This is a genomic window from Curtobacterium sp. NPDC087080, from assembly GCF_044745105.1.
GTDB lineage: Bacteria > Actinomycetota > Actinomycetes > Actinomycetales > Microbacteriaceae > Curtobacterium.
The window spans coordinates 169,072-226,742 of record NZ_JBIUZP010000001.1; the positions used below are offsets into that span (position 1 = coordinate 169,072).

Annotated in this window: 48 protein-coding genes, 1 tRNA gene and 1 pseudogene (2 of these 50 only partly in view); 44 read left to right on the forward strand and 6 right to left on the reverse strand. The window is 72.0% G+C overall.

What is annotated here, in order from left to right:
* From ACIPEQ_RS00800 to ACIPEQ_RS00810, 3 genes are all read right to left on the reverse strand, one after another.
* Positions 1-413, reverse strand: partial view of a Pls/PosA family non-ribosomal peptide synthetase gene (locus tag ACIPEQ_RS00800; protein ID WP_402713483.1) — the start only. It extends 3,553 nt beyond the left edge of the window; the window shows 413 of its 3,966 coding nt (coding positions 1-413); the start codon lies at positions 411-413; its stop codon lies off the left edge, out of view.
* Between the two features lie 309 nt (positions 414-722).
* Positions 723-794 (reverse strand) — tRNA-Arg (locus tag ACIPEQ_RS00805).
* Between the two features lie 135 nt (positions 795-929).
* Entirely contained in the window at positions 930-1,502 is a 573-nt protein-coding gene (locus tag ACIPEQ_RS00810; protein WP_402713485.1) for a hypothetical protein, read from the reverse strand.
* A gap of 72 nt (positions 1,503-1,574) precedes the next feature.
* Between ACIPEQ_RS00810 and argS the strand changes: the two genes are divergently transcribed.
* The 9 genes from argS (at position 1,575) to prmC (ending at position 13,634) form a co-directional block, all read left to right on the forward strand.
* Positions 1,575-3,245 carry an arginine--tRNA ligase gene (gene argS / locus ACIPEQ_RS00815; RefSeq protein ID WP_402713486.1) on the forward strand — a complete coding sequence of 557 codons (1,671 nt, stop codon included), beginning with the start codon at positions 1,575-1,577 and terminating at the stop codon, positions 3,243-3,245.
* 272 nt (positions 3,246-3,517) lie between these two features.
* Positions 3,518-4,273, forward strand: coding sequence for an LmeA family phospholipid-binding protein (locus ACIPEQ_RS00820; protein ID WP_402713488.1), 756 nt, complete (start codon positions 3,518-3,520; stop codon positions 4,271-4,273).
* Positions 4,274-4,351: 78 nt separating this feature from the next.
* The gene (gene lysA, locus ACIPEQ_RS00825; protein WP_402713490.1) at positions 4,352-5,752 is read left to right on the forward strand and encodes a diaminopimelate decarboxylase; all 1,401 of its coding nucleotides are present in this window, start codon (positions 4,352-4,354) and stop codon (positions 5,750-5,752) included.
* A gap of 55 nt (positions 5,753-5,807) precedes the next feature.
* Positions 5,808-7,127, forward strand: a complete 1,320-nt coding sequence (locus ACIPEQ_RS00830) for a homoserine dehydrogenase (RefSeq protein ID WP_402713491.1) — start codon at positions 5,808-5,810, stop codon at positions 7,125-7,127.
* 50 nt (positions 7,128-7,177) lie between these two features.
* On the forward strand, positions 7,178-8,257 hold the full coding sequence (gene thrC / locus ACIPEQ_RS00835; RefSeq protein ID WP_402713493.1) for a threonine synthase: 1,080 nt from the start codon (positions 7,178-7,180) through the stop codon (positions 8,255-8,257).
* Between the two features lie 32 nt (positions 8,258-8,289).
* A complete protein-coding gene (gene thrB, locus ACIPEQ_RS00840) occupies positions 8,290-9,246 on the forward strand; it encodes a homoserine kinase (protein ID WP_402714192.1) in 957 nt (318 codons plus the stop codon).
* Positions 9,247-9,366: 120 nt separating this feature from the next.
* On the forward strand, positions 9,367-11,640 hold the full coding sequence (gene rho / locus ACIPEQ_RS00845) for a transcription termination factor Rho (protein ID WP_402713495.1): 2,274 nt from the start codon (positions 9,367-9,369) through the stop codon (positions 11,638-11,640).
* A gap of 3 nt (positions 11,641-11,643) precedes the next feature.
* Positions 11,644-12,726: a peptide chain release factor 1 gene (prfA, locus tag ACIPEQ_RS00850; protein WP_250367202.1), complete on the forward strand. Its 1,083-nt coding sequence runs from the start codon at positions 11,644-11,646 to the stop codon at positions 12,724-12,726.
* A 29-nt stretch (positions 12,727-12,755) separates the two neighbouring features.
* The gene (gene prmC / locus ACIPEQ_RS00855; RefSeq protein ID WP_402714193.1) at positions 12,756-13,634 is read left to right on the forward strand and encodes a peptide chain release factor N(5)-glutamine methyltransferase; all 879 of its coding nucleotides are present in this window, start codon (positions 12,756-12,758) and stop codon (positions 13,632-13,634) included.
* Between the two features lie 37 nt (positions 13,635-13,671).
* Here the strand turns inward: prmC and ACIPEQ_RS00860 are convergent, their stop codons facing one another.
* Positions 13,672-14,331, reverse strand: a complete 660-nt coding sequence (locus ACIPEQ_RS00860; protein WP_402713497.1) for an HAD family hydrolase — start codon at positions 14,329-14,331, stop codon at positions 13,672-13,674.
* Between the two features lie 25 nt (positions 14,332-14,356).
* Between ACIPEQ_RS00860 and ACIPEQ_RS00865 the strand changes: the two genes are divergently transcribed.
* The 23 genes and pseudogenes from ACIPEQ_RS00865 to ACIPEQ_RS00975 all read left to right on the forward strand — a co-directional run bounded on the left by ACIPEQ_RS00865 (position 14,357) and on the right by ACIPEQ_RS00975 (position 41,967).
* A complete protein-coding gene (locus ACIPEQ_RS00865; protein ID WP_354026393.1) occupies positions 14,357-15,031 on the forward strand; it encodes an L-threonylcarbamoyladenylate synthase in 675 nt (224 codons plus the stop codon).
* On the forward strand, positions 15,028-16,254 hold the full coding sequence (locus tag ACIPEQ_RS00870; RefSeq protein WP_126891404.1) for an MraY family glycosyltransferase: 1,227 nt from the start codon (positions 15,028-15,030) through the stop codon (positions 16,252-16,254). The genes ACIPEQ_RS00865 and ACIPEQ_RS00870 overlap by 4 nt, the downstream gene beginning before the upstream one ends.
* Positions 16,251-16,754, forward strand: a complete 504-nt coding sequence (locus tag ACIPEQ_RS00875) for a hypothetical protein (RefSeq protein WP_402713500.1) — start codon at positions 16,251-16,253, stop codon at positions 16,752-16,754. The genes ACIPEQ_RS00870 and ACIPEQ_RS00875 overlap by 4 nt, the downstream gene beginning before the upstream one ends.
* Before the next feature lie 179 nt (positions 16,755-16,933).
* A complete protein-coding gene (gene atpB, locus ACIPEQ_RS00880; protein WP_111226179.1) occupies positions 16,934-17,719 on the forward strand; it encodes a F0F1 ATP synthase subunit A in 786 nt (261 codons plus the stop codon).
* A gap of 56 nt (positions 17,720-17,775) precedes the next feature.
* Complete coding sequence (atpE, locus tag ACIPEQ_RS00885) at positions 17,776-18,012, forward strand: ATP synthase F0 subunit C (protein ID WP_027465781.1); 237 nt, start codon at positions 17,776-17,778, stop codon at positions 18,010-18,012.
* A 9-nt stretch (positions 18,013-18,021) separates the two neighbouring features.
* Positions 18,022-18,576 (forward strand): F0F1 ATP synthase subunit B, encoded by a 555-nt coding sequence (locus ACIPEQ_RS00890; RefSeq protein WP_402713502.1) that lies wholly within the window; start codon positions 18,022-18,024, stop codon positions 18,574-18,576.
* A 2-nt stretch (positions 18,577-18,578) separates the two neighbouring features.
* Positions 18,579-19,373, forward strand: coding sequence for a F0F1 ATP synthase subunit delta (locus tag ACIPEQ_RS00895; RefSeq protein WP_402713503.1), 795 nt, complete (start codon positions 18,579-18,581; stop codon positions 19,371-19,373).
* A gap of 110 nt (positions 19,374-19,483) precedes the next feature.
* Entirely contained in the window at positions 19,484-21,112 is a 1,629-nt protein-coding gene (gene atpA, locus ACIPEQ_RS00900) for a F0F1 ATP synthase subunit alpha (RefSeq protein ID WP_402713505.1), read from the forward strand.
* Positions 21,113-22,015: a F0F1 ATP synthase subunit gamma gene (locus ACIPEQ_RS00905; protein WP_126891409.1), complete on the forward strand. Its 903-nt coding sequence runs from the start codon at positions 21,113-21,115 to the stop codon at positions 22,013-22,015. It begins immediately after the preceding gene.
* Positions 22,016-22,063: 48 nt separating this feature from the next.
* Positions 22,064-23,518, forward strand: a complete 1,455-nt coding sequence (gene atpD / locus ACIPEQ_RS00910; protein WP_402713507.1) for a F0F1 ATP synthase subunit beta — start codon at positions 22,064-22,066, stop codon at positions 23,516-23,518.
* Between the two features lies 1 nt (position 23,519).
* Positions 23,520-23,783, forward strand: a complete 264-nt coding sequence (locus ACIPEQ_RS00915; protein WP_058729238.1) for a F0F1 ATP synthase subunit epsilon — start codon at positions 23,520-23,522, stop codon at positions 23,781-23,783.
* Between the two features lie 5 nt (positions 23,784-23,788).
* A complete protein-coding gene (locus tag ACIPEQ_RS00920) occupies positions 23,789-24,550 on the forward strand; it encodes a YaaA family protein (RefSeq protein ID WP_402714194.1) in 762 nt (253 codons plus the stop codon).
* A gap of 121 nt (positions 24,551-24,671) precedes the next feature.
* A complete protein-coding gene (locus tag ACIPEQ_RS00925; RefSeq protein WP_402713509.1) occupies positions 24,672-25,280 on the forward strand; it encodes a hypothetical protein in 609 nt (202 codons plus the stop codon).
* A 2-nt stretch (positions 25,281-25,282) separates the two neighbouring features.
* Complete coding sequence (locus ACIPEQ_RS00930; protein ID WP_402713510.1) at positions 25,283-25,978, forward strand: FHA domain-containing protein; 696 nt, start codon at positions 25,283-25,285, stop codon at positions 25,976-25,978.
* A 52-nt stretch (positions 25,979-26,030) separates the two neighbouring features.
* Positions 26,031-26,852, forward strand: a complete 822-nt coding sequence (locus ACIPEQ_RS00935; protein ID WP_250367194.1) for a protein phosphatase 2C domain-containing protein — start codon at positions 26,031-26,033, stop codon at positions 26,850-26,852.
* Between the two features lie 159 nt (positions 26,853-27,011).
* The gene (locus ACIPEQ_RS00940; protein ID WP_402713512.1) at positions 27,012-28,421 is read left to right on the forward strand and encodes a serine/threonine-protein kinase; all 1,410 of its coding nucleotides are present in this window, start codon (positions 27,012-27,014) and stop codon (positions 28,419-28,421) included.
* The gene (locus tag ACIPEQ_RS00945) at positions 28,418-34,255 is read left to right on the forward strand and encodes an Ig-like domain-containing protein (protein ID WP_402713514.1); all 5,838 of its coding nucleotides are present in this window, start codon (positions 28,418-28,420) and stop codon (positions 34,253-34,255) included. The genes ACIPEQ_RS00940 and ACIPEQ_RS00945 overlap by 4 nt, the downstream gene beginning before the upstream one ends.
* Before the next feature lie 52 nt (positions 34,256-34,307).
* A complete protein-coding gene (locus ACIPEQ_RS00950; RefSeq protein ID WP_402713516.1) occupies positions 34,308-35,279 on the forward strand; it encodes an AAA family ATPase in 972 nt (323 codons plus the stop codon).
* Positions 35,276-36,688, forward strand: a complete 1,413-nt coding sequence (locus tag ACIPEQ_RS00955) for a DUF58 domain-containing protein (RefSeq protein WP_402713517.1) — start codon at positions 35,276-35,278, stop codon at positions 36,686-36,688. Before ACIPEQ_RS00950 ends, ACIPEQ_RS00955 begins: the two co-directional genes overlap by 4 nt.
* 80 nt (positions 36,689-36,768) lie before the next feature.
* Positions 36,769-39,186 carry a transglutaminaseTgpA domain-containing protein gene (locus ACIPEQ_RS00960; protein WP_402713519.1) on the forward strand — a complete coding sequence of 806 codons (2,418 nt, stop codon included), beginning with the start codon at positions 36,769-36,771 and terminating at the stop codon, positions 39,184-39,186.
* A pseudogene (locus tag ACIPEQ_RS00965) lies at positions 39,183-39,251 on the forward strand (zinc-ribbon domain-containing protein); the annotation flags it as partial. The gene ACIPEQ_RS00960 and the pseudogene ACIPEQ_RS00965, both read left to right, overlap by 4 nt.
* Before the next feature lie 384 nt (positions 39,252-39,635).
* A complete protein-coding gene (locus tag ACIPEQ_RS00970) occupies positions 39,636-41,069 on the forward strand; it encodes an FHA domain-containing protein (protein ID WP_402714195.1) in 1,434 nt (477 codons plus the stop codon).
* A gap of 106 nt (positions 41,070-41,175) precedes the next feature.
* On the forward strand, positions 41,176-41,967 hold the full coding sequence (locus tag ACIPEQ_RS00975) for a hypothetical protein (RefSeq protein ID WP_402713521.1): 792 nt from the start codon (positions 41,176-41,178) through the stop codon (positions 41,965-41,967).
* A 146-nt stretch (positions 41,968-42,113) separates the two neighbouring features.
* On the opposite strand, the gene ACIPEQ_RS00980 is transcribed toward ACIPEQ_RS00975, so the two are convergent.
* Positions 42,114-43,106, reverse strand: a complete 993-nt coding sequence (locus ACIPEQ_RS00980) for an asparaginase (protein ID WP_402713522.1) — start codon at positions 43,104-43,106, stop codon at positions 42,114-42,116.
* Positions 43,107-43,229: 123 nt separating this feature from the next.
* Between ACIPEQ_RS00980 and ACIPEQ_RS00985 the strand changes: the two genes are divergently transcribed.
* The 12 genes from ACIPEQ_RS00985 (at position 43,230) to rbfA (ending at position 57,358) form a co-directional block, all read left to right on the forward strand.
* Positions 43,230-43,706 (forward strand): OsmC family protein, encoded by a 477-nt coding sequence (locus tag ACIPEQ_RS00985; protein WP_238638215.1) that lies wholly within the window; start codon positions 43,230-43,232, stop codon positions 43,704-43,706.
* A 6-nt stretch (positions 43,707-43,712) separates the two neighbouring features.
* Entirely contained in the window at positions 43,713-44,684 is a 972-nt protein-coding gene (locus ACIPEQ_RS00990) for an FKBP-type peptidyl-prolyl cis-trans isomerase (RefSeq protein WP_250367185.1), read from the forward strand.
* Between the two features lie 3 nt (positions 44,685-44,687).
* Complete coding sequence (gene dxr, locus ACIPEQ_RS00995; RefSeq protein WP_402713524.1) at positions 44,688-45,773, forward strand: 1-deoxy-D-xylulose-5-phosphate reductoisomerase; 1,086 nt, start codon at positions 44,688-44,690, stop codon at positions 45,771-45,773.
* A 145-nt stretch (positions 45,774-45,918) separates the two neighbouring features.
* Positions 45,919-47,253, forward strand: a complete 1,335-nt coding sequence (locus ACIPEQ_RS01000) for a M50 family metallopeptidase (protein ID WP_402713525.1) — start codon at positions 45,919-45,921, stop codon at positions 47,251-47,253.
* Positions 47,254-47,300: 47 nt separating this feature from the next.
* Positions 47,301-48,749: a purine-cytosine permease family protein gene (locus ACIPEQ_RS01005; protein ID WP_402713527.1), complete on the forward strand. Its 1,449-nt coding sequence runs from the start codon at positions 47,301-47,303 to the stop codon at positions 48,747-48,749.
* A complete protein-coding gene (locus ACIPEQ_RS01010) occupies positions 48,746-49,321 on the forward strand; it encodes a cysteine hydrolase family protein (protein WP_402713528.1) in 576 nt (191 codons plus the stop codon). Before ACIPEQ_RS01005 ends, ACIPEQ_RS01010 begins: the two co-directional genes overlap by 4 nt.
* 50 nt (positions 49,322-49,371) lie before the next feature.
* Complete coding sequence (gene ispG / locus ACIPEQ_RS01015; protein ID WP_402714196.1) at positions 49,372-50,505, forward strand: flavodoxin-dependent (E)-4-hydroxy-3-methylbut-2-enyl-diphosphate synthase; 1,134 nt, start codon at positions 49,372-49,374, stop codon at positions 50,503-50,505.
* 44 nt (positions 50,506-50,549) lie between these two features.
* Complete coding sequence (locus ACIPEQ_RS01020) at positions 50,550-52,304, forward strand: proline--tRNA ligase (protein ID WP_402713530.1); 1,755 nt, start codon at positions 50,550-50,552, stop codon at positions 52,302-52,304.
* Positions 52,305-52,506: 202 nt separating this feature from the next.
* Positions 52,507-53,502, forward strand: coding sequence for a transcription termination factor NusA (gene nusA, locus ACIPEQ_RS01025; protein WP_402713531.1), 996 nt, complete (start codon positions 52,507-52,509; stop codon positions 53,500-53,502).
* A 63-nt stretch (positions 53,503-53,565) separates the two neighbouring features.
* Positions 53,566-53,883 carry a YlxR family protein gene (locus ACIPEQ_RS01030; RefSeq protein WP_402713533.1) on the forward strand — a complete coding sequence of 106 codons (318 nt, stop codon included), beginning with the start codon at positions 53,566-53,568 and terminating at the stop codon, positions 53,881-53,883.
* Positions 53,884-53,958: 75 nt separating this feature from the next.
* Positions 53,959-56,820 (forward strand): translation initiation factor IF-2, encoded by a 2,862-nt coding sequence (gene infB, locus ACIPEQ_RS01035; protein WP_402713535.1) that lies wholly within the window; start codon positions 53,959-53,961, stop codon positions 56,818-56,820.
* An 88-nt stretch (positions 56,821-56,908) separates the two neighbouring features.
* Positions 56,909-57,358 carry a 30S ribosome-binding factor RbfA gene (rbfA, locus tag ACIPEQ_RS01040; protein ID WP_402713537.1) on the forward strand — a complete coding sequence of 150 codons (450 nt, stop codon included), beginning with the start codon at positions 56,909-56,911 and terminating at the stop codon, positions 57,356-57,358.
* Positions 57,359-57,449: 91 nt separating this feature from the next.
* On the opposite strand, the gene ACIPEQ_RS01045 is transcribed toward rbfA, so the two are convergent.
* Positions 57,450-57,671 carry the 3' end of an A/G-specific adenine glycosylase gene (locus ACIPEQ_RS01045; protein ID WP_402714197.1) on the reverse strand. The gene runs 645 nt beyond the window's last position, so 222 of the gene's 867 nt are visible here — the last part of the coding sequence; the start codon falls outside the window, past its right edge; it ends in the stop codon at positions 57,450-57,452.

Genomic DNA, 57,671 nt, shown 5'->3' on the forward strand with positions numbered 1-57,671 from the left:
TCCGGCGCGCCGCTCGACCGCAGGACCCCGCCGGCGCCGATCACCCCGACGACCGCGGCCTCGCCGAAGACCAGCGCGGCGCGTTCCTCGGGGTCGTCCGCGTCGACGGGCACGTAGGCAGCGCCGGCGGCCAGCACGGCGAGGATCGACAGGTACAGGTCACGACCACCCGAGGGGATCCGCACGCCGACACGGTCGCCTCGGCGTACCCCGCGCGTGGCGAGGTCGTCGGCCTGCTCCCGGACCAGTCGGAGGAGCGTCGCATAGTCGAGGGAACCCGCGGCGTCCTCGAGTGCGAGGGCGTCGGGCGTGGCGCGTGCGGTCGCCTCGAGGACGTCGACCAGGGTGCGGGGGTCGGGTGCGTACTGGCCGCGGGCGAGGGGTGCCTGGGTGTCCGTGGTGCCGGTGCTCATCGGCGCGGATCATACTGACGCCGGGTGTCGCCCCCGCGAACGAGGAGTGGCCGGCAGCCTGGCGGCCGACCGAGCCAGATTCGTCGGACGCGACCTCGGGTGACGGTCGCCGCAGGCGACATCGCGCGCGGCCGATCGAGCCCGACGTGGGGGACGCAACCACGGGGGACGGTCGCCGAAGGCGACATCGCGCGACGCAGACCGAGCCTGATGTGTCGGACGAGACCACGGGTGACGGTCGCCGCAGGCGACATCGCGCGCGGCCGATCGAGCGAAGCGAGAACGTCCGCTTGCGCGGGAATGTGACTGTGCCCCCAGGAGGATTCGAACCTCCGCCCCTGCCTCCGGAGGGCAGTGCTCTATCCCCTGAGCTATGGGGGCTCGTGGGTGAGACCAACCGTAGCAGGTCCCGCGAGCCGGTCCCGACAGCGCGTGTCGCGTCCGTGTCGCGGCGACCGCCGGACGGGAGGCGCGGCACCGGCCCGCACCGCGCCTCCCGTCCGACCGGTGGTGGCGTCAGCCCGCCGGGCTGGCCGACGCGGACGGCTGCAGCACCGCGCGCACCGCGTCCACGACGGGCTGCGCTCCGCCCGGCTCGGTGTAGAGCGTCGACTCGGTGGTGATCCAGTAGGGGTCGGGGAAGGCGTCCGCGCGGCCGACGCCGTCGTCGAGCGCGTAGTACCCCTCGACGCGGTAGGTCGGCACGGAGCCGCCGCGCTCGTAGAGGGCGTCCTTCAGGGTCGTGAGCGACTTCTCAGGCAGGTGCGCCACGGCGAGCGTGATCGTGGTCGAGGGGTCGTCGGTGGCGACGAGGTGGCAGACCCGCCCACGCTGGCGCGCGATCGTCGCGGCCGGCGTGCCCTTCGCCGGCGTCCACGACGTGTCCTGCTCGAAGGTCTTCCCGTAGACCGCGAGGGTGCTCGTGGGGAGCAGCTCGGCGCACGTCTGCCGGACGGCGGTGCCGATCGGGGTGGGACTCGCGCTCGGAGCTGCGTCGCCGGACCCGCCCGTGCACCCGGCCAGGAGGACGGCGGCGGACACGGAGAGCAGGGCGACGGTGATCGCCCGGGCACGGCTGCGGGAGGTCATCCAGCCATGATGCTGCACGGCGTCCGGCACCGGCCCGCGAGGCACCTGGGCGTCCCGGTAGACTCGACCCTCGTGACTCCTGCCGAACTCTCCGCCGCGTACCTGTCGATCCTGACCGGGATCGTCGAGCGACGAGGTGCGTCCGACACCGTGACGATCGGGGAGTCCCACGTGGCCCTCGAGCGGCCGAAGAACCGTGCGCACGGCGACTGGGCCTCGAACGCGGCCATGCAGCTCGCGAAGCGCCTCGGCACGAACCCGCGTGAGCTCGCGACCGAGATCGCCGGCGAGCTGACCGAGCTCGACGGCGTCGCGTCCGTCGACGTCGCCGGCCCCGGCTTCATCAACATCACGCTCGAGGCCGCCGCCGCCGGAGAGATCGCCCGCACGATCGTCGACCGGGGCGTCGCGTTCGGGCACGGCGACCTGTACGAGGGCGTGTCGATCGACCTCGAGTTCGTGTCCGCGAACCCGACCGGTCCGATCCACATGGGCGGTGTCCGCTGGGCCGCCGTCGGTGACTCGTTGGCCCGCGTGTTCGAGGCGCAGGGCGGACTCGTCACACGCGAGTACTACTTCAACGACCACGGTGCGCAGATCGACCGGTTCGCCCGGTCGCTCGTCGCGTCGGCGCTGGGGGAGCCCACGCCGGAGGACGGCTACGGCGGTGCGTACATCGGCGAGATCGCGGCGCGCGTCATCGCCACGCTGCCCGCAGGCACCGACGTCCGCGACCTGCCGCGCGACGAGGCCCAGGAGCTCTTCCGCCGCGAGGGCGTCGAGTTCATGTTCGCCGACATCAAGTCCTCGCTGCACGACTTCGGCGTCGACTTCGACGTCTACTTCCACGAGAACTCGCTGCACGAGTCGAAGGCCGTCGAGCGCGCCATCGAGCGGCTGCAGTCCCTCGGCAAGATGTACGAGGCCGAGGGGGCGCTCTGGCTCCGGACGACCGACTTCGGCGACGACCGCGACCGCGTCGTGATCAAGTCGGACGGGCAGCCGGCGTACATCGCGGGCGACCTGGCGTACTACCTCGACAAGCGCGAGCGCGGGTTCGAGCGGAACCTGATCATGCTCGGCGCGGACCACCACGGCTACGTCGGCCGCATGATGGCGATGTGCGCGGCGTTCGGTGACGAGCCCGGCAAGAACCTCGAGATCCTCATCGGCCAGATGGTGAACCTGCTCAAGGACGGCCAGCCCTTCCGCATGTCGAAGCGCAACGGCACGATCGTGTCGATGGAGGACCTCGTCGAGGCGGTCGGTGTCGACGCCGGTCGCTACGCCCTCGTGCGGTTCGCGAGCGACACCTCGATCGACATCGACCTCGACCTGCTCACGAAGCGGACCAACGACAACCCGGTCTTCTACGTGCAGTACGCCCACGCCCGCACGCAGTCGGTCGCCCGCAACGCTGCGGCCTCGGGCGTCGACCGCTCGGCGTTCGACGCGTCCCTGCTCACGCACGAGACGGAGAGCGCGCTCCTCGGCGCCCTCGCCGAGTACCCGCGCGTGGTGCGTCAGGCCGCCGAGCTCCGCGAGCCGCACCGCATCGCGCGGTACATCGAGCAGCTCGCCGGGCTGTACCACCGCTGGTACGACTCCTGCCGCGTGACGCCGCTCGGCGACGAGGCCGTGTCGGACCTGCACCGCACCCGACTCTGGCTGAACGACGCCACCGGGCAGGTCGTCCGGAACGGCCTGGGCCTGGTCGGTGTGAGCGCGCCCGAGCGCATGTAGCTGCTGCGGCGCGCCGGCGCGCCCGGCGCGCGTCAGCACAACCGGAAGCACGTCGCGCCACGTGATCACGTGGCGCGACGTGCTTCCGGTTGTTCGCGGGCACGTCGCGCCGCGCCCCGCCGCCCTCAACGCGCCCCGCCGTCGCGCCGCAGCCCCCGCCGCCCGCAACGCGCCCCGCCGTCGCGCCGCAGCCCCCGCCGCCCGCAGCGCGCCCACCGGGCGCACACCGCGCCTCCAGGCCGGCCACGGGGAGCACCTGGCAGGGTGGGACGATGTCCTCCGCCACCGCGCCCTCCCGGAAGCGCCGTCGCTGGCCCGTCGTGCTCGTCGTCCTGGTGCTCGTGCTCGCCGCGCTGGTGGTCGTCGCCGAGTTCGTCCTGCGGGGCGTCGTCGACCGGATCATCGCGGACCAGGTCGAGCAGTCCCTGCCGGAGGGCGCCACCGGCGAGGTCACCGCGCACGCCGAGGGCATCGTCCTCCCGCAGCTGCTCGCCGGCACGCTCGACCGCGTCGACATCACCTCGGACCGCCTGACCGTCGACGGTGTCCCGCTCGCCGCCGACGTCACCGCACGCGACGTCCCGGTCGACGGCAAGGGCGACGTCCACGACGTCGACGGCCACGTGACCCTCGCCGCGACGAGCGTGAAGGACCTGGCGAAGTACAGCCCGCTGTTCGAACGGCTCCGGCTCGTCGACGACGGCGTCGAGCTCTCCGGGTCGACCGCGGTGCTCGGCTACGACATCAGCTACGCCGCCACCGGCGACGTGGTCGCGCAGCAGGACGGCCGCGGCGTCACCATCACCCCGCAGAGCGTCCGCATCACGAACTCCGCGCTCGGCCTGCGGGTCGACAGCATCCCGGGCGTCACGGGCGTCCCGGTGCAGGTCTGCACGGCGCAGTTCCTCCCGGAGCAGCTCCGTGTCCGGTCCGTGGACGTCTCCGCCGAGCAGGCCACCGTCCGGGTCACCGCGGACACGCTGCCGCTCACCGAGCAGGGCCTCCGCACGGTCGGCAGCTGCGGCTGACGCCCGTGCGTCGGGCCCGTGGACGGTGGGCGTAACACCGGCCTGGAGGCCCGCCCCGGCTCGGTAGGATCGGGTCCCGTGAGCGCCAACCCCCTTGCCCCGCCGCGGCTGCGGTTCCCCGCCGACGCCTCCGCGCTGACCGCGCGGATCTGGCCGGCCTCCGCGACGCGGACGGACGACGGCGAGCTCGCGGTCGGCGGCATCACGGCGTCGGACCTGGTCGCCCGGTTCGGTTCCCCGCTCTACGTCGTCGACGAACGCGACGTCCAGGCCCGCGCAGCCCTGGTCCGGACGGCGTTCACCGAGGCCTTCGCCCGGATCGGCACGCGGGCGCACGTCTACTACGCCGCGAAGGCGTTCCTCACGACCCAGGTCGCCGCGTGGATGACCGAGGCCGGGCTCCGGCTCGACGTCTGCACCGCCGGCGAGCTCGCGGTCGCGCTGGCCGGGGGTGCGGACCCGGCGCTGCTCGGCTTCCACGGCAACGACAAGTCGGACGCCGAGATCGCCCGTGCCGTCGAGGTCGGTCTCGGCACGATCGTGCTCGACAGCCACGAGGAGATCGGCCGCGTCGCGCGTGCGGCCGCCGACGCGGGCACGGTCCAGCGCGTGCGCATCCGGATCAACAGCGGGGTGCACGCCTCGACGCACGAGTACCTCGCCACCGCGCGCGAGGACCAGAAGTTCGGCATCCCCCTGTCCGAGGCCGTCGACGCCGCAGCCGCGGTCCGGGCCGAGCCGTCGCTCGCGTTCGTCGGGCTGCACTCGCACATCGGCTCGCAGATCTTCGACGAGTCCGGCTTCCGCGAGGCCGCGCGGCGGCTGATGGACGTGCACGCCGAGCTGGTGGCGTCCGGCCCGGTACCGGAGCTCAACCTCGGCGGCGGCTGGGGGATCGACTACACCGAGGCGGACGAGGCGTTTGCGCCCGAGGACGTCGCCGACGCCCTCGCGACGATCGTCGCCGACGCCTGCACGGAGCGGGGCATCCCCGTACCGGAGATCGCCGTCGAGCCGGGTCGGTACATCGTCGGCCCGGCCGGCACGACGCTGTACCGCGTCGGCACGATCAAGCCCGTGACGCTGGAGTCCGAGGACGGCTCCTCGGCGACGCGGACGTACGTGTCGGTCGACGGCGGCATGAGCGACAACGCCCGGCCCGCGCTGTACGGCGCCGACTACACGGCCCGGCTCGCCCGCAGCTCGGACGCCCCGGCGGTCCTGACGCGCGTGGTCGGGAAGCACTGCGAGTCGGGTGACATCGTGGTGAACGACGAGTACCTGCCGGGCGACGTGCACCGGGGCGACCTGCTCGCCGTCGCGGCGACCGGCGCCTACTGCTGGTCGCTCGCGAGCAACTACAACCACGTCGGCCGTCCGCCGGTCGTCGCGGTCGCGGACGGCACAGCCCGTATCCTCGTCCGTGGCGAGTCGATCGACGACCTGCTCGCCCGCGACACGGGGGTCGTCGCCGGCTGACGCCGCTGACCCCGACCGACCGGGCTGCCGCCCGCCCCACAGGAATGCGCACCACATGATCGAATACCGCAACGTCCGCGTCGCGCTGCTCGGAGCCGGCTCCGTCGGTTCCCAGGTGGCGCGCCTGCTCCTCGAGCACGGCGACGAGCTGGCCTCGCGTGCCGGTGCCGGGCTCGAGCTCGTCGGCATCGCGGTACGGGACCTCGACGCACCCCGTGACGTGGACCTGCCGAAGGAGCTCTTCACGACCGACGCGCAGTCGCTCATCCTCGGCGCGGACATCGTGGTCGAGCTGATCGGCGGCATCGAGCCGGCGCGCACCCTGGTGCTCGAGGCGCTGCAGTCCGGCGCGGACGTCGTCACGGGCAACAAGGCGCTCCTCGCCACGCACGGGCCGGAGCTCTTCGCCGCGGCCGAGCAAGTCGGTGCACAGCTGTACTACGAGGCCGCGGTGGCCGGGGCGATCCCGATCATCCGACCGCTGCACGACTCGCTCGCGGGCGACCGCATCGAGCGGATCATGGGCATCGTCAACGGCACGACGAACTTCATCCTCGACCTGATGGACCGCGAGGGCTCGACCTTCGAGGCCGCCCTGGCGACCGCGACGGAGCTCGGGTACGCCGAGGCCGACCCGACCGCCGACGTCGAGGGCTACGACGCCGCGCAGAAGGCCGCGATCCTGGCCTCGCTCGCGTTCCACACCTCGGTGCCGCTCGCCGCCGTGCACCGCGAGGGGATCACCTCGGTCACGATCGAGCAGGTCCGCGCCGCACGCAAGGCCGGCTACGTCGTGAAGATCCTCGCGACCGCCGAGCGCCTCACCGACGAGGACGGCGTCGAGGGCGTCAGCGCGCGGGTCTACCCGGCGCTCGTCCCGGAGTCGCACCCGCTCGCGAGCGTGCACGGGGCGAAGAACGCCGTGTTCGTCGAGGCCGAGGCCGCCGGTGACCTCATGTTCTACGGCGCCGGTGCGGGTGGCGTCGAGACCGCGTCGGCCGTGCTCGGCGACCTGGTGTCGGCCGCTCGTCGGCACGTGATCGGCGGCCCGGGCATCGCGGAGTCGACCCAGTCGGCCCTGCCCGTCTTCCCGATCGGCACCGTCCGGACCCGTTACCAGATCACGCTGCACGTGGCCGACGCCCCCGGCGTGCTGTCGACCGTCGCCGGCGTGCTCGCGGCGCACGGCGTCAGCGTCGAGACGGTCGAGCAGTCCGCCGCGACCGAACCCGGCGACGGCACCGCGGGTACCGCGACCCTCGTCATCGGCACGCACCTCGCCCGCGAGTCCGACCTGGCCGCCACGGTCGTCGCCCTCCGGAACGAGGACGTCGTCGTCGAGATCACCAGCGTCCTGCGGGTGGTCGGGGCCTAGCCCCCGCACCGTCCGTCCCCGACTGCACAACACCGAACAAGGAGAGCCTGATGGCCCACCAGTGGCAGGGAGTCCTGCGCGAGTACGCCGACCGTCTCGACGTCACCGAGGCGACGCCCGTCGTGACCCTCGGCGAGGGCGGCACGCCGCTCATCCCGGCCCGACGCCTCTCCGAGCGCACCGGTGCCGAGGTGTACGTCAAGTTCGAGGGCATGAACCCGACCGGGTCGTTCAAGGACCGCGGCATGACGATGGCGATCTCGAAGGCCGTCGAGCACGGCGCGAAGGCCGTCATCTGCGCCTCGACGGGCAACACCAGCGCCTCGGCCGCCGCGTACGCCACCCACGCGGGCATCACCGCCGCGGTGCTCGTGCCCGAGGGCAAGATCGCGATGGGCAAGCTCAGCCAGGCCGTCGCGCACGACGCACAGCTGCTGCAGGTGCAGGGCAACTTCGACGACTGCCTCGACATCGCGCGCGACCTCGCCGCGAACTACCCGGTGCACCTGGTCAACTCGGTCAACAACGACCGCATCGAGGGCCAGAAGACGGCCGCGTTCGAGGTCGTCGACGTGCTCGGCGACGCCCCGGACTTCCACTTCCTGCCGGTCGGCAACGCGGGCAACTACACCGCGTACTCCCGCGGGTACCGCGAGGACGTCGCCGCGGGCCGCTCGACGAGGATGCCCCGCATGTTCGGATTCCAGGCAGCCGGTTCCGCACCCATCGTCTCGGGCGAGGTCGTCCGTCACCCGGACACCATCGCCTCCGCCATCCGCATCGGCAACCCGGCGTCGTGGCAGTACGCGCTCGAGGCGCGCGACGAGACCGACGGCTACTTCGGCGCGATCACCGACGAGGGGATCCTCGCCGCGCACCGCATCCTGTCCGCCGAGGTCGGCGTCTTCGTCGAGCCCGCGTCGGCGATCGGTGTCGCCGGTCTGCTCGAGCGTGCGGACGCCGGTGTCATCCCGCAGGGCGCGAAGGTCGTCATCACGGTGACGGGCCACGGCCTGAAGGACCCGCAGTGGGCCCTCCGCACCGAGGACGGCGGCGAGGTCGCCCCGACGAGCGTGCCGGTCGACACGAAGTCGGTCGCCGAGGTGCTCGGACTGGTCGGCTCCGCGTGAGCGTCGACCGCTCGTCCGGTCCGGGGGAGGGCGTGACCGCCCGCAGTGCTGTACCGGCCGGACGGGCGGTCCGTGTGCGGGTCCCGGCCACCTCCGCGAACCTGGGGCCCGGCTTCGATTCGCTCGGCCTGGCGCTGTCGGTCTACGACGAGGTCGTCGTGCGCGTCCGCCCGGAGCCCGGCGCGACCGTGACGGTGGAGGGCGTCGGTGCCGGTGAGGTCGCCACCGACGAGTCCAACCTCGTGGTGCGGGCCGTCCGCCGTGGCCTCGAGCACGCCGGTGTCGAACAGCCCGGGCTCGAGCTGCACGCCGTGAACGCGATCGCGCACGGACGCGGCATGGGGTCGTCCGCCGCGGCGATCGTCGCCGGTCTGATGGCGGCCCGTGGCCTGCTCGAGGGGGTCGTCGACCTCGACGCGTCGACGCTCCTCACCCTGGCGACCGAGATGGAGGGCCACCCCGACAACGTCGCGCCGGCGCTGTTCGGCGGCCTGACGATCGCGTGGATGACGGCCGAGGGGCCGGCGGTCAAGCGCCTGCTCGTGCACCGCGGTGTCTCGCCGGTGGTCTTCGTGCCGACCTCGACGCTGTCGACGAAGCTCGCCCGGTCCCTGCAGCCCGCGAGCGTGCCGCACGAGGACGCCGCGTTCAACGTCTCCCGCTCGGCGCTGCTCGTCGCCGCCCTCATCCAGAGCCCGGAACTCCTGCTCGCCGCGACGGAGGACCGGCTGCACCAGTCGTACCGCGCCAGTGCGATGCCGGAGACCGACGCGCTGATCGGCCTGCTCCGGCAGCACGGGCTCGCCGCGGTGGTGTCCGGAGCGGGTCCGAGCATGCTGGTGCTGGGCAGCGACCCGTCGCAACGTCTGACCGCGGCCGACCTGGTGGCGCGACACGCGCAGTCCGACTGGCGGGCGCTCATGCTGGCCGTCGACCTCGGTGGTGCTACAGTGGTGCCGCACTCGGCGCTCGAAGCCGATCCAGCGTAGGCGCACAGGCCGATCCGAACCGGATCCGTCGGCGCTGGCGCAGGGTCCGGTGCGCGGGGGCACTCTCTTTCAGATCACCGAATCCCGGTCCGTCGTCTGAACGGCGGTCGCAGCGCACCCATGCGCCGGGACGGTGGAAACTCTCCGCGTTCTGCGGTTCGAAAGGAAACACCGACCTTGACGAACGTCAACGACTCCACCCAGGTGGAGATCCCCAGCGACCTGCGCGCGCTCCGCCTGCCGGAGCTCCAGCGCATCGCCTCCTCGCTCGGCATCACGGGGCTCTCGAAGCTCCGCAAGGGCGACCTCATCGCCTCGATCGAGGACAAGCGTCCCGCGACCGACGACGCCGCTCCTGCCGCGGAGGCCCCGGCTGCCGAGGCACCCGCCGCGGCGCAGCCCGCGGCCGCCGAGCCGGACGCCCCCACCGAGCAGCCGACCCTCGCCGCCCCGGCGACCTCGCCGGCAGCCGACGATGCCGCCGGACAGCAGGCGACGGAGCAGGCTCCCGAGCAGTCGACCGAGCAGGTCGCCGAGCCCCGCGGTCGCCGTTCGCGTCGTGCATCCTCGGCCGGCACGGTGAGCGCCGCGCCGACCTCGGCCGCCGAGCACACCAACCACGGCCACACCGGCACCGAGGACCTGCTCGCGGGTCTCGACCAGGTCCGCGCCGAGAAGGACGCCGAGGAGGCCGCGCAGTCCGGCCGTCGTCGCGGCCGTCGCGGTGGCCAGGACACGGCACAGCCGGCCCAGCAGGACGAGACGCAGCAGGACGCCGGGCACGAGACGCCGAGCGCCTCGACCGAGCAGCCCACGTCCGCCCCGGAGCAGGACGACCAGGCCGACCAGCAGGGCGAGGGCGGCTCGCGTCGCGGTCGTCGCAGCCGTGGTCGCGGTCGTGGGCGCGGGCAGAACGCCGAGGGCACCGAGCAGCAGAACGGCGGCCAGCAGAACGGCGGCCAGCAGGACGCCCCGCAGCAGAAGCAGGGCGGCAAGCAGGACGAGCAGAAGTCCGGCGACGCGAAGCAGGACGACCGCCAGCAGAACGGTCAGCAGAAGCAGAACGGCCAGCAGCAGAACGGTCAGAAGCAGAACGGCCAGCAGCAGAACGGCCAGCAGCAGAACGGTCAGCACGGCGACGAGGCCGAGACCGGTCGCGGTCGTCGCCAGCGCGACCGCAAGCGCGGCCGCGGTAATCAGAACGACGAGTTCGAGCCGGAGATCACCGAGGACGACGTCCTCATCCCGATCGCGGGCATCCTCGACGTCCTCGACAACTACGCCTTCGTCCGCACGACCGGCTACCTGCCGGGCCCGAGCGACGTCTACGTGTCCCTCGGCCAGGTGAAGAAGTACCACCTGCGCAAGGGCGACGCGATCGTCGGCGCCATCAAGCAGCCGCGTGACAACGAGCAGCAGGCGCGTCAGAAGTACAACGCGCTCGTCAAGGTGGACTCGGTCAACGGCCAGACCGCGGACGAGGCAGCAGCCCGCGTCGAGTTCCACGACCTGACCCCGCTGTACCCGAACGAGCGCCTCCGCCTCGAGACCGAGCCGGCGAAGCTCAGCACGCGCATCATCGACCTCGTCGCACCGATCGGCAAGGGTCAGCGCGGCCTCATCGTCTCGCCGCCCAAGGCCGGCAAGACCGTCGTGCTGCAGGCCATCGCGAACGCGATCGCCAAGAACAACCCCGAGGCGCACCTCATGGTCGTGCTCGTGGACGAGCGGCCCGAAGAGGTCACCGACATGCAGCGTTCGGTGAAGGGCGAGGTCATCGCCTCGACCTTCGACCGTCCGGCCGAGGACCACACCACGGTCGCCGAGCTCGCCATCGAGCGCGCGAAGCGCCTGGTCGAGCTGGGCCACGACGTGGTCGTGCTCCTCGACTCGATCACCCGCCTCGGTCGCGCCTACAACCTGGCGACGCCGGCCTCGGGCCGCGTGCTGTCCGGCGGCGTCGACTCCGCTGCGCTGTACCCGCCGAAGCGCTTCTTCGGCGCCGCGCGCAACATCGAGGACGGCGGCTCGCTGACCATCCTCGCGACCGCGCTCGTCGAGACCGGCTCCAAGATGGACGAGGTCATCTTCGAGGAGTTCAAGGGCACCGGCAACATGGAGCTCCGCCTGAACCGGCACCTCGCCGACAAGCGGATCTTCCCGGCCGTCGACATCAACGCATCGGGCACGCGCCGCGAGGAGCAGCTGCTCTCCGCCGACGAGGTCAAGATCACGTGGCGTCTGCGTCGTGCCCTCGCCGGGCTCGACCCGCAGCAGGCGCTCGACGTCGTCCTCCGCAACCTCAAGGAGACGCAGTCGAACGTCGAGTTCCTGGTCCAGGTGCAGAAGTCGGTCCCCACGACCGGCGGTCGCCACGACGGCCACCAGGAGTAACGCGTGTTCGAGTCGGTAGCGGGGCTGCTGGCGGAACACGAGGACCTGACACAGCAGCTGTCGGACCCCGCGCTCCACGCCGATGCGGCCCGTGCCAAGAAGGTGAACCGGCGGTACGCCGAGCTGAGCCAGATCAAGGCGGCGTACGAGTCCTGGCAGGCGGCGGGGGAGGACCTCGCCGCCGCCCAGGAGCTCGCCCGGGAGGACGAGTCGTTCGCCGACGAGGTCCCCGCGCTCGAGGAGCAGCTGACGGAGCGCCAGGAGCGCCTCCGTCGGTTGCTCATCCCGCGCGACCCCGACGACGGCCGCGACGTCATCATGGAGATCAAGGGCGGCGAGGGCGGCGAGGAGTCCGCGCTGTTCGCCGCCGACCTCCTGCGCATGTACTCGCACTACGCCGAGTCCAAGGGCTGGAAGGTGGAGCTCCTCGAGCGGACCGAGTCCGACCTGGGCGGCTACAAGGACGTCCAGGTCGCGATCAAGTCGAACGCGACCGATCCGTCGCAGGGCGTCTGGGCGCACCTGAAGTACGAGGGCGGTGTACACCGCGTGCAGCGCGTGCCGGCCACCGAGTCGCAGGGACGCATCCACACGTCGACCACCGGCGTGCTCGTCTTCCCCGAGGTGGACGAGCCCGAGGAGGTCCAGATCAACCAGAACGACCTCAAGATCGACGTCTACCGGTCGTCCGGCCCCGGTGGTCAGTCCGTCAACACCACCGACTCCGCGGTCCGCATCACCCACCTGCCCACGGGCATCACGGTGGCGATGCAGAACGAGAAGTCCCAGCTGCAGAACCGCGAGGCCGGCATGCGTGTCCTGCGTGCCCGCATCCTCGCCCGGCAGCAGGAGGAGCTCGACGCCATCGCCTCGGACGCGCGCAAGTCGCAGATCCGCGGCATGGACCGTTCGGAGCGCATCCGCACGTACAACTTCCCGGAGAACCGCATCGCGGACCACCGCACCGGGTACAAGGCGTACGACCTGGACCGCGTGATGAACGGTGCGCTCGAGCCCGTCGTCCGGTCCGCCATCCAGGCGGACGAAGAGGCACGCCTGGCCGCCATCGGCGACCAGGACGCGTGACCGACGGACCCACGGACGGACGGGAGGCACTGGTCGCCCCCGTCCCGCCCGTCCCGTCCGCCGCGGATCGCCTGCTCGAGCAGGCGACCGCGGCGCTCGTCGCGTCCGGCGTCCCGACGCCGCGCGTGGACGCCGAGCTGCTGCTCGCGTGGGCGACGGACACCTCCCGCGGTGCGGTGCAGGCGCGGGCGATGACCGGGGGAGCGATCGCCCCGGGACACGTCGAACGCTTCCGCCACGCGGTCGCCCGCCGCGTCACGCGTGAACCGCTCCAGCACATCACCGGGCAGGCCCACTTCCGCGCGCTGACACTCGCGGTCGGACCGGGCGTCTTCGTGCCCCGGCCCGAGACCGAGGGCGTCGTGCAGTTCGGCATCGACGCGCTCCGGGCCACCGCGGTGCCGTCGCCCGTGGCGGTCGACCTGGGGTCCGGCAGTGGTGCGATCGCCATCGCGATGGACACCGAGGTGCCGAACGCCGTCGTGTACGCGGTGGAGCGGTCTCCCGAGGCACTGCCCTGGACCCGCCGCAACGTCGATGACCACGGCGGCACGGTCCGGCTCGTCGAGGGTGACCTCTCCGACGCGCTCCCCGAGCTCGACGGCACGGTGTCGGTCGTGGTGTCGAACCCGCCGTACGTGCCCGACGACATGGTGCCCGTCGACCCGGAGGTCCGCGACCACGACCCGGCGCTCGCGCTGTACGGGGGATCGGACGGCCTCGACGCCGTCCGGGCGCTCACCGAGACGGCCTGGCGGCTCCTCGTGCCGGGCGGGCTGCTCGTCGTCGAGCACGCGGAGCAGCAGGGCACCGGGGTGCGCGACGTGCTCGCGCGTCGGGGGTTCCGGTCCCCGGAGACGCACGTCGACCTGACGGGACGCGACCGCACGACCACCGCGACCCGCTAGGCGGAGCGGCCCCGAGCCTCCCGGCCGGCCTGCCGGATCAGACGGTGGCGACCCGCTCCTGGGCCGCGACGAAGGCGAGCACCGCCTCGCGCAGGTCGGTGTGCTCCTCGACCAGGACCGCGTGGATGCCGACACCGCGGGCCGCCTCGACGTTCACCGGCATGTCGTCGGCGAAGAACGTGCGCGCGGCCGGGACGCCGTGGTGGGCGAGGGCTCGGACGAACACCTCGGGCTCGGGCTTGCGCGCCCCGAAGTTGCTGGTCGTGTCGAGGTGGTCGCCGAAGAGCGGGGGCAGCGACGGCGCCCAGCGGCCGATCCACCGGCCGGCGAGCGGACCGTTGTTCGTGAGCAGGCCGACGCGCCCGTGCTCCGACGCGATCCGGACCGCCTCGACGCGCTCGGGCAGTTCCGTCATCGCCGCGCCGCGGATGCGGGCCCAATCGTCCTCGGGCACGGCGCACCCCATCGCCTCGGTGAAGGCGGCGAGGTAGGCGTCCCCGTCGGCGAAGTGTCCCGCCTCGGCGCGGGACTCGTGGCCGCAGTCCCACCAGCGTCGGCGGAGCTCCTCGAAGGAGTGTCCGGTGTACTCGCCCAGGGCCGCCATGCGGACCCGCCAGTCGTAGCGGACGAGCACGTCGTCCATGTCGAAGAGGAACAGGAGTCGGGGCGCGGGCGTCTCGTTCACGATGCCGTCCATTGTGGCGCACTATCATCGTCGAGTCATGGCCTCCCGATACGACTGCACCGACCCCGACGGGCTCCTGACCGGGATGCGGCTCGCACGTGCCGCGCTCGGACGGGGAGAACTCGTCGTCGTCCCGACCGACACCGTGTACGGCGTCGCCGCGGACGCCTTCAGCGCGACCGCCGTCCAGCGCCTGCTCGACGCGAAGGGACGCACCCGCCAGTCGCCGCCCCCGGTGCTCATCCCCGGACCGCCGACGCTCGAGGCGCTGGCCACCGAGATCCCGCAGCAGGTGCGCGACCTCGTCGACGAGTTCTGGCCCGGTGGTCTGACCGTGATCCTGCGCGCGCAGCCGTCGCTCGACTGGGACCTGGGGGAGACCCGCGGGACCGTCGCGCTCCGCATGCCCGACTCGCGCATCGCCCTCGAACTGCTGCAGGAGGTCGGGCCGCTCGCGGTGTCGTCCGCGAACTCGACCGGCGACCCGGCCGCGATGGACGTCGACCAGGCCGAGTCGATGCTCGGCGACAGCGTGTCCGTCTACCTCGACGGGGGGCCCCTCGCGGTGCACCAGGGCTTCGCGGCCTCGACCGGGTCGACGATCGTCGACGCGACCGGCCTGTCGACCGGCGGGAAGCTGACCATCGTCCGGCACGGGGTGATCGCCGACGAGGACATCGTCCGGGTCGTCGGAGCCGACCTCGTCACGTGAAGTACTACCTGCTCGCCGGGGCCATCGCGGCCGTGGTGAGCTTCGTCTGCAGCTGGGCCGTCTGGAAGCTCGGTCTGCGCTACGGCTGGTACCCGAAGGTCCGCGAGCGTGACGTGCACCGCACGCCCACCCCGCGGCTCGGCGGGATCGCGATGTACCTCGGCGTGATCGTGTCGCTGCTGGCGGCGTGGTTCCTGTTCCCGTCGATCGCGGGCACCGACTACTTCCGACTGGTCTTCTCGGAGCCCGGGCGCGTGATCGCGGTGCTCGCGGGCGCCACGATCATCGTGGTGCTCGGGGTCGCGGACGACATCTGGGACCTCGACTGGATGACGAAGCTCGCCGGGCAGATCATCGCCGCGGGCATCCTGGCCTGGCAGGGCGTCGCGATCGTGTCCCTGCCGATCGGCAACACGCTCGGGGTCGGGTCGTCCTACATGAGCCTGATCTTCACCGTGCTCGCGGTGGTGCTCGTGATGAACGCGGTGAACTTCATCGACGGACTGGACGGCCTGGTCGCCGGCGTCGCGATCATCGCCGGCGGGGTGTTCTTCCTCTACACGTTCTTCATCAACCGGGTGGTCGTGCAGACGGAGTTCTTCTTCAACCTGCCGTCGTTGCTCACGGCGGTCCTGGTCGGTGCCTGCTGCGGCTTCCTCGTCCTCAACTGGCACCCGGCGAAGCTCTTCATGGGCGACGCGGGTGCGCTGCTCGTCGGGTTCCTGATGGCCACGAGCGCCGTCTCCGTCACCGGCAACATCGACCCCGCGGTGATCTCGACACGCCAGGCCCTGCTGCCGGCGTTCATCCCGATCCTGCTGCCCTTCGCGATCCTGATCGTGCCGATCCTCGACTTCGGGCTCGCCGTCACCCGGCGGCTCAGCGCGGGCAAGTCGCCGTTCTCGGCCGACCGGAAGCACCTGCACCACCGCCTGCTCGACATGGGGCACTCGCACTTCCACGCGGTGCTGATCTTCTACGCGTGGACCGCCACCGTGGCCGTGGGATGCCTGCTGTTCCTGTTCGTCGAGTGGTACTGGGTGGTCACCGTCGTCGCCGTGGGCTTCACGGTCTGCGCGATCGCCACCTTCGCCCCGCTCGGCCGGAAGCGCGCCGAGTTCGCCGCGCAGGCGGCCACCCGCTCGAACACCGTCGTCGACGCCAGCCTCGATCCGCTCGACCGCGCCGCCAACGACCGAACCATCCCGGGAGACCCCTCGTGACCGCACCGAACGCCCTCGACCACGTCCGGCCGGTGTTCCGCCGGATCCTCCTCTGGGCGGGCGTCCTCGCGGTCGCCCTGGCCGTCGTCGGGGGAGTCGTCGGACTCGTCGTCGCGGGGACGCCCGGACTCCTCGGGGGCCTGCTCGGCGCCGTGCTCAGCGTGGTGTTCCTCGGCCTCACCGCGGTCTCGGTGCTGGTGGCGCTGCGGGTGTCGAAGGGACAGATGATCTCCGGTGCCTTCTTCGGCATCGTGATGGGGACCTGGATCCTGAAGTTCGTGCTCTTCCTGGTCGTCCTCATCGCGCTGCGCGACCGTGCGTGGCTGGACTTCCCCGTGCTGGCGGTGGTCATCATCGTGGGTGTCGTCGGCTCGCTCGTGATCGACGTCGTCGCGGTCGCGAAGGCCCGCATCCCGATCGGTGTCTCCCTGCCCGGCGACGACGGTGGATCCGCGTCCGGCGGCTCCGCCACCGCTGGGAACGACACCCCCCGCCCCTGAGAGCCCGAGAAGCCTCTCGCACCTGATAGGCTTCTCGAAGTCCGCGTCCGGAGCCTCGCTCGGAGCGGACGAGCCTCCACAAAGTCCACCATCGCGTGCCGTGTGTGCGCGCGCCGACACAGGAGACAGCGCTGCTATCCCACGCTCTTCCCCTGTCCCTCACCGCCGCGGCCAACACCGTGGCGGCGGGGAGCAGCAAGGCCGCCGAATTCCATGGTCCGTCGATCAACGAGTTCTTCCCGGACCCGATCTTCTTCGCCGGGACCCCGATCGAGATGGACCGCATCGTCCTCATCCGCTTGTTCGCGGTGGCCGTGCTGCTCGTCTTCGCGTTCGTCGGGACGCGCGCGCTGAAGCTGGTCCCGAACCGCGGACAGGCCTTCATCGAGTACGCGTTCGACGTCGTCCGCCGCAACACCTTCGACAACCTCGGTGAGAAGGACGGCAAGCGCTTCCTGCCGCTCCTGGCCACCATCTTCTTCGGTGTGCTCTTCATGAACCTGACGGGTCTGATCCCGTTCATGAACATCGCCGGTACCAGCCGCATCGCGATGCCGATGATCCTCGCGATCGTCGCCTACGTCGCGTTCATCTACGCGGGTCTGCGCAAGCACCCGGGCACGTTCCTCCGCAACGCGCTCTTCCCGCCCGGCGTGCCGTGGTACCTCTACATCATCGTGACGCCGATCGAGCTCGTCTCGACCTTCGTGCTCCGTCCGGTGACGCTGACGCTGCGACTCCTCATGAACATGGTCGTGGGTCACCTCCTCCTGGTGCTCTTCTTCTCGGCCACCTGGTTCTTCTTCTTCGACGCCGAGAGCCTCTTCAAGCTCTTCGGTGTCGGGACCCTGGCGTTCGGCATCGCGTTCAGCTTCTTCGAGATCCTCGTCGCGCTGCTGCAGGCGTACGTCTTCATGCTGCTGACCGCTGTGTACATCCAGCTCGCGCTGGCTGACGAGCACTGACCTACTGACCCCCATACGGCACGACATCCGTCGGGCCGCACTCGAAAGGAAAACACGTGGACGCAACGACCGTTCTCGCGGAGATCAACGGCAACATCGCAACGGTTGGCTACGGCCTCGCCGCGATCGGTCCGGCCATCGGCGTGGGCATCGTCGTCGGCAAGACGATCGAGTCCGTCGCTCGCCAGCCGGAGCTCCAGGGCCGTCTGACGACCCTCATGTACATCGGTATCGCCTTCACGGAGGCCCTGGCCTTCATCGGTATCGCGACGTACTTCATCTTCACCAACTAAGGCTTCTCGATGCAGACTGCACTCATCATCGCGGCGGAGGAGACCCACAATCCGCTGATCCCACCGGTGTACGACATCGTGTGGTCCGCGGTGGCCTTCGTCATCATCTTCCTCGTGATGTGGCGCGTCGTGACGCCGCGCATCACGAAGATGCTCGATGAGCGCACCGAGGCCATCGAGGGTGGCATCAAGAAGGCGGAGGCCGCTCAGGAGCAGGCCGCCGCTGCACTCGACGAGTACAACAAGCAGCTCGCGGACGCGCGTGCCGAGGCCTCGCGCATCCGTGAGCAGGCCCGTGCCGACGCGACCGCGATCGGCAACGAGGTCCGCGAGCAGGCGCAGGCCGATGCAGCACGCATCACCGCCAACGCCCAGGCGCAGATCGAGGCCGAGCGGCAGAGCGCGCTCCAGTCGCTGCGGAGCGAGGTGGGCACCCTCGCCCTCGACCTCGCGTCCGGTGTGATCGGGGAGTCCCTCAAGGACGACCAGAAGTCGGCTGCGGTCGTCGACCGCTTCCTCGCCGACCTCGAGGCGTCCCAGGGCCAGACGCCCGGGGAGCGCTGAGCATGCGGAGCGCCACCCGGTCCGCACTCTCGTCCACGCGAGCGGTCCTCGCTGACCTCGGCGGGTCTGTCGACCTCGCCGCGGGCATCGAGATCCTCGCCGCCGGACGTGCGATCGCCGGTGCGCCCCAGCTGCTCGGGCTGCTCGCCGACCCCACGGCGGACGTCGTCGGCAAGAAGTCGGTCGTCGACCGGGTCTTCGCCGGACAGTCCGAGGCAACGCGTGCGGTCCTGACCGCGGTGGCCGGCTCGCGCTGGTCCTCGCCGCAGGACCTGCTCGCCGGCATCGAGGACGCGGGCATCCGCGCCGTCGCCGGCACCGCGTCGTCGGAGACGTCGATCGAGGCCGAGCTCTTCTCCTTCGAGACGGCCGTCCGTTCGGACGCCGCGCTCGAGCTGGCGCTGGGCACCAAGCTCGGCAGCCCGTCGGAGAAGGGCGCGCTCGTGCAGCGACTCGTCGGGGCCAAGGTCTCGCCGCAGACGACCGCGATCCTGGAGCACCTCGTGCAGCAGCCCCGTGGCCGCCGCATCGGTGAGATCGTCCGCGATGCCTCGCGCATCGTGGCCGACCAGGCCGGCAAGGTCGTCGCGACGGTCATCACGGCCGCCCCGCTCTCCGACGGCCAGGCGGCTCGGGTCGCCCGCGGCATCGCGGAGCGCTACGGCAAGGACGTCAGCGTGAACCAGGTCGTCGACCCCGCGGTCGTCGGCGGGGTCCGCGTGCAGGTCGGTGGCGACGTCATCGACGGCACGGTGTCCACGCGCCTGTCGGAGCTCCGGCTCCAGCTGGCCGGCTGAGCGTACGGTCGAAGCCGACTCCTCCAAGTCCACAACGGGAACTGTCCCTCGCCGGGGCAGCATCACCCTCTCGGAGCCGAAGGGCCCCGGAAACCAACAAGGAAAATCCCATGGCAGACATCACCATCAGCCCCGATGAGATCCGTGATGCCCTGAAGGACTTCGTCTCGAACTACGAGCCGACGAAGGCCTCCACGGCCGAGGTCGGGCACGTCACCGACGCCGGTGACGGCATCGCGCACGTCGAGGGCCTCCCCGGCGTCATGGCGAACGAGCTCATCCGCTTCGAGGACGGGACCCTCGGTCTCGCGCAGAACCTCGACGAGGACGAGATCGGCGCCATCGTGCTCGGCGAGTTCGGCGGCATCGAAGAGGGCCAGGAAGTCACCCGCACCGGCGAGGTCCTCTCGGCCCCCGTCGGCGACGGCTTCCTCGGTCGCGTCGTCGACCCGCTCGGCAACCCGATCGACGGTCTCGGCGAGATCCAGGCCGAGGGCCGCCGTGCCCTCGAGCTCCAGGCTCCGGGCGTCATGTCCCGCAAGTCGGTCCACGAGCCGCTCCAGACCGGCATCAAGGCCATCGACGCGATGATCCCCGTCGGCCGCGGTCAGCGTCAGCTGATCATCGGCGACCGCCAGACCGGCAAGACGGCCATCGCGATCGACACGATCATCAACCAGAAGGCCAACTGGGAGTCGGGCGACGAGGACAAGCAGGTCCGCTGCATCTACGTCGCGATCGGCCAGAAGGGCTCCACGATCGCCTCCGTCAAGGGTGCGCTCGAGGACGCCGGTGCGATGGAGTACACCACCATCGTCGCCGCCCCGGCCTCCGACCCGGCCGGCTTCAAGTACCTCGCCCCCTACACCGGTTCGGCCATCGGCCAGCACTGGATGTACGGCGGCAAGCACGTCCTGATCATCTTCGACGACCTGTCGAAGCAGGCCGAGGCCTACCGTGCGGTGTCGCTCCTCCTGCGTCGTCCGCCGGGCCGCGAGGCCTACCCGGGTGACGTCTTCTACCTGCACTCCCGTCTGCTGGAGCGTTGCGCGAAGCTGTCCGACGACCTCGGCGCCGGTTCGATGACGGGTCTCCCGATCATCGAGACCAAGGCGAACGACGTCTCGGCGTACATCCCGACCAACGTGATCTCGATCACCGACGGCCAGATCTTCCTGCAGTCGGACCTGTTCAACGCGAACCAGCGTCCGGCCGTCGACGTGGGCATCTCGGTGTCCCGCGTGGGTGGTGACGCACAGGTCAAGTCGATCAAGAAGGTCTCCGGCACGCTCAAGCTCGAGCTCGCGCAGTACCGCTCGCTCGAGGCGTTCGCGATGTTCGCGTCCGACCTCGACCAGGCGTCGCGTCGTCAGCTCGACCGCGGTGCCCGCCTGACCGAGCTCCTCAAGCAGCCGCAGTACTCGCCGTACCCGGTCGAGGAGCAGGTCGTCTCCATCTGGGCCGGCACGAACGGCAAGCTCGACGAGGTGCCCGTCCCCGACGTGCTCCGCTTCGAGGCCGAGCTGCTCGAGCACCTGCGCCGCAACTCCGACGTGCTCACCACGCTCCGCGAGACCAACCAGCTCAGCGACGACACCGTCGCCGCGATGGACCGCGAGATCGACGCGTTCAAGAAGGGCTTCCAGACGAGCGACGGCAAGACGCTCGGCTCGGAGCAGTTCGACGCGGCGGACGCCGAGGACGTCGACCAGGAGCAGATCGTCAAGGGTCGTCGCTAGATGGCAGCACAGGTCCGGGTCTACCGACAGCGCATCAAGTCGGCGAAGACCACGAAGAAGGTCACTCGCGCGATGGAGCTGATCTCGGCGTCGCGGATCCAGAAGGCGCAGGCTCGCATGGCCGCGTCCGGCCCGTACTCGCGGGCCGTGACGCGGGCGGTGTCGGCCGTGGCGACGTTCTCGAACGTCGACCACGTGCTGACCACGGAGCCCGAGTCGTCGACGCGTGCCGCGGTCGTGCTGTTCACGTCGGACCGCGGTCTGAACGGCGCGTTCAGCACCAACGTCCTCAAGCAGGGCGAGGAGCTCGCCTCCTTGCTCCGCAGCGAGGGCAAGGAGGTCGTGTTCTACCTCGTCGGCCGCAAGTCGGTCGGGTACTTCGCGTTCCGCGAGCGTCCGTCCGAGCGGCAGTGGATCGGTGGGACCGACCAGCCGGAGTTCTCGACCGCCAAGGAGATCGGCGACGCCGTCGTCTCGAAGTTCCTCCAGGACACGGCGGAGGGCGGCGTGGACGAGATCCACATCGTCTTCAACCGGTTCATCAGCCTGGCGACCCAGGAGCCGCAGGTCGTGCGCCTGCTCCCGCTCGAGGTCGTCGATGGTGTGGAGGAGCCGTCCGACGGTGAGCCCCTGCCGCTGTACGAGTTCGAGCCCGACGCCGACGCCGTCCTCGACGCGCTGCTCCCGGTCTACATCGAGAGCCGCATCTTCAACGCCATGCTGCAGTCGGCTGCCTCCGAGCACGCCGCCCGCCAGAAGGCGATGAAGTCCGCGAGCGACAACGCCGACTCGCTCATCAACGAGTTCACCCGGCTCGCGAACAACGCGCGTCAGGCCGAGATCACCCAGCAGATCTCCGAGATCGTCGGCGGCGCCGACGCCCTCTCGTCGAAGAAGAAGTAGTCCGCGAACGTTCGCGGACAGACACCACCCCTCAGGAAGGCACACGCCATGACCGACACCGCCACCACCGCGGTCGAGACGTCGTCGGCGCCCGGTGTCGGACGGATCGCCCGTGTCACGGGTCCCGTCGTCGACATCGAGTTCCCGCACGACGCCATCCCCGACATCTACAGCCTGCTGTTCACGACCGTCACCATCGGTGACTCGTCGCAGGAGATCGGCCTCGAGGTCGCGCAGCACCTCGGCGACGACCTGGTCCGCGCCATCTCGCTGAAGCCGACCGACGGTCTCGTCCGCGGTCAGGAGGTCCGTGACTCGGGCGCCCCGATCTCGGTCCCCGTCGGCGACGTCACCAAGGGCAAGGTCTTCGACGTGCTCGGCAACGTGCTGAACACCGACGAGAAGCTCGAGATCACCGAGCGCTGGCCCATCCACCGCAAGGCCCCGGCCTTCGACCAGCTCGAGTCGAAGACCTCCATGTTCGAGACCGGCATCAAGTCGATCGACCTCCTCACCCCGTACGTGCAGGGTGGCAAGATCGGCCTCTTCGGTGGTGCGGGCGTCGGCAAGACGGTCCTCATCCAGGAGATGATCCAGCGCGTCGCGCAGGACCACGGTGGTGTGTCGGTGTTCGCCGGTGTCGGCGAGCGCACCCGTGAGGGCAACGACCTCATCGGCGAGATGGAAGAGGCGGGTGTCTTCGACAAGACCGCCCTCGTGTTCGGCCAGATGGACGAGCCGCCGGGAACGCGTCTGCGCGTGGCCCTGTCGGCGCTGACGATGGCGGAGTACTTCCGCGACGTCCAGAAGCAGGACGTGCTCCTCTTCATCGACAACATCTTCCGCTTCACGCAGGCCGGATCCGAGGTCTCCACGCTGCTCGGCCGCATGCCGTCCGCGGTGGGCTACCAGCCGAACCTCGCCGACGAGATGGGTGTGCTCCAGGAGCGCATCACCTCGACGCGCGGTCACTCGATCACCTCGCTGCAGGCGATCTACGTCCCGGCCGACGACTACACCGACCCGGCGCCGGCGACCACGTTCGCGCACCTCGACGCCACGACCGAGCTCTCCCGTGAGATCGCGTCGCAGGGTCTGTACCCGGCCATCGACCCGCTGACCTCCACGTCGCGGATCATGGACCCCCGGTACCTGGGCGCCGACCACTACGAGACCGCGACGCGCGTCAAGCAGATCCTGCAGAAGAACAAGGAGCTGCAGGAGATCATCGCGATCCTCGGTGTCGACGAGCTCTCCGAAGAGGACAAGATCACGGTCGAGCGCGCTCGTCGTATCCAGCAGTTCCTCTCGCAGAACACCTACATGGCCAAGAAGTTCACGGGTGTCGAGGGTTCGACGGTCCCGCTCAAGGACACCATCGAGTCCTTCCGCGCGATCGCCGACGGTGAGTTCGACCACGTGGCCACGCAGGCCTTCTTCAACGTCGGTGGCATCAACGACGTCGAAGAGAAGTGGGCGCAGATCCAGAAGGAGAACCGCTGACATGGCGGCACTCACCGTGAGCGTCGTCTCGGCGGACCGTGAGGTCTGGACGGGCGACGCCACCATGGTCGTCGCACGGACGACGGAGGGCCAGATCGGCATCCTCGCGGGGCACGAGCCGCTGCTCGCCACCCTCGCGCAGGGCCAGGTCCGCATCACCCGGGCCGACGGCTCGACGGTGACGGCGGACGCCGAGGACGGCTTCCTGTCGGTCGAGCACGACACGGTCACGATCGTGGCGCGGCAGGCCGCGCTGGCGTCCTGACCGGACTGACCGTCCTCCTCCCGCCGTCCGAGACGAAGCGGGAGGGCGGGGACCCGGCACGCACCCTCGACCTGGGTGCGCTGTCCTTCCCGGAACTGTCCGACGAGCGGGCCGCGGTGATCACCGCGGCCCGCTCCGTCAGTTCCGAGGAGTCCACGGCACGGACGGCTCTGAAGCTCGGCCCGAGGTCGGTGGCCGAGCGCCTCCGCAACCTCGAGCTCGACACCGCGCCGACGCTGCCGGCGATCGAGCGGTACACGGGTGTGCTCTACGACCCGCTCGACGCCCCCGGGGCGGACGACGCGACGCGGCGGTGGTGGTCGGACCACGTCGTGGTGCAGTCCGCGATGTTCGGCCCGATCGGAGCTGGCGACCGGATCCCCGCCTACCGGCTCTCGCACGACGCGAAGCTGGGCGCGCTGCGACTCGCGAAGCACTGGCCCGGACCGTCGGCCGGTGCGCTCGGTCAGCGCGCCGACGGTCTCGTGCTCGACCTGCGTTCCGAGGGCTACCGTGCCCTCGGGCCGGTGCGCGACGCGGTCACGCTCCGTGTGGTGAGCGTCGACGACGGCGGACGCCGCAGGGCGCTCAACCACTGGAACAAGACCGCGAAGGGGCGGCTGGCCGCGCTCCTCGGGCGGACCGGTGCCGAGGTCGGCGACACGGCGGGTCTGCTGCGGTGGGCGGCTGCGCACGGCGTGGAGATCGAGCGCACGGACGAGGGCTGGGACCTGGTGGCGGAGAGCCTCGCGGGCGCGCGGGTCTGAGTCGCGGTCGGTCGCTGATCGGTGCCGGTCGGTCCTGCACAGCGGTGGTCGAGGGTGGCGCCGTCCACAGGCGGTGCGGACAAGCCGGCCTGGAGGCGCTGCTCCCGTCACGATCTCGTGCATGACCTCCACGAGACACCGACACCAGCCCACCCAGCTGCGCTACCCGCGGGAGATCGCAGCCGCGGTCACCCTGCGCGCCGCCTGCGCCGCCCTCGTCGCTCCGTCGTCGGACGGCGATGCGGTCGCGGGAGATGCGCTCGCGCGTCCGCAGGCGGTCGCGGTCGTGACGGCCTGCGGCGCACTCGCGACCCGCTTCGCGATGGTCGGCTTCCTCGCCGCCCGCGGTCGTCCGGACCCCCGGGCGGTCGTCCCGTTCGACCCGTTCCGCGACCCCACCCCGCCGGTGCTCGGCGGGTCGGGCCCGGAGCCGGACCGCGCGCGAGTCCGGCTCGCCGGCGATCGGTGCGCCGCTGCCTGGCGGACGTGGCGTACCGACGGCGCGGTCGGGGGCGACGTGGCGGTCGGAGCGGCGGGCGCGCTCGCCCTGGGTGCATGGTGCGCCTGGGCGCTCGGATCGTCCGCGCGGGCCGAGGTCCGGGCGCGGCACGCCCTGGACACGCGTCCGGACGACCCCTTCGGGTGGTTGGTCCTCCGCGCCGTCCGCTCCGGCCACGGACCAGCGTGGGGAACGCCCACGGGGTCGACCGGATCGTCTACGGTGGGATGACCATGGAGCGGGAACCGGTGCACGACGACGACACGGTGGTCCGTGCGCGTCCCGGCACCGGACCCACAGGGTCGGTCGCACCCGACGTCCGACCGACGGGCAGCGGGCCGGCCGCCGACCCGTCCGAGGTCCTCGACGAGGACCCGTACGGAGCGACGGTGATCCGGCCGGCCCGCGGGGTCCGTTCGGCCACCGGACCTGCCGAGGACGACACGGTGCTCCGCGTCCGGCCCGGCGGCCCGGGTCCAGCGCCGGAGCGAGCGTCGCCGGTCGTGGCACCACCGCATCCGGACGACGGCTCGATCCGTCGGCGGACCCCGTCCGTGCGCATCGGCGGCCGGGTCGTCCGGCTCGACCGGCCGCTGGTGGTGGGCCGTCGACCTGCTGCGCCACGCGTCGTCCTCGACGTCGGTCCGGTCCTCGTGCCCGTGCCGTCGCCGAGTGGTCAGGTGTCGTCGTCGCACGTGCTCCTGCACGCCGCCGGGGAGGCCGCCGTGGTCGAGGACCTCCGGTCCACGAACGGCACCGTCGTCAGGCCCCCGGGCGGCGCGCCGTTCCGGATGGCCGCGGGTGCGTCGATCGTCGTCCTGACGGGTACGCTCGTCGAGATCGGTGACGGCAACGTCATCGAGGTCCTGTCGCCGCACCTCCGGGTCGGTCCGGACGACGGCCTCCCACCGTTCCCGCCGGCCCCGTGACGGACCGACCGTCCGGCACGCCCCTCCATCCCCAGAGAGCGATCCTGAAACCGTGACCGAACTCGGCCGAGCTGCCACCGAGCACGCCATCGACGTCCCCGGCGCAGCCGGCACCCCCCTGACGCTCTCCTGGGGAGCAGCGACCGACGTCGGCCGACGTCGCGACCACAACGAGGACAGCTACCTCGTCGGTGCTCCTTTCTTCGTCGTCGCCGACGGCATGGGCGGGCACCTGGCGGGTGACCGGGCGAGCGACGCGGTCGTCCGGCGACTCGACCAGGTGACGACCGGCGAGTTCACGAGCCGTCAGGACATCCAGCGAGCGCTGCTGCTCGCCACGGCCGACATCGAGCGGGCGGCGGGTGGCAACGCCCTCGGTGCCGGCACCACCGTGACCGGCGTGGCGCTCGTCGCGACCCACGGACAGCCGGCGGCGCTCGTGTTCAACGTCGGCGACTCCCGCACCTACCGGATCGAGTCCGGCGCACTGCGGCGGGTGACCGTCGACCACTCGGTCGTGCAGGAGATGGTCGACGCCGGGCTGCTCCGGGCGGAGGACGCCGAACAGCACCCGGACAGCAACGTCATCACGCGGGCGGTCGGCTTCGGGGAGCCGCCGGAGCCCGACTGGTGGACGCTGCCGCTGCGCGCGGGCGACCGCTACGTGGTGTGCTCCGACGGGCTCACGAAGGAACTCGGCGACGTCGGCATCGCCCGGATCGCGGCGCGGGTGCCGACGGCACAGGCACTGGCCGAGCGGCTGGTCGGGGACGCAGTCGTCGCCGGCGGACGCGACAACGTCACGGTCGTGGTCGTGCAGGTCGACGGTGCGCCCGAGGACCCGGACGTCGAGGACACGCTGCCGCGACACTGAGCGCGCTCGACCACGGTCGTCGTGCCCCCCGAAGTGGGGGACGGGTGTCGTCCACAGGGGAGCCAGCGGGTCCCGGGTGGTGAACCCGCTTTCGTAGAATGACCTGGCCGCGAGGAACGCCGAGGGCCGGCCGGGGGGCCGGGGAAGGGAACGACGCCGATGGCTCGACGCCTGCCGTCCGACCCGCCCGTCATCGCCGGCTTCAGCCCCGTCCACGTCCTGGGCTCCGGTGGCTTCGCGGACGTGTTCCTCTACGAGCAGGACATGCCCCGTCGGCAGGTCGCGGTGAAGGTGCTCCTCGACGAGGTCGTCGACGAGCGCGTCCGGCAGATGTTCCAGGCCGAGGCGAACCTGATGGCGCGGCTCAGCACGCACCCCTCGATCCTCACGGTCCTCCAGGCGAGCATCGCGTCCGACGGTCGGCCGTACCTGGTGATGGAGCTCTGCTCGTCGTCGCTCAGCCAGCGCTACCGCCGCGAACCGCTCCCCGTGTCCGAGGTCCTGGCCGTCGGCGTGCGCATCGGGTCGGCGCTCGAGACGGCGCACCGCGAGGGCGTGCTCCACCGCGACGTGAAGCCCTCCAACATCCTGCGCACCGCGTACGGCGCACCCGTCCTGTCGGACTTCGGCATCGCCGCCACGATCGGCAGTGCCGACCCGGACGAGCCGGTGGGCATGTCGATCCCGTGGTCCGCACCCGAGGTACTGGGCGACGAGTCGCGCGGCACCGTGCAGTCCGAGGTCTACTCGCTCGCGGCAACCGTGTACTCGCTGCTCGCGGGGCGCAGCCCCTTCGAGGTCCCCGGGGGGAAGAACTCCGCGGCGGACCTGATGGACCGGATCGACCGGGGCGGGGTGAAGCCGACCGGCCGGCCCGACGTCCCGCCGTCGCTCGAGCGCCTGCTCGCGACGGCGATGTCCCGGCGGGTGTCCGCGCGCCCCGCGACCGTGATGGAGTTCGTCCGCGGACTCCAACAGGTCGAGGCGGAGCTCGGGATCCCGCAGACCCCCGCAGAAGTCGCCGTCGAGTCGTGGGCGGTGGCGACCCCGTCCTCCGACGCAGACCGGACGGTCGTGCGGGAACTGCAGCCGCCGTCCCGGGTCGGTGCCCGGCGACGCACGCGTCGTGCCGTCCAGGGCGGAGCCTCGTCGGGCCTCCAGAGCGTGGGGACGGTCCACCGCACCGGCTCGGCCACCGTCGCGCGCCGCCGGGGTCGCTCGACCGTCCTGGTGGCCGGCTCGGCGGGCGTCCTCGTGGTCGCGGCCCTCGCCGTCGTGAGCGTCCTGCTCGTCTCGCGCGCGGGGACGGCATCGATCCCGACGGTGCGCGACGTCACTGCGCGCGCCGGTGCCGACTCCGTGTCGTTCAGCTGGGCCGACCCCGGTCTGCGCGCCGGTGACACCTACGTCATCACGTCGTCCGGTGCGACGAGCCAGCAGACCGGCAACACCTTCGTCGTCTCCGGTGGGGCGGGGGCCGAGCAGTGCATCACGGTCGCCGTGAACCGTGACGGCAAGACGGGCGCCGCGAGCCCCGAGCAGTGCGGGACGATCGGGAGCACCGGGTGATCCGGGCGCTCCTGGCCAAGCACCGGTCGGCGGCCGTGACGATCGGCGCGTCGGTCGTCGTCGGTGCCGTGGTGGCGACCGCGGCCGTCGTGTCGACCGGGTACCACACGCAGCGCCTCGACCTCGGCGACGGCACCGTGTGGGTGCCGTCCGCGCAGTACGGCGCCGTCGGACGCGCGAACACCGGGGTCCTGGCGCTCAACACCGCCGTCGAGACCCCGAGCGACGACCTCTCGGTCGTGCAGCGCGGGGCAGAGGTGTACAGCGTCGACGGGACGAAGGGGACCGTCGCGAAGGTCGACGTCGCCGACGCGACGGTGGGTGACGCCGTGACCCTCCCCGCAGGATCGCCGCAGGTGTTCTTCGCCGGTGACACGGCCGTGGTCGGGAACGGTGAGACTGGTGCGCTCTGGGCGACCCCGGCGGCCGAGCTGTCCGACCTCGACGCCTCGACCGAGCCCGACCTGACCCTCGGCGCGGACGCCGTCTTCGACGCCTCCGACCGCCGGGTCGCCGTCTACTCGCCACGCACCGGACGGGCGTCCCTCGTCGACGTCGGGTCCGACCTGACCGTCGAGCGGCGCTGGGACGTGCGCTTCGACCGCTCGCACGAGTTCCAGGTGGCGTCCTTCGGCGACCACGTCGCCGTCCTCGACCGGACCGACGGCCGCCTCTCCGTCGACGGGGACACCGTCGACCTCGGGGACCGTGTCGGGGGAGCCCCCGCGCTGCAGCGGTCGTCCGACTCGTCGTCCTCGGTCGTGGTCGCCGGCACGTCGGGCCTCGTGCGGGTGTCGGCGTCCGGCCAGGTGGACCGGACGCCGCTCGCGGTCTCCGGTCGAGCGGCTCGTCCGACCGTGGTCGGCTCGTGCACCTACGCCGCGTGGGCGGGCGGGCAGGCCATGGACTCCTGCCGGGGCAGCGGGCTGCAGCGACTGGCGCAGTCCGCCGACGCCGACGACCTGCAGATCGTGCACAACGGCGACACCGTCGTGGCGAACGACCCGCGCAGCGGGCGGTCCTGGGCGATCGGCCGCAGCGGACAGCTCATCGACAACTGGGCCGACCTGGTCGACCAGGACGACGAGCGGCAGCAGGAACGGGTGTCGGACGACGACCCCCAGGTGGACAAGGACCAGAAGCCGCCGGTGGCCGTGGACGACGACCTCGGCGCACGTCCCGGCCGGACGACGAGCCTGCCGGTCCTCCTCAACGACTACGACCCGAACGGCGACCCCCTCGTCATCAGCGAGGTCGGCAGCATCCCCGACGGACAGGGCAGCGTCGCCGTGGTCGGCGACGGGCAACGGCTCCAGGTCACGCTCACCACGGCGGCGAGCGGGTCCCTGTCCTTCCCGTACACGATCACCGACGGCAACGGCGGGTCCGCCACCGCGACCGTGCGCGTGACCGTGCGCCCCGAGTCGGAGAACGAGCCGCCGCGGCAGGTGCGCAGCACCTCCGCCGACGTCGTGCAGAACGGGCACGTCGTGACGGACGTGCTGTCGGACTGGGTCGACCCCGACGGCGACCCGGTCTACCTGGAGTCGGCCTCGGCCGACGGCGACCGGGTGTCCACCACCCCGGACGGCACGCTCGACTTCCGCAACGCGAGCGGACGAACCGGTGACCGAGCCGTGCAGCTCGTCGTGAGCGACGGCCGCGACCGCGGGCGCGGGTCGATGACCGTCCGTGTCGCAGCGCAGGGGAACGTGCCGCTGCGCGCCGACGCCTTCGCGGTGCAGGGCTACGCCGGCAAGGCGTTCACGGTGCAACCGCTCGACCACGTCCGGGGTGGCAACGGCACCGTCACGCTCACCAGCGTCTCCTCGTCGAACGGACTGACCGTCACCCCCTCCTACGACGCGGGCACGTTCCGCGTCCAGGGAGCCGGCGCGGGGGACCACCAGCTCGAGTACACGGTCACCGACGGGACGAAGACCGCGAGCGGTGTCGTGCGCGTCACCGTGCTCGCGCCGCCGGACGCCTCCACGCCGCCGATCACGACGCCCAAGACGGTGTTCGTCACGACGCTCTCGACGAAGGACACCGACGTCACCGCGACGGACACCGACCCGGCAGGCGGCGTCCTCATGGTCACCGCGCTCGACGGACCCGACCGCGGCAGCGGCGTGCGCGCCAGCATCCTCGACCAGCACGTCGTCCGGGTCACCCTGACCGCGCCCCTCGACGGACCGGTGACCTTCGGCTACACGGAGTCGAACGGTCTCGCCAGCGCCAGTGGGACGATCACCGTCGTCGAGATCCCTCGGCCCGACCGGATCCAACCGCCCGTCGCGCAGTCGGACTCCGCCACCGTGCGGGTCGGCGACGTCGCCGAGATCGACGTCCTGGCGAACGACACCCAGCCCGAGGGCGAGCCGCTGACGCTCGACCCGCAGCTCGTGCAGAACGTGCCGGGTGACGGCGGACTGCTCTTCGTGTCGGGCGACCGGCTGCGGTACCTGGCGCCGCAGACGCCCGGCAACCACACGGCGGTCTACCGCGTCCGCGGGCCGGACGGGCAGTACGCCGACGCGACCGTGTCGATCTCCGTGCGCGAGCGCGACGCCGCGACGAACAACCCGCCGGTCCCCGAGACCGTGACCGCGCGCGCCGTCGCGGGACAGGCGGTGCGCATCACCGTGCCGCTGAACGGCATCGACCCCGACGGGGACTCGGTGCAGCTCGTCGGCGTCGCCGACAACCCCGAGAAGGGCTCGGTGAGCGACGTCACCGCGGACGCGCTGACGTACGACGCGGGGGACTACTCCTCCGGTACCGACGAGTTCACCTACACCGTCGTCGACGCGCTCGGTGCCCGGGCGACGGGGACGGTCCGGGTCGGCATCAGCCCCCGTGCGGAGCAGGCCACGAACCCGGTGGCCGAGGCCGACCACGTGACCATCCGTCCCGGTGGGTCCGTCACCGTCCGGGTCCTCCAGAACGACTCCGACCCCGAGGGCGGCCAGCTGACCGTCACCGCCGTCGAGCCGACCGCGGCGGGCGTCACGGCGAAGGTGCTCCAGCGCAGCCAGGTGCGGGTCACGCCACCCCGGTCGGCGACCGAGGGCGACTTCGCGGTGCTCTACACGGTCGCCAACGCGAGCGGAGGGTCGAGCACCGCCTTCCTGACCGTGACGGTCGACCGCGACGCCCCGCCGCTCCGCCCCGAGGTCGAGGACACGACGCTCGACCTGCAGGACATCCTGCGCCGCGAGAGCGTCACCGTCGACGTGCTGCAGAACGTCTTCTTCGCCGAGGGCTCGACGTCGCGGCTCGAGGTCGGCGTGGTCGAGGGCTACGGCGACACCGCACGCGTCACGGCCGACCGTCGGCTCACGATCCGGCTGACGGACGCGTCGCAGGTGGTGCCGTTCTCGGTCGCCCGGAGCGACCACCCCGACGTGGTCGCGTACGGCTTCGTGCACGTCCCCGGGTTCGACGACGCCCTGCCGCAGGTCGACCGCAGCGCGGGCGCCGTGACCGTGAAGAGCGAGTCGACCGTGCGCATCCCGCTCGACCGGTACGTGGTGACGGCGAACGGGCGGACCGCGCAGATCACCGACCGCGGCACCGTGAAGGCGACGCACGCCGACGGACAGGACCTCGTCGTCGACCGGTCGACGCTGCAGTTCACCTCCTCGAAGCTCTACTACGGCAACGCGTCGATCTCGTTCGAGGTCACCGACGGTTCGAGTGCGAACGGCGGCAAGGGTCGTGTCGCGACGCTCGTGCTCCCGATCAAGGTCACGCCGCGGTCGAACCAACCACCCGCGTTCACCGGGTCCTCGATCGACATGCAGCCGGGTGACTCCCGCACGCTCGACCTGACGAAGCTGACGGACTACCCGTACCCGGACGACCTCGGCGAGCTGCGCTACTCGGTCGTGAGTCGTCCGGGCTCCGGCACCACCGCGACCGTGCAGGGCCAGCAGCTCCGGGTCTCGGTGGCCGAGGACGCGCCGAAGGACACGACGGCGGACATCGGCATCGGGGTGTCGGACGAGGCCAACCCCGGCCGTGCCGGCGTCGTCCGGGTCGGCATCGTCGGGTCGACCAGACCGCTCGTGCAGCCGGGAGCGGACCGGGCCGTCGTCGCACGTGGGACGAGCGCGACGATCGACGTGCTGTCGAACGACCAGGCGACGAACCCCTTCCCGGACCAGCGGCTGCGGGTGGTCGCGATCCGCGGGCTCTCGGGCGGCCTCCCGGCCGGGGTGAGCGTCACGCCCAGCGCCGACCGCTCCCGGCTGCAGGTCTCCGTGGCCGGAGGAGCCCAGCCCGTCGACGCGCACCTGCAGTACCAGGTCGCCGATGCGACGAACGACCCGTCCCGGTACGTCTGGGGCGACGTGACCATCGCCGTGCAGGACGTCCCCGACGCCCCGGGGGCCCCGACCCGGACCGGCAGCTTCCAGGGTGGCCAGCTGACGTTGACGTGGGCGACACCGCAGGCGAACAACGCGCCGATCACGGGTTACCGGCTCCAGGGCACGAACGGCGTCGCGAAGGACTGCGGCACCGCGACGGTCTGCACCCTCACGGGCATCGACCCGTCCGCGTCGTACCGCTTCTCCGTCGTCGCACGGAACGCGGTCGGCGATTCGCAGGCCTCGCCGCTGTCCGCCCCGATGAGTGCCGACTTCGTCCCGGCGGCGCCGAAGGGCGTCCGGGTCACGCCGAGCAGCACCACCCCTGGCCAGCTCGACGTCACGTGGGACGTCGTCGGCACGCCGAACGGTGGATCGCCGGTGTCGAACTACGTCGTCTCGGTCCAGGGGCCCGGCCTGTCCACGACGAAGAACGCCGGCACCGCGACGAGCACGTCCTTCCCGAACGCGCAGGGTGGCGCCGAGTACACCGTGCGGGTGTCCCCGCGGAACGCTGCGGACCGCGACGGCAGCCCCGTGCAGTGGAACGAGACCTCGGCCACCGGGTCGGCCGTCGGCGCTCCAGGCACGCCCGACCTCACGGCCACCGGACAGCCCGACGGCTCGACGACCGCCGTCTCCCTCAGCGCGTCCGAGACCGACTGGGCGGGTGGCACGCCCAGCTGGCGCATCGCGAAGTACGGTCCGCAGACACCGATCCCGTCGGGCTGCTCGACGACCGGAGCCGAGCGGGTCTTCACCGGGTCGACGGCGACCGACCGCATCTCGAGCCAGTACCGCTACGTCGCCCTCGCGGACAACGGGCTCTTCTGCACGGCGTCGCAGCCGGCCAGCGTGCAGGGCTACCAGGCGCCCGATGCGCCGACCGGCACGGTCGAGCGCGCTCCGCAACCCGGCACCGACGGCACGGTCGACCTCACGGCGACGGCGCAGACGTCCGCGCCGTACCTGTACTACTCCGTCGGCGGCGGCCAGCCCGTGCGCTTCAGCGGCACCGCCTCGCTGGGGGCGGGGGCAGGCTACGGACTCGAGACGAGCGTGGTGTTCACCGCGTGTGCGGCGGAGAGCCAGTACTGCACCTCGAGCGCCGCGAAGACAGAGACCGCGTTCACCACCCGTGCGTCCATTGCGAGCGCCGTCGTCGGACAGGCGCCGGTCATCAACCCGCCGGACAACAACGGACGTCTTCTGCCGAAGCAGAGTGACTACGAGATCTCCTACTGCAACCTCGCGGTGGTCTGCTCCGGTACGAACCCGAAGACCAACGCGCCTTGGACCACGAGCGACCAGGTTCCGAGCGGCTACACGTCCATCCTGGTGAAGGCGACCGTGAACGGCCAGCAGGACCGGACCGGAGCGCGCGCGGCTGTGACGAGCCCGTCCACCGGCACCACCGACCCGCCGTCCGGCACCCAGCCGAGCGACCCCGCCGCAGGCTAGGGTCACCACCCGGCAGCGATCCCGCACCCCCTGAGAACGAGGACCCCACCGCATGAGCATGACCCCCGAGCAGGCCACCTGGTTCGCCGACGCCGCCGGCCGGATCGTGACCAACGTCGAGCAGGTGCTCCTCGGGAAGACGTTCGTCATCCGCCTCGCGGTGACGACCATGCTCAGCGAGGGACACCTCCTCCTGGAGGACGTCCCCGGGACCGGCAAGACGAGCCTCGCCCGGGCGATGGCGCAGAGCGTGCAGGGGTCGACCAACCGGATCCAGTTCACCCCGGACCTGCTGCCCGGCGACATCACCGGGATCAGCGTCTACGACCAGCGCACGCAGGAGTTCGACTTCCACCGGGGACCGGTCTTCGCCAACATCGTGCTCGCCGACGAGATCAACCGGGCCAGCCCGAAGACGCAGTCCGCACTGCTCGAGGCGATGGAGGAGTCGGCGATCACCGTCGACGGCGTGAACCACCGCCTGGCGGCACCGTTCATGGTGATCGCGACGCAGAACCCCGTCGAGCAGGCCGGCACCTACCGCCTGCCCGAGGCCCAGCTCGACCGGTTCCTCGTCCGGGCCTCGATCGGCTACCCGGACCACGCGGCCACCGTCCGGATCCTCGAGACCTCGTCCGCGCCGTCGGTCTCGGTGCCACTACCGAGCGTGGTCCCCGCCGCGACGGTCACCGAGATGGCCGCGCTCGCCCGCACCGTCCACGTCGACCCGACGATCGCCGACTACGTCGCCCGGCTCGTCGACGCGACCCGTGCCGCCAGCGAGGTCCGACTCGGGGTCAGTGTCCGCGGCGCGATGGGGTTGGTGCGTGCCGCACGCGTCTACGCCGCCGTGCAGGGTCGCCACTACGTCACGCCGGATGACGTGAAGGCCCTCGCCGTGCCGGTGCTGGCGCACCGACTCGTCCTGGACGCCGAGGCGGAGTTCGACGGGGTCAGCGCCACGAGCGTCGTGGCGCAGCTCCTGGTCGAGACCCCGCCGCCCGCCGACCGAGCGGCGTCGTGACCGACCACCGTCCCGGCAGCACCAGGACGCAACGCGGCAGCACGCGGTCCCGTCGCGGGTCCGTCGCGTCCGAGCGCACGACGACGGTCGCCGGGCTCACGAACGTCCGGACCCGGCTCGTCGGTGACCGCGAGGGCGTCGCCGCCGACGCGGTCGTCGGGATCGCGAAGGCCTGGACGACGGCCTGGAGGACCGTGCGACGGCTCTGGGGCGAGGTCGCCTCGGTGGTCACCGGCCTCGGATGGGCGGTCGCCGCCGTCACGCTCGTCGCCTTGGTGGTGGGCTACCGCTTCGGGCTGCGTGAGGTCGTCGTGGTGGGCTTCGCCGGAGCGGTGCTCGCCGTCGTGGCCGCCGTCGCACTCATCGGGCGGACGCGGCTGGTCGTCCGCATGCGGCTCCCGCAGCACCGGGTGGCCGTCGGCGACGACGCCGGCGTGATGGTGACCGCCGAGAACCCGGCGCGACTGCCGTCGGTGCCCACCACGGTCGAGCTGCCGGTCGGTGCCGGTCTGGTCGACGTCGCCGTGCCCTCCGTCGCGCCCGGGGGTGTGTTCGAGGAGCAGGTACCCGTGCCGACGGTCCGGCGCGGCGTGCTCGACGTGGGGCCGGTCACGGGCGTGCGTGCCGACCCCGTCGGGCTCGTGCGCCGCGAGGTCGTCTGGACCGCGCGGGAGCAGGTCATCGTGCACCCGCGCACGATCGCGATCCCGTCGACGAGCACCGGGCTCGTGCGTGACCTCGAGGGGCAGGCGACGACCGACCTCTCCCCGGCGGACATCGCCTTCCACGCCGTCCGTGAGTACGTCCCCGGTGACGACCCCCGCACGATCCACTGGAAGTCGACCGCGAAGTCGGGCGCGCTCATGGTCCGCCAGTTCGAGGACACCCGGCGGTCGCACCTCGTTGTGGCCCTGGCGACCCGACGAGCCGAGTTCGCCGACGACGACGAGTTCGAGCTCGCCGTGAGCGCGGCCGCCTCGCTCGGCGCGCGAGCGGTCCGGGACGGCCGCGACGTCTCCGTCGTGGTGTCCGAGCGCACCCCTGAGTACGCGAAGCGCCCGGTCTGGGCGGTGCACCGACTCGCGACCGTCACACCCACCAGGCTGCTCGACGAGTTCGCGACGGTGGGGCTGTCCGACGCCTGCCTGCCCGTCGCCGAGGTCGCCCGGATCGTCGGCAACGACACCGCGGGGATCTCGGTCGCCTTCCTGGTCGTGGGCTCGACGGTCGGGCTTCCCGCCCTCCGGCTCGCTGCCACGCGCTTCCCGGTCGGGGTCGAGGTGGTGGCCGTCACGTGCGAGCCCGAGGCGCAGCCGCGCGTGCTCCGCGTGGCGGGCCTCACGGTCCTGACCATCGGCTACCTCGAGGACCTCCGCCAGGCCCTTCACCGATCGGCGGCGGCCGCGTGAGCGCCGCGACGTCGCCAGGCAGACGGCCCGGGGGCCGCCGCGCGACCCGCCGGGCAGCCCGTCGACGCGGACCGTCGCGGATGATCGGCGGGACGCTCGTCGTCTGGCTCCTCGTCGCCGTGGCGAGCACGGCGTGGTGGCCGGTCCACCGTGACGTGTCGATGGTCACCGCCGGTGTCACCGCGGTCGTCGCGGGGACCGCCGTCGCGCTGGCCGGCGCCCTCGGACGGCTGCCGGCGGCGGTCGTCGGCGTCCTGACCGTGGCCGTCTTCACCGTGACCGGGGTGCAGGTCGCGGTGCCCGCAGAGGCCGCGGGGCTGCTGCCGACCGGGCCGGGTCTCGTCGACCTCTTCGCCGGCGTCGCGCTCGACTGGAAGCGGCTGGTCACCGTCAGCCTGCCGGTCGGTTCCTACGAGTCCCTGCTCGTCCCGTACTTCGTGACGACCCTGGTCGCCACGGTGACGGCCGTGACCGTGGCGACCCGTGCCTCCCGGCCGGAGACCGCGAGCATCCCGGCACTCGTCCTGTTCGCGGCCGGTGTGGTCGTCGGGCCCGCTCGGCTCGACGTGTCGGTCGCGACCGGGGTGGCGCTCGGCGGGATCGCCCTCGTCTGGGCGCTCGTCGTCCGCCACTCTCGCCGAGCGGTCGCCGTCGCGACGACCGTCGGCGCCCCGGTCCCGGTCTGGCGTTCCGTGGCGCGACCCGCGTTCGTCGGCACCGGGACCGTGCTGGCCGCCGCGGTCGTCGCGACCGGCCTCGGGCTGGTCGCGCCGCCGACGGTCGGCCGCACCGTCGCGCGGACCGAGGTGGTGAAGCCGTTCGACCCCCGCGACGAGGTCAGCCCGCTGAGCGCCTTCCGGGCGTACGAGGAGGCCGGTGCGGCCGACACGGCCCAGTTGCGCGTCTCCGGACTCCCGCAGGGCGGCTTCGTGCGGATCGCGACCCTGGACACCTACGACGGGGTGGTCTTCCGGGTGGGCGGTGCCGACGGGGCCTCGGCGTCCGGCACCTTCGAACGGGTCCCGACGACCGTCGACGTCGGTGGGGTGCGGGGGAGCGACGTCCGGGTCGGGGTCGACGTCGACGCCTACCGCGGCGTCTGGTTGCCGACGGTCGGCGACCTGGAGTCGGTGACGTTCCGCGGGGACGGTGCCGAACGCGCCCGCCGGTCGTTCTACTACGACCGTGCGACGTCGACCGGCGCGGTCGTCGGAGGGGTCGGATCGGGCACCCGCTACGACCTCGACGCGGTGCTGCCCGACCGGCCGGACGACCAGCAGCTCGCTTCGGCGCGGCCCGGGACGGCGGAGGTCCCCTCGGCGACCGGGGTGCCGGACGCGGTGCGGGAGCGGGTCGAGTCGACCACCGCCGACGCCCGGACGGACGGTGCGAAGCTCGTGGCCGCCGTCCGGTGGCTCACCAGCACCGGCTACGTCAGTCACGGCGTCGGTGACGACCGGGCCAGCCGCTCCGGGCACGGCGCCGATCGCATCCAGGAGCTCCTCACCGCGCCGGTCATGATCGGCGACCAGGAGCAGTACGCGGTGGCCGCCGCACTCATGGCGCGGCAGATCGGGTTCCCGTCCCGCGTCGTGATGGGCTTCACGCCGGGCGGCGACGCCGGCACGTCGTCGGGGTCGACGTCGAGCGCCGGCGGGACGACCACCCTGCGCGGGTCCGACGTGACGGCGCGGGTCGAGGTGGACACGGCGCAGTGGGGGTGGGTCACGCTCAACCCGAACCCCGTCGTCCGGGAGATCCCGGACGAGCAGGACCAGACGCCGCAACCGGTCACCCGTCCGGAGACGGTCGTCCCGCCGCCGCCCGTCGAACAGCAGGACCAGGACCAGCAGGCGCCGCCCCAGACCGACCGCGAGACACCGCCGGTGCCGCCACTGTGGCTGCAGCTGCTGCTCGCCGCCCTGCCGTGGGTCCTCGCGACGCTGGGCTTCGTCGCCCTCGTGCTCCTGCCCTTCGCGGTCGTGCTGCTCTGCAAGCGGGTGCGGCGGAGACGCCGACGCAGGGCCCCGACCCCGCGCGCCCGGGTCACCGGGGCGTGGGACGAGTACCGGGACGCGCTGCTCGACCGGGGTCACGCCGTGCCCGGTGGTGCGACCCGTCGCGAGGCGGTCGCCGGTGCTCCCGGTCGCGGCGGGACCGGACTGGCGGCGCTGGCGGACCGCAGCGTCTTCGGGCCGGACGACGTCGATCCGGGGACCGCGGACCGGATGTGGTCGGCAACGGAGGACGCGATCGCGAGTCTCGGCGAGGGAAGGTCGCGCCGCGATCGTGTCCGGGCGGCGGTGTCGTTGCGGTCCCTCCGCCCCGCTGTCCGCCGACGGTACGGGCGTCCGGGGTCGGAGCGGGCCGCCGCCGACACGACGGACGCGGTGGTCGGGGACCGCGACGGCCAGGGGCGTCCCGGGGCCCGTGACTACGATGGTCCGCAGGCCGGCGAGCGTCGTGGACGGCCGAGTGAGGACAGAGGCGAACCGTGATCAGATGCGAACACTGCGGGTCGATGCTGCCCGACGGCGCGATCTTCTGCGGTGAGTGCGGGCGGTCGGTCAACGTCTCCGCGAACCGCCGGCCCGCTCCGGCGGCGCCCGCGGACGACACGCCGCCGCCGCCGCTCCGTCAACCCGACCAGCACGGTCGGCGTCCCGACCCGGCGGCCGAGGCCTGGCTGCCCGAGGCGACGCTCGACCCTGCGACGCGCGCGTGGCTCACCGGCGAGGACCGGCAGCGGCCCACCGGGCCCGTGTCCGACCGCCCCGCGGCGCCGCCCGCTGCCGGCGCCCAGCCTGCTCCGGGTGCCCAGCCGGCTCCGGGTGACCGGTCCGCTCACGGAGCTCCCGCGGCTTCCGGTGATCCGGTCGCTCCCGCCACCCACGCGTCCTGGCCTGCCGGGCCCACGCCGACGGGGTCCGCGCCAGCCGACCTACGTGTGGGTGCGCCGGAGGCGGAACCGCCCCTCGACCCCGATGCCTACCCGTCGTCGCCGGACCGGAGCGCACCGGCTGACCACGACCGCTCGGTCGAGCACGTCACGTCGGCCGACCACGCCAGGTCGCGTGACGACGCCGCCGACGCCGAACGCACCCGTACCGCGCCGAGCGCCGCGACGCCTCCGGTGGCCCCCGAGTCGCCCGCGGCCCCGGTGTGGTCCCCGCCCGTCGCGCAGCAGCCGACGCCGACGCCGACGCCCCCGTCGCGACCGTCCTGGTGGGTCGGCCGTGGGCCTGCTGCCGCCGAGCCGCCGGTCGAGGACCAGCACGACGCACCGTCGCCCGACCACCAGCCCAGTGCCGGTGACACCGCGGTGGTCGAGCCACTGATCGACCGTCGTCCCGCGCCGACCCCGCTCATCGCACCGGGCAACGGGCCGGCGACCTGCCCGGTGTGCGGGCACACCCTCGAGCCCGACGACATCTTCTGTGCGGAGTGCGGTGCGGTCCGGCCGACCGTGACGGCGGCCTTCACGGGACCGGTCGTTCCGCTGCCGATGACGCGACCCGACTGGGCCGCCGACGACGAGGTCCGTCCGGGCGACGAGCCCTCGGGTGACGACGACGGCAACGAAGACGACGCCGACGGCGCCGTGCAGACCGACCCTGACGACGAACTCCCCGCCGCAGCCCCCGACGCCGACCGAGTCGACGACGACCGAGTCGACGACGACCGAGTCGACGCCGACCGAGTCGACGCCGACCGCGTCGACGGCGACCGCAGCGTCGGCGAGCGAGCCGACGACGACGACCGAGCCGACGACGACCGGGTCGGCTCCACACCGTCCGACGCCAGCGCATCCGGTGTGGCGAGTGGCCGAGGAGCGGTCCCACCTGCGCCCGCCTCCCCGACCGTCCCGTCCTCGGCGCCGGCCACCACCACCCCCGACCTGCCGTCCGTCCCGACGGCCGCACCGCTGCCGCCGATCCCCGGCGCGACCGGCCCGGTCCTCCCGCCGGTCGGCGGTACCGAGGTGCCGTCGAGCGGTGACCCCGAACCCGACGAGGACGTCGAGGAGACGCGCATCGTCGTGAAGACCCAGTCGACCGCGCCCTTCGTGCTGCACTTCAGCACGGGGGAGCGCACCGCCGTGCACGGTACGGGCCTGCTCGGTCGGCTGCCGCGACCCCAACCGGCCGAGCGCTTCGACGACCTGCTGACGGTGCACGACCCCGGCAAGTCGGTGTCCAAGACGCACCTCGAGCTCGGGCGTGACGGTGACGACCTCTGGGTGTCCGACCGGAACTCGGGCAACGGCACGGTCATCCGCCACATCGACGGGAGCATCCGGCGCTGCGAGCCCGGGCGTCGCTACCGGGTCGAGCGCGGCGCGCGGGTCGACATCGGGGAGCAGTTCTTCCTCGTGCAGTAGCAACCCCCTGGCGCGTGTTCCTCCACAACCACGCGTCCGGCAGGAAGTGCCCACAAGCAGCCCCTCGCGTCCGAGTCCGGACGCGAGGGGCTGCTTGGCTCTCGGCATGTCTCCGCTCGTCGCCCGCTGGTGCCTGGTCGGGTCGGCCGTGGTGCTCGTGCTCGTCGGGGTCCTCGCCGACCTCCCCGGTCCGGCCCGGGCGGTCCTGCTCGCGGCAGCGGCGTCGTGCGCGGTGCTCGACGCGCTGACGGATCGGGCTCCCGGACGTCGAGCGCCGCCCCGGGTCGTCGTCACCCTGCCGGCAGATCCGGTCGTGACATCGGGCGTTCCGGCCGGGGTGCCGGCAGCCGCGGACGGCGAGCTGCCGTCGGACGACGACCCTCCGCCGACGCCGCGCAGCCGGACGGGTACCGGCACCGGCGACGTCCTGGTGCTCGGTCGACGGCCCGACGGACGACCCGAGCGCGTCGAGGCGGGGCCGTCCGCACCCTGCCACGTCGTCGTCCTCGGTGCCGGGGCGTACGCGCGTGCGGTGTTCGACGCGCTCGGCGCGCAGCTCACCGGGATCCGGGCCGGGTCCGCTCGTGCGGCGGACGACGCAGGCTCGGAGGTCCGGGTCGTCGGTGACGACGGCCCGGCAGCCGGTGCACCTCCCGACGTCAGGCCGACGCCGACCGGCACGGCCGTCGCAGCGCACGTCGACGAGCGGGGTCTGGTGTGGGCGACGGTGGTGCTCGTACCCGGGGTCCGCATGCTCCCACGCCGGCGGGACCACGTGCTCGAGGTCACACGGCACGGCTGCCGTGTCTGGCGGGACGGCGACCACGCCCCTGCGCCCGTCGAGCCGGTCCTGCCACTGCTGGCCGGGGACCCCGTCGCCGCGCTCGTCCCGGGATGACGGCGGAGGACGACGACGCCGAGCACGTCGCAGGACGACGGCGCCCTGCCCGTCGCAGGACAACGGCGCCCTGCCCGTCCAGGACGACGGCACCGCACCCGTCGGTGGCGGCCTCGCCTCAGCGCAGCCCGGACCCCGGCCTCGCCTCAGCGCAGCCCGGACCCCGCGCGGACGGCACCCACCGGCACGCCACCCCCGAGCACCTGCTCACCCGTGGCGGTCAGCACGTCCTCGACCCCGGCGGCGTCCACGAGCCCGTTCCGCTCCAGCAGCGTGAGGGCCGCGAGCGTCCCGGCGCGCTGCGAGCCGTCGAGCGTCTTCACGGCGACCGCCGCACCTCCGGGCAGACCCATCACCATGACGCCCTCGGCGCCGAACTTCGCGAGCACCCGCAGCCGTTCGATCGTCACGGTGTTCGCACGCCCCACGCCGTCGATGGCCCAGGGGTGGTCGAGCACCGCGTCGACGAGCGCTGCGGAGTCCGCGTCCGACCGTGCGACGACGCCGGCGAACCCGCGTGCGAGTCCACGCAGCGTCAACGGGAAGACGGGCGCCCCGCAGCCGTCCGTGCCGACGACGTCGACGGTCTCGCCCGTGTACTCCTCGACCGTCGTGCGGACGCGTTGCTGCAGGGGGTGTGACACGTCGAGGTAGGTCGCCTCGTCCCAACCGTTCACCCGGCACGCGGCGAGCATCCCGGCGTGCTTGCCCGAGCAGTTCATCGCGAGGCGGCGCGGCCCGTCCATCGTGCGTGCGGTGGCGCGGTCGAAGGGCAGGTCGGGCGGGCAGCCGAGGTCGGACTCGACGTGGTCGAAGGACTCGAGCATGTGCAGCGCCAGGGCCTGGTGCGGCGCGGTGCCGGCGTGGCTGGCCGTCGTGAGGACGAGTTCCTCGTCGCTGAACACCGCGCCGGCACGACGGATCGCCAGGGCCTGGAACGGTTTCATGGTCGAGCGCGGGTAGATGCTGGCGCCCACGTCGCCGACGGCGTCGAGCACGGTCCCGTCGGCCGCCACGACCACGCCGGCGCCGACGTGTCGGCTCTCGTCGAAGCCGTTCCGGTCGAGCACCGCGAGCTCGACGGAGCCCTCGGCGGTGAGAGAATGGCGGTCTGTGCGGACGTCGTGGCTCACCGTCATGTCGTCATCGTAGCGAGCGGGCGGGCCGCACCCCGTCCACGGAGCACGATGCGCCGAGCACGATGCACCGAGCACGACGCGCCGAGCACGACGCACCGACTACCCAGCACGAAGGAGCGCACCGTGACCGACCACACCTACGAGGTCTCCGTCCGCTGGACCGGCGACCGGGGGACCGGCACCAGCGGCTACCGGGACTACGGCCGCGACCACGACGTCACCGCGCCGGGCAAGCACGCCATCGCGGGGTCGGCCGACCCGGCCTTCCGCGGTGACCGCGACCGGTGGAACCCCGAGGAGATGCTGCTCGGCGCCCTCGCGCAGTGCCACATGATGAGCTACCTGTACGTCGCCGTGCAGCGCGGCTTCACCGTGGTCGACTACGAGGACACGGCGACGGCGTCGCTCGACGTGCACCGCGACGGTACCGGCGAGGTCACGGAGGTCACCCTCCACCCCGTCGTCACGGTGCTCGAGGCCGACCGTGTCGCGGATGCCGAGGCCGCCCACGCCGAGGCGAACCGGCTGTGCTTCATCGCTCGCTCGGTGGCGTTCCCCGTCCACCACACGCCGGTCACCAAGGTGCGTGCGGCAGGATAGGTCCCCGTGAAGCGTCTCCGCCTGCTCCCGATCGCCATCGTCCCCGCCGTCGTGCTGGGACTCGCCGCCTGCTCCGGGAACGGCTCGGGTGACGCCTCGGCCTCGCCGAGCGCGTCGTCCAGCGCCACGGCGACGCCCATCTCGTCGTGCCCGGAGTCGGGTCCGGCGTCGAAGAGCATCGAGGTCACCGGCGCGGTCGCCGGGTCGGAGGCGCCGAAGGTCACCTTCGACAAGGGCCTCAGCGCGAAGGCACCGCAGGCCACCACCTTGGTGAAGGGCTCGGGCAAGGCGCTGAAGGACGGCGAGTTCGCCCAGGTGTCCTACGCCGTGTACAAGGCGTCGGACGCGTCGAAGCTCGGCGCGGTCGGGTTCGACCAGGGCAACCCGCAGGTGCTCTCCGTCGGCGGGACCGGCTTCGGCGCCCTGCTCGCCTGCACGAAGGTCGGGGACCGGGTAGCGGTGGTCGGCGAGTCGTCGGCACTCGGCTTCAACACCGGCGGCGAGATCGTCGTCGTGGCGGACGTCGTCGCGCAGACCCCGACGAAGGCGACCGGCGCGCCGCAGACGCAGGACCCGTCGCTGCCCACGGTCGAGGACAAGGCGAGCGGCGAGCCGGAGATCACGATCCCGTCCGGTGCGACGGCCCCGTCGAAGACCGAGGTCGAGGTCCTCAAGCAGGGCGACGGTGCGACGATCGAGAACGGTGACACCGCGCTCGTGCAGTACAAGGGCGTGACCCTGGCGGACGGCAAGGAGTTCGACTCCTCGTGGTCGAAGGGCGCTCCGACGACCTTCACCGTCTCCGAGGGCTCGCTCATCAAGGGCTTCGTCACCGGACTCGTCGGACAGAAGGTCGGGTCCCAGGTCCTCATCGTGACCACGCCCGAGGACGCCTACGGCTCGAACCCGCCCGAGGGCTCGGGCATCCCGAAGGACGCCTCCCTCGTCTTCGTCGTCGACGTCCTCGCCAAGGGCTGAGTCGTGCCGACCCGGCGTCGCATCGTCGTCCTCGGCAGCACGGGCTCGATCGGCACCCAGGCTCTCGACGTCGTCGCGCGGAACCCGGACCGGTTCGAGGTCGTCGGGCTGACCGCCGGCACGAACCGTGACCTCGTCGCGGAGCAGGCCGCCCGGTTCGACGTCCGCGACACCGCCTTCGGCGCGACGGACGCCGAGCGGTTGGTGCGGAGCGTCGAGGCGGACGTCGTGCTCAACGGCATCACCGGCTCGGTCGGCCTCGGCCCGACGCTCGCCGCGCTCGAGACGGGCGCGACGCTCGCCCTGGCGAACAAGGAGAGCCTGATCGTCGGCGGTCCGCTCGTGCAGGCCGCCGCCCGTCCCGGGCAGATCGTGCCCGTCGACAGCGAGCACTCCGCGATCGCGCAGGCGCTGCGCTCCGGCTCGGACACCGAGGTCCGCCGCCTGGTGCTCACGGCCAGCGGTGGTCCGTTCCGCGGACGCTCGCGGGAGCGCCTGCGTGACGTCACCCCGGCGCAGGCGCTGGCACACCCGACGTGGGACATGGGCCTGGTGGTGACGACGAACTCCGCCACGCTGGTGAACAAGGGGCTCGAGGTCATCGAGGCGAACCTGTTGTTCGACGTGCCCTACGACCGCATCGACGTCACCGTGCACGCCCAGTCGATCGTGCACTCGATGGTCGAGTTCGTCGACGGTTCGACGATCGCCCAGGCATCGCCGCCGGACATGCGGCTGCCGATCGCGCTGGGCCTCGCCTGGCCGGACCGCGTGCCGGGCGTCGGTGTGCCGCTCGACTGGACGACGGCGAGCACCTGGACGTTCGAACCGCTCGACACCGAGGCGTTCGGCGCGGTCGACCTGGCCAAGCACGTCGGCGTGCTCGGCGGGACCTTCCCGGCGGTGTTCAACGCCGCGAACGAGCAGGCCGTCGCCGCGTTCCACGCGGGCGCCATCGGCTTCCTCGACATCGTCGACACCGTCCGCCGCGTCGTCGACGACCACACCGCGGGCGAGTCGTCGCTCGACGGGGTCCTCGCCGCGGAGCGCTGGGCGCGCAGCACGGCGGACCGCCTGCTGGCCCGCTGACCGGGCCGGACGCCGCGAGCCCGCCACGCGGTCGCGTGACGGACGCGCCCGCGGTGATGCGTGCCTCCAGGCCGGCCGGGAGGCACGGCAGACCTCTCAGGGCGCGCTCGGCTCCGTCATGGGCAGGGTCCCGTACCCTTCTCCGGTGACCGTCGAATCCGTGCTCCTCTTCGTCCTCGGCGTGGTCGTCTTCATCGTCGGCCTGCTGGTCTCGATCGGACTCCACGAGCTGGGCCACCTGACCTTCGCGAAGCTCTTCGGGGTGAAGGTCACGCAGTACTCGCTCGGGTTCGGCAAGGCGATCTGGTCGTTCCGACGGGGGGAGACCGAGTACGGCATCCGCCCGATCCTGCTCGGTGGGTACATCTCGATGGTCGGCATGCTCAAGCCGCGTGCGTCGGGGAGGCCGAACGCGATCACGAACACCGGCATGTACGGCGCGTTCGTGCAGGACGCCCGGCAGGCGTCCGCGGAGCAGATCGCCGACTCGGGCGGCGACGACTCCCGGGCGTTCTACCGGCTGACGCCGTGGAAGCGGATCATCGTGATGGTGGCCGGTCCCGCGATGAACCTCGTGATCGGCATCGTGCTGTTCGGCGTGCTGCTGTGCGGGTTCGGCGCGCCGACCACGACCTTCACGTCGAGCGTCGACTGCGTACTGCCGACGAGCAGCGCGACGACCTGCACCGCCGGGGACGCCGAGTCGCCCGCGAAGCAGGCGGGCATCCGCGACGGCGACGTCGTGCTCGCGGTGGACGGGCAGCAGGACCCGACCATCGCCGAGGTGTCCCGCGTGTTCCAGCGCTCCGCGGGCGAGGCCGTGACGGTCGTGGTCGAGCGCGACGGTGCGCGCCGGACGCTCGAGGTCACGCCGCAGCTCGCGACCCGCGACGTCGTCACCGAGCAGGGCACGGTCGCGAAGAACGCGGACGGCTCCACGAAGACCCAGCGCGTCGGCGTCGTGGGCGTCAGCATCGGGCAGTCGCTGGTCCGGCAGTCGCCCGCCGCGGTGCTCCCCGCGACCGGAGCGCAGATCGCCGCGTCCGCGCACCTGATCATCGACCTGCCGCAGCGCCTGGTCGCCGTGTGGAACGCGGCCTTCGGCGCGCAGGAGCGGTCGCAGGACAGCCCGGTGTCGGTCGTCGGTGTCGGTCGCGCGATCGGTGAGGTGTCGTCGATGAGCGGCGTGCCGGTGGTCGACAAGGCGTACACGATCCTCGGGCTGCTCGCCTCGCTCAACATCGGCTTGTTCGTGCTGAACATGGTGCCGCTCCTGCCGCTCGACGGCGGGCACATCGCCGGTGCGCTCTGGGAGGCCGTGAAGCGCCGCGCGTACGTGCTCGTCGGCAAGCCGGATCCCGGCGCGATCGACCTGGCGAAGTCGATGCCGCTGACGATGGTCGTCGTGGTGCTGCTGGCTGGGATGAGCGCGCTGCTCATCTACGCGGACATCGTGCGACCCGTGAACCTGTTCGGGTAGCGCGACCCGTCCCGCGCACCGGGCCGCGCGCCCACTACGCTCAGCGCATGAGCACCGCGCCAGAGGTCCGCGCCGTCGAGCGCCAGGGCATCGACGTCATCGCCGAGTCCGACCGCAAGGGGCGCCCGCGCGGGCTGTTCTGGCCGTGGTTCGCCGCGAACGTGTCGGTGCTCGGGCTGAGCTACGGCTCGTTCGTCCTCGGCTTCGGCATCTCCCTGGCGCAGGCCACGATCGTGTCCGTCGTCGGGGTGGCCTTCTCGTTCCTGCTGTGCGGCATCGTCGCGATCGCGGGCAAGCGGGGGTCGGCACCCACGATGGTGCTGAGCCGTGCGGCCTTCGGGGTGCGCGGGAACCGGCTCCCGTCGTTCCTCAGCTGGGTGCTGACGGTCGGGTGGGAGACCGCGCTCGCGTCGCTCGCCGTGCTCGCCACCTCGACCGTGTTCCGCGAGCTCGGCTGGGACGACGGTGTCGTGACGAAGCTCGTGGCCCTCGTGGTCGTCGCGGCCCTCGTCGTCGGTGCCGGCATCGCGGGCTTCGACGTGCTCATGCGCCTGCAGACCGTCATCACCGTCGTCACCGCCGTGCTCACCGTCGTCTACGTCGTCCTCGCGGTGCCGTCGATCGACCTCGGCACGCTCGGTGCCCTGCCGGCGGGCAGCGCGCAGAACGTCATCGGCGCACTGGTGCTCGTGATGACGGGCTTCGGCCTCGGCTGGGTCAACGCGGCGGCGGACTACTCGCGGTACCTCCCGCGGACGTCCTCGACGGGCGGCGTGGTCTGGTGGACGACCTTCGGCGGCGCCCTGGCGCCCGCGGTCCTCGTCGTCGTCGGCGTCCTGCTCGCCGGCTCGTCGAAGGACCTGGACTCAGCGATCGGCGCCGACCCGATCGGTGCGCTGACGACGATCCTCCCGGTCTGGTTCCTCGTGCCGTTCGCCCTCGTGGCGATCCTCGGACTCGTCGGCGGCGCCGTGCTCGACATCTACTCGTCGGGCCTGGCGCTGCTCAGCGCCGGCGTGCGGATCCCGCGGCCGGTCGCGGCGGGCGTCGACGGCGTGTTCATGGTCGCCGGCGCCGTGTACGTCGTCTTCTTCGCGAAGGACTTCATCTCGCCCTTCCAGGCGTTCCTCGTCACGCTGGGCGTCCCGATCGCCGCGTGGGCCGGGGTGTTCGTCGCCGACGTGGTGCTGCGGCGCCGCGCGTACGCCGACGCCGAGCTCGACGACGTGCGCGGTCGCTACGGCGACGTGCGCTGGGCCGCGATCGGACTCGTCGTGCTCGGGACGGTGCTCGGCTGGGGGCTCGTCACGAACACGTACGGTGTGCCCGCGTGGTTGAACTGGCAGGGGTACCTGCTCGGCCCGTTCGGCCTCGGCGGCCGGGAGGGTGCCTGGGCGTACGCGAACCTCGGGGTCCTCGTCGCGCTGGTCGTCGGCTTCGCCGGCACGCTGCTGACGGCGCGCGGGACCGTCCGCCGCCAGGAGCACGGCGCGTGAGCGTCGAGGTCCCCGCCGACGCCTGGCTCGTCGCGATCGACCTGCAGCAGGTCTTCACCGGGGACAGCCCGTGGGCGACGCCCCGCTACGCCGATGCCGCCGCCGGGACGGGACGGCTGCTGCCGCAGTTCGCCGGACGCACGGTGTTCACGCGGTTCGTCGCGCCGGAGCACCCGCAGGGTGCCTGGGTGCCGTACTACCGCGAGTGGCCCTTCGCCCTCGTCCCCGACGCCGACCCCCTCTACGACCTCACGGCGCCCTTCGCGACCGTGGCGGCGGAGCGACGGACCCCCGTCGTCACCGAGCCGACCTTCGGCAAGTGGGGGACGAGCCTCCAGGCCGTCGTCGGGGACCACCCGCACCTCGTCCTCACCGGCGTCTCCACGGACTGCTGCGTCGTGTCCACCGCACTGGCCGCTGCGGACGCCGGAGCGACGGTCACGGTGGTCGCCGACGCGTGCGCGGGCGCGAGCGACGACGACCACGAACGTGCCCTCGCGCTCATGCGGCTGTACGGGCCGCTCATCACGGTCGTCGACCGCGGGTCCGACCTGGTCGTCGACCACGTGTGAGCACACGGGGAGCGCGTAGAGTCACACCCGTGCCAGCAGTGAACCTCGGTCTGCCGAAAGTCCCCGAAACCCTGAGCCCGCGTCGGAAGTCGCGGCAGATCCGGGTGGGGAAGGTCCTCGTGGGCGGCGACGCCCCGGTCTCCGTGCAGTCGATGACGACGACCCCGACGACGAACATCAACGCGACGCTGCAGCAGATCGCCGAGCTCACGGCGTCGGGCTGCGACATCGTCCGCGTCGCGGTCCCGAGCCAGGACGACGCCGACGCGCTGCCGATCATCGCGAAGAAGTCGCAGATCCCGGTGATCGCCGACATCCACTTCCAGCCGAAGTACGTGTTCCAGGCCATCGACGCCGGGTGCGCCGCCGTCCGCGTGAACCCGGGCAACATCCGGAAGTTCGACGATCAGGTCGGCGCGATCGCCCGGGCCGCGAAGGACGCCGGCGTCTCGCTCCGCATCGGCGTCAACGCCGGGTCGCTCGAGCCCAGCCTGCTGCAGAAGTACGGCAGGGCCACGCCCGAGGCGCTGGTCGAGTCGGCGGTGTGGGAGGCGTCGCTGTTCGAGGAGCACGACTTCCACGACTTCAAGATCTCGGTCAAGCACAACGACCCGATCGTCATGGTGAAGGCCTACCGCCAGCTCGCCGCCGCGGGGGACTGGCCGCTGCACCTCGGTGTCACCGAGGCCGGGCCGGAGTTCCAGGGCACCATCAAGAGCGCCACCGCGTTCGGCATCCTGCTCGCCGAGGGCATCGGCGACACCATCCGCGTCTCGCTCTCCGCGCCGCCCGCGCAGGAGGTGAAGGTGGGTCTGCAGATCCTGCAGTCGCTCAACCTCCGCGAACGCAAGCTCGAGATCGTCTCCTGCCCGAGCTGCGGCCGTGCCCAGGTCGACGTGTACCAGCTGGCGAACGACGTGACGAAGGGCCTCGAGGGCATGACCGTGCCCCTGCGCGTCGCCGTCATGGGCTGCGTCGTGAACGGCCCGGGCGAGGCGCGTGAAGCGGACCTCGGCGTCGCCTCCGGCAACGGCAAGGGCCAGATCTTCGTGAAGGGGCAGGTCGTCAAGACCGTGCCGGAGCGGGAGATCGTGCAGACGCTGATCGCGGAGGCGAACCGCATCGCCGACGAGATGGGTCCGGACGCCGCGACCGGCACCCCGCAGGTGGTCACCACCACCTGAGCCGTCGTCGTCGCCGCCGGACGCGCGCCGCTAGGCTTGCGTCCGTGGTCACACGGCTCTCCCATCTCTTCCTCCGCACGCTCCGCGACGACCCCTCCGACGCCGAGGTCACGAGCCACAAGCTGCTCGTGCGCGCCGGGTACGTCCGTCGCCAGTCCCCGGGCATCTTCGCGTGGCTGCCGCTCGGGCTGCGGGTGCGCCGCAAGATCGAGGACATCATCCGCGAGGAGATGGTGGCCGCCGGTGCGCAGGAGGTCCTGCTGCCCGCGCTCCTGCCCCGCGATCCCTACGAGGCGACGAGCCGCTGGACCGAGTACGGCGACGGCATGTTCCGCCTGCAGGACCGCAAGGGCGCCGACTACCTGCTCGCCCCGACCCACGAGGAGATGTTCGCGCTCCTCGTCAAGGACCTGTACGGCTCGTACAAGGACCTCCCCGTCACGCTGTTCCAGATCCAGGACAAGTACCGCGACGAGGCCCGCCCGCGCGCGGGTCTGCTGCGCGGCCGCGAGTTCACGATGAAGGACGCCTACTCGTTCGACCTCACCGACGAGGGGCTCGACCGCAGCTACCAGGTGATGCGGGACGCCTACGAGAAGGTCTTCGCCCGCCTGGGCCTCGAGTACGTGATCGTGACGGCCGACGCCGGAGCGATGGGCGGCTCGAAGTCCGAGGAGTTCCTGCACCCGATCGGCGTCGGCGAGGACACCTTCGTGCGCAGCGCCGGCGGCTACGCGGCCAACGTCGAGGCGTACGTCACGCCCGTGCCCGACGCCCTGCCGATCGAGGGTCAGGCAGAGCCCGTGCTGCTGCCCGCGGCGGACACGCCCACGATCGACACGCTCGTCGCCCACGCGAACGAGGTCGCCCCGCGTGACGGCGCCCCGTGGACCGCGGCGGACACGCTGAAGAACGTCGTCCTGGCGCTGACCCACCTCGACGGCACCCGCGAGGTCGTCGTCGTCGGACTGCCCGGTGACCGCGAGGTCGACCTGAAGCGCGCCGAGGTCGCCTTCGCGCCGGCCGAGGTCGAAGCCGCCGGTGACGACGACTTCCGGAAGCACCCGGGCGTCTTCGTGAAGGGCTACATCGGCCCGCAGGTGCTCGGCGCCGACAGCCCGTCGGGCATCCGCTACCTCGTCGACCCGCGCGTGGTCGACGGCACGAGCTGGATCACCGGCGCGAACGAGCGCGGGATCCACGTCTCCGGGCTCGTGATGGGCCGCGACTTCACCGCCGACGGCGTCGCCGAGGTGTCGGACGTCCGTGCCGGTGACCCCGCTCCGGACGGCTCCGGCCCGCTCGAGACCGCGCGCGGCATGGAGATCGGCCACGTCTTCCAGCTCGGTCGGAAGTACGCGGAGGCGCTCGACCTCAAGGTGCAGGACGAGAACGGCAAGCTCGCCACGGTCACGATGGGTTCGTACGGCATCGGCGTGACTCGCATCATGGCGATCCTCGCCGAGGCGCACAACGACGAGAAGGGCCTGGCCTGGCCGAAGGAGGTCGCGCCGTTCGACGTGCACGTCGTCGCCACCGGCAAGGACCAGGTCGCGTACGACCTGGCGACCTCGATCGTCGACAGCCTCGAGGGCGAGCGCTACGACGTCGTGTACGACGACCGTCCGAAGGTCTCGCCGGGCGTGAAGCTCCGAGACGCCGAGCTGCTCGGTGTCCCCGTCGTCGTCGTCGCCGGGCGGAACGCCGCCGACGGCGTCGTCGAGCTCTGGGACCGCCGCTCGGGCGAGCGCACGGACGTCCCGGTCGCGGACCTGCTCGAGGCGGTCCGCGCGATCTGATCGCGACCCCTTCGCGGACGGGCGCGCCCCGCTCGGCGGCGACGCGGAGCGTTGCGCGGGGCGCGCCGACCGAGCCTGCGAGGGAGGCGTGGCGGGCCCGCCACGTGCCTCCCGTCCGTCGCTCGTCCTGGGGTAGTCTGGTCGCCGACTTCCGCGCAGATCCACCCGCGGGAGCGACTCAGCTGAATACGGAGGCACCTCGGTGAAGATCGACCTCGCAGTCCTGCGACTCATGGAGCGCGAGCGGGAGATCCCGTTCGACGAACTCGTCCGCATCATCGAATCCGCCATCCTGACGGCGTACCAGAAGCACCGCGCAGAGAACGACGAGCCCGTCGACGCGCAGTCCCGCGTCGAGCTCGACCGCAAGTCCGGCGAGGTCTCCGTCTACGTGCCGGAGCGCGACGAGGACGGCACCGTCGTCGGCGAGGCCGTCGACCAGCCGAGCGACTTCGGTCGCATCGCCGCGTTCGCCGCCAAGCAGGTCATCAACCAGCGCCTGCGCGACATCGGCGACGACAAGATCCTCGGCCAGTTCCGCGGCAAGGAGGGCGACATCGTCGCCGGCGTGATCCAGCAGGGTCCGAACCCGAAGATGGTGCACGTCGACCTCGGCACCGTCGAGGCGATCCTGCCGCCCGAGGAGCAGGTGCCCGGCGAGGAGTACAAGCACGGCAACCGCATCCGCGTGTACGTCACGAGCGTCGGCCGCGGCGCGAAGGGCCCGCAGATCACCGTGTCGCGCACGCACCCGGGCCTGGTCCGGAAGCTCTTCGCGCTCGAGGTCCCCGAGATCGCCTCGGGCGTGGTGGAGATCACCTCCATCGCACGCGAGTCCGGGCACCGCACGAAGCTCGCGGTGAAGGCGAACGAGCCGGGCGTCAACGCGAAGGGCGCCTGCATCGGCGAGCTCGGCGCGCGCGTCCGTGCCGTCACGACCGAGCTCGGTGCCGAGAAGATCGACATCGTCGACTACTCCTCCGACCTCGCCTCGTTCGTCGCGAGCGCGCTGTCGCCGGCGAAGGTCACGAGCGCGTTCGTGCTCGACGCCTCGACGAAGGCCGTCCGTGCCCTGGTGCCGGACTACCAGCTGTCGCTCGCGATCGGCAAGGAGGGGCAGAACGCCCGCCTCGCCGCCAAGCTGACCGGTGCGCGCATCGACATCCAGCCCGATTCCATCCTGGACGGCGACGACTAGTCGTTTCGCTGGTGGCGTGGCCCGTCCGGGCGCGCCGGATCGCGGTGGTCGGAGGCAAGGAGTATGGTGGTTCCCGTCAGAACATGCATCGGCAGTCGTCGTCGTGCTCCCCGGTCCTCCCTCCTCCGTGTCGTCGCCCTGAGCGACGGTCGCGTCGTGGCGGACCCGAAGGCAGTCATGCCGGGGCGGGGAGCCTGGCTCACCCCGACCGTCGAAGCACACGATCAGGCCGTCAAGCGCAGGGCATACCGCCGCGCGCTCCGGCTCGACCGTGAACCGGACACGTCAGCGGTACGTGACTACCTCGAGGCGCTCAGCGTCGAAGAGCAGGCGCGTCACCGGGACACGACAGAACAGGCTGAACGGCTTATGGACAACTGATGAGCGGCTCGAAGTGAGACCCGTCATCCAGTGAGTCCTGCCCCCTTCGCGGGGTGGGACCCGTGAAGGAGAACAGTGGCAAAACCACGCGTACACGAGATCGCATCCGAACTCGGTGTCGACAGCAAGACCGCAATGGAGAAGCTCAAGGAACTCGGCGAGTTCGTCAAGGGCCCGAGCTCCAGTGTGGAACCCCCCGTCGCGCGCAAGCTCCGTGCTGCGCTGCAGGCGGACGGCGCCTCGACGGCGTCGAAGCCCGCGGCCTCGGCGACCCCGAGCGCCCCTGCGAAGGCCACCGCCCCGCGGTCCGGCGCCCCGAAGCCCGGCGGTCCCCGCCCGGGTCCGGCGCGTCCGGCTCCCGCACCGAAGGCCGAGCCCGAGGTCCAGGCGCCCGCCGACGAGACCCCGACGCCCGCAGCGCCGAAGTCCGTCGCACAGCGCCAGGCCGAGGCCGAGGCTGCGCAGAAGGCCGCCGCTGCCGAGAAGGCCGCCGCCGCCGAGAAGGCAGCATCGGGCGAGCAGCCCGGTGACGGCGCGAGCGCTCCGAAGAGCGACTCCGTCAAGCCCGGTGGCGCGCCGAAGCCCGGCTCCGCGGCCGGCCCGAAGCCGGGTGGCCCCAAGCCGGGTGCACGCCCGGGCAACAACCCCTACGCGTCGAGCCAGGGCATGGGTTCGCGCCCGCCGCGTCCCGGCAACAACCCGTACTCGTCCAACCAGGGCATGGGTCAGCGTCCCGCCGGCGGTGCCGGTGGCGGCAACGGCATCCCGCGCCCGGCCCCGCCGCGTCCCGGCGTGCCCCGTCCGGGTGCTCCGCGTCCCGGTGGCCCCGGTCAGGCGAACCGTGCCCCCGGCTTCGGGCAGCGCCCGGGCCAGGGTGGCGGTCGTGGCGGCCCCGGTGGTCGTCCGGGCGGTGCCGGTGGTGCCGGTGGCGGCTTCCCCCGTCCGGCCTTCAGCGGTCCGCGTCCCGCCGGTGGCGGTGGCCGCGGTCGTGGTCCCGGTGGTGGTACCGCCGGTGCGTTCGGTCGCGGTGGCGGCAAGAGCCGTGCCCGCAAGTCGAAGCGGACGAAGCGCGCCGAGTACGAGATGCGGCAGGCGCCGTCGCTCGGCGGTGTGCAGGTCCCTCGTGGCGACGGCAACACGGTCGTGCGACTCCGTCGCGGTGCGAGCATCTCGGACTTCGCGGACAAGATCGACGCCATGCCCGGCAACCTGGTGACCGTGCTGTTCCACCTCGGTGAGATGGCCACGGCGACCGAGTCGCTGGACGAGGCGACGTTCGAGGTCCTCGGCGAGGAGCTCGGCTACAAGATCCAGATCGTGTCGCCGGAGGACGAGGACCGCGAGCTCCTCGAGGGCTTCGACATCGACATCGACGCCGAGTACGCCGACGAGGACGACTCCGTCCTGCAGCAGCGTCCCCCGGTCGTCACCGTCATGGGTCACGTCGACCACGGTAAGACCCGACTCCTCGACGCCATCCGCAACTCGAAGGTGGTCGAGGGCGAGGCCGGCGGCATCACGCAGCACATCGGTGCGTACCAGATCGTCACCGAGCACGAGGGCATCGAGCGTCCGATCACGTTCATCGACACCCCGGGTCACGAGGCCTTCACCGCCATGCGTGCCCGTGGTGCGCAGGTGACGGACATCGCGATCCTCGTGGTCGCGGCGGACGACGGCATCATGCCCCAGACGATCGAGGCGCTGAACCACGCCCAGTCGGCCGGTGTGCCGATCGTGGTCGCAGTGAACAAGATCGACAAGGAGGGCGCGAACCCGGCGAAGGTCCGGCAGCAGCTCACCGAGTACAACCTGGTGGCCGAGGAGTACGGCGGCGACGTCATGTTCGTCGACGTGTCGGCGCGCAACAACGTCGGCATCCAGGACCTGCTCGACGCGGTGCTGCTCACGGCGGACGCCGGTCTCGACCTGCGTGCGAACCCCGACAAGGACGCCCGTGGTGTCGCGATCGAGGCCCGACTCGACAAGGGTCGCGGTTCGGTCGCCACGGTGCTCATCCAGTCCGGAACGCTGCACGTCGGTGACGCCATCGTCGCGGGGACGGCCTACGGCCGCGTCCGTGCGATGACCGACGAGAACGGTGTGGCGGTCAAGGCCGCGACGCCGAGCCGCCCGGTCCAGGTGCAGGGTCTGTCGTCGGTGCCGCGCGCCGGTGACACCTTCCTGGTCACGGAAGAGGACCGCACGGCCCGCCAGATCGCCGAGAAGCGCGAGGCAGCCGAGCGCAACGCCCAGCTGGCCAAGGCCCGCAAGCGCATCTCGCTCGAGGACTTCACCCGTGCTCTCGAGGAGGGCAAGGTCGACTCGCTCAACCTCATCATCAAGGGTGACGTCTCCGGTGCCGTCGAGGCGCTCGAGCAGTCGCTCCTGGACATCGAGGTCGACGACAGCGTCCAGCTCCGCATCCTGCACCGCGGTGTGGGTGCGATCACGGAGTCGGACATCGACCTGGCCACGATCGACAACGCGATCGTCGTCGGCTTCAACGTCCGCCCGGACGTCAAGGCCCGCGAGCGTGCTGCGCGCGAGGGCATCGACGTGCGCTTCTACTCGGTCATCTACAACGCACTCGAGGACATCGAGCAGTCCCTCAAGGGCATGCTCAAGCCCGAGTACGAAGAGGTCCAGTCGGGTGTCGCCGAGATCCGCGAGGTGTTCCGCTCCTCGAAGTTCGGCAACATCGCCGGTGTCATCGTCCGCTCCGGCACGATCACGCGCAACGCCAAGGCGCGCGTCATCCGTGACGGTGTGGTGCTCGCCGACGGCCTGGCCATCGAGTCGCTGCGTCGCTTCAAGGACGACGTCACCGAGGTCCGCACGGACTTCGAGGCCGGTATCGGTCTGGGCAAGTACAACGACATCCAGATCGGTGACGAGATCGAGACCACCGAGCTCGTCGAGAAGCCGCGCGACTGACGCCTGGCTATCCTGGACCCCGCTCCTCCTCCGGGAGGGGCGGGGTCCGTCCCGTTCCACCAGAAGATTCTTGCCCCAGGAGGCACCCATGGCCGATCCGCAGCGCGCACGCAAGATGGCGGACCGCATCAAGGAAGTCGTCGCACGGCGGCTCGACAAGGGGCTGCGTGACCCGCGCCTCGGCTTCGTCACCATCACCGACGTCCGGGTGACCGGCGATCTGCAGCACGCGTCGGTGTTCTACACGGTGTACGGCACCGACGAGGAGCGCGCTGACTCCGCTGCGGCGCTCAAGGCCGCGACCGGCATGCTCCGCAGCGAGGTCGGCAAGAACATCACGGCGCGGCTCACCCCGTCGCTGGAGTTCATCGCCGACGCGCTGCCCGAGACGTCGGCGCACATGGAGGACCTGCTCGTCCAGGCGCAGCAGCGCGACGCGCAGGTGCGCGCCGCGTCGGCCGGAGCGCAGTACGCCGGCGACGCCGATCCCTACAAGCACGACGACGACGAGGACGAGGAGCGCGACGAGCGCGTTTGATCCACTGCAGCGGCACGACGGCCGTCGGACGAGGAGTCCGGCGGCCGTCGTCGTGCGTCGGGCGGCCCGGCGGAGTCGCACTCGGCGTCGGTCAGGCGTCGGGCAGGCGGTACCCGGTCGCGTCGTCGCCGACCACGAGCCCGTCGCGCAACAGGGATGCGAGCGCCCGGGCACGCTGCTCGGCGTCCGGCCAGACCAGGTCGACCTCGTCACGGGTGACGGGCACGTCGCTCGCCCGCAGCTCGGCCATCACGAGGCCGCGCACCTGGCGGTCACTGCCGGCGAAGCGTGCCTGCTTCGGCGCCCGCGGCCC

Coding starts and splice junctions, on each gene's coding strand:
- ACIPEQ_RS00810 (WP_402713485.1), bottom strand. CDS start 1,502: ATGACCTCCCGCAGCCGTGCCCGGGCGATCACCGTCGCCCTGCTCTCC.
- ACIPEQ_RS00820 (WP_402713488.1), top strand. CDS start 3,518: ATGTCCTCCGCCACCGCGCCCTCCCGGAAGCGCCGTCGCTGGCCCGTC.
- ACIPEQ_RS00830 (WP_402713491.1), top strand. CDS start 5,808: ATGATCGAATACCGCAACGTCCGCGTCGCGCTGCTCGGAGCCGGCTCC.
- thrC (WP_402713493.1), top strand. CDS start 7,178: ATGGCCCACCAGTGGCAGGGAGTCCTGCGCGAGTACGCCGACCGTCTC.
- rho (WP_402713495.1), top strand. CDS start 9,367: ATGCGCCGGGACGGTGGAAACTCTCCGCGTTCTGCGGTTCGAAAGGAA.
- ACIPEQ_RS00860 (WP_402713497.1), bottom strand. CDS start 14,331: ATGGACGGCATCGTGAACGAGACGCCCGCGCCCCGACTCCTGTTCCTC.
- ACIPEQ_RS00865 (WP_354026393.1), top strand. CDS start 14,357: ATGGCCTCCCGATACGACTGCACCGACCCCGACGGGCTCCTGACCGGG.
- ACIPEQ_RS00890 (WP_402713502.1), top strand. CDS start 18,022: ATGCAGACTGCACTCATCATCGCGGCGGAGGAGACCCACAATCCGCTG.
- ACIPEQ_RS00895 (WP_402713503.1), top strand. CDS start 18,579: ATGCGGAGCGCCACCCGGTCCGCACTCTCGTCCACGCGAGCGGTCCTC.
- atpA (WP_402713505.1), top strand. CDS start 19,484: ATGGCAGACATCACCATCAGCCCCGATGAGATCCGTGATGCCCTGAAG.
- ACIPEQ_RS00905 (WP_126891409.1), top strand. CDS start 21,113: ATGGCAGCACAGGTCCGGGTCTACCGACAGCGCATCAAGTCGGCGAAG.
- atpD (WP_402713507.1), top strand. CDS start 22,064: ATGACCGACACCGCCACCACCGCGGTCGAGACGTCGTCGGCGCCCGGT.
- ACIPEQ_RS00915 (WP_058729238.1), top strand. CDS start 23,520: ATGGCGGCACTCACCGTGAGCGTCGTCTCGGCGGACCGTGAGGTCTGG.
- ACIPEQ_RS00925 (WP_402713509.1), top strand. CDS start 24,672: ATGACCTCCACGAGACACCGACACCAGCCCACCCAGCTGCGCTACCCG.
- ACIPEQ_RS00930 (WP_402713510.1), top strand. CDS start 25,283: ATGGAGCGGGAACCGGTGCACGACGACGACACGGTGGTCCGTGCGCGT.
- ACIPEQ_RS00940 (WP_402713512.1), top strand. CDS start 27,012: ATGGCTCGACGCCTGCCGTCCGACCCGCCCGTCATCGCCGGCTTCAGC.
- ACIPEQ_RS00950 (WP_402713516.1), top strand. CDS start 34,308: ATGAGCATGACCCCCGAGCAGGCCACCTGGTTCGCCGACGCCGCCGGC.
- ACIPEQ_RS00960 (WP_402713519.1), top strand. CDS start 36,769: ATGATCGGCGGGACGCTCGTCGTCTGGCTCCTCGTCGCCGTGGCGAGC.
- ACIPEQ_RS00975 (WP_402713521.1), top strand. CDS start 41,176: ATGTCTCCGCTCGTCGCCCGCTGGTGCCTGGTCGGGTCGGCCGTGGTG.
- ACIPEQ_RS00980 (WP_402713522.1), bottom strand. CDS start 43,106: ATGACGGTGAGCCACGACGTCCGCACAGACCGCCATTCTCTCACCGCC.
- ACIPEQ_RS01005 (WP_402713527.1), top strand. CDS start 47,301: ATGAGCACCGCGCCAGAGGTCCGCGCCGTCGAGCGCCAGGGCATCGAC.
- ACIPEQ_RS01030 (WP_402713533.1), top strand. CDS start 53,566: ATGGTGGTTCCCGTCAGAACATGCATCGGCAGTCGTCGTCGTGCTCCC.
- rbfA (WP_402713537.1), top strand. CDS start 56,909: ATGGCCGATCCGCAGCGCGCACGCAAGATGGCGGACCGCATCAAGGAA.